The 57,403-nt window shown below is 65.5% G+C and carries 50 protein-coding genes, 1 tRNA gene and 1 riboswitch (1 of these 52 only partly in view); of the genes, 26 read left to right on the top strand and 25 right to left on the bottom strand.

Features of this window, described 5'->3' with window-relative positions; translation table 11 throughout:
• Positions 1-165: 165 nt before the first annotated feature.
• Positions 166-399, bottom strand: coding sequence for a hypothetical protein (locus K410_RS0111540; RefSeq protein WP_028134993.1), 234 nt, complete (start codon positions 397-399; stop codon positions 166-168).
• A gap of 96 nt (positions 400-495) precedes the next feature.
• A complete protein-coding gene (locus tag K410_RS0111545; RefSeq protein ID WP_028134994.1) occupies positions 496-948 on the bottom strand; it encodes a hypothetical protein in 453 nt (150 codons plus the stop codon).
• A gap of 159 nt (positions 949-1,107) precedes the next feature.
• Here K410_RS0111545 and K410_RS0111550 point away from each other — a divergent pair, with 159 nt between their 5' ends.
• Positions 1,108-1,377 carry a helix-turn-helix domain-containing protein gene (locus K410_RS0111550; RefSeq protein ID WP_028134995.1) on the top strand — a complete coding sequence of 90 codons (270 nt, stop codon included), beginning with the start codon at positions 1,108-1,110 and terminating at the stop codon, positions 1,375-1,377.
• An 18-nt stretch (positions 1,378-1,395) separates the two neighbouring features.
• Positions 1,396-2,250 carry a 3,4-dihydroxyphenylacetate 2,3-dioxygenase gene (hpaD, locus tag K410_RS0111555; protein WP_028134996.1) on the top strand — a complete coding sequence of 285 codons (855 nt, stop codon included), beginning with the start codon at positions 1,396-1,398 and terminating at the stop codon, positions 2,248-2,250.
• A 10-nt stretch (positions 2,251-2,260) separates the two neighbouring features.
• On the opposite strand, the gene K410_RS0111560 is transcribed toward hpaD, so the two are convergent.
• Both K410_RS0111560 and K410_RS0111565 read right to left on the bottom strand, forming a co-directional pair.
• Positions 2,261-3,493, bottom strand: coding sequence for an aminotransferase-like domain-containing protein (locus tag K410_RS0111560; RefSeq protein ID WP_028134997.1), 1,233 nt, complete (start codon positions 3,491-3,493; stop codon positions 2,261-2,263).
• An 85-nt stretch (positions 3,494-3,578) separates the two neighbouring features.
• Entirely contained in the window at positions 3,579-4,106 is a 528-nt protein-coding gene (locus K410_RS0111565) for a DUF3124 domain-containing protein (protein WP_028134998.1), read from the bottom strand.
• Between the two features lie 64 nt (positions 4,107-4,170).
• Here K410_RS0111565 and K410_RS0111570 point away from each other — a divergent pair, with 64 nt between their 5' ends.
• The 5 genes from K410_RS0111570 (at position 4,171) to K410_RS0111590 (ending at position 9,554) form a co-directional block, all read left to right on the top strand.
• Positions 4,171-5,901, top strand: a complete 1,731-nt coding sequence (locus K410_RS0111570) for a cation:proton antiporter (RefSeq protein ID WP_028134999.1) — start codon at positions 4,171-4,173, stop codon at positions 5,899-5,901.
• A 168-nt stretch (positions 5,902-6,069) separates the two neighbouring features.
• Complete coding sequence (ribB, locus tag K410_RS0111575; RefSeq protein WP_028135000.1) at positions 6,070-7,146, top strand: 3,4-dihydroxy-2-butanone-4-phosphate synthase; 1,077 nt, start codon at positions 6,070-6,072, stop codon at positions 7,144-7,146.
• A 113-nt stretch (positions 7,147-7,259) separates the two neighbouring features.
• Positions 7,260-8,474 (top strand): acyl-CoA dehydrogenase, encoded by a 1,215-nt coding sequence (locus K410_RS0111580; RefSeq protein ID WP_028135001.1) that lies wholly within the window; start codon positions 7,260-7,262, stop codon positions 8,472-8,474.
• A 32-nt stretch (positions 8,475-8,506) separates the two neighbouring features.
• Positions 8,507-8,629, top strand: a complete 123-nt coding sequence (locus K410_RS41270) for a hypothetical protein (protein ID WP_283805922.1) — start codon at positions 8,507-8,509, stop codon at positions 8,627-8,629.
• Between the two features lie 7 nt (positions 8,630-8,636).
• The gene (locus tag K410_RS0111590) at positions 8,637-9,554 is read left to right on the top strand and encodes an MBL fold metallo-hydrolase (protein WP_028135002.1); all 918 of its coding nucleotides are present in this window, start codon (positions 8,637-8,639) and stop codon (positions 9,552-9,554) included.
• A 127-nt stretch (positions 9,555-9,681) separates the two neighbouring features.
• Here the strand turns inward: K410_RS0111590 and K410_RS0111595 are convergent, their stop codons facing one another.
• Positions 9,682-10,536 (bottom strand): DUF1499 domain-containing protein, encoded by an 855-nt coding sequence (locus K410_RS0111595; protein WP_028135003.1) that lies wholly within the window; start codon positions 10,534-10,536, stop codon positions 9,682-9,684.
• 248 nt (positions 10,537-10,784) lie between these two features.
• Entirely contained in the window at positions 10,785-12,413 is a 1,629-nt protein-coding gene (locus tag K410_RS0111600; RefSeq protein ID WP_028135004.1) for a fatty-acid--CoA ligase, read from the bottom strand.
• Positions 12,414-12,477: 64 nt separating this feature from the next.
• Between K410_RS0111600 and K410_RS0111605 the strand changes: the two genes are divergently transcribed.
• Complete coding sequence (locus K410_RS0111605; protein ID WP_028135005.1) at positions 12,478-13,584, top strand: extensin family protein; 1,107 nt, start codon at positions 12,478-12,480, stop codon at positions 13,582-13,584.
• Between the two features lie 38 nt (positions 13,585-13,622).
• On the opposite strand, the gene K410_RS0111610 is transcribed toward K410_RS0111605, so the two are convergent.
• A complete protein-coding gene (locus tag K410_RS0111610; protein ID WP_028135006.1) occupies positions 13,623-14,300 on the bottom strand; it encodes a L,D-transpeptidase in 678 nt (225 codons plus the stop codon).
• Between the two features lie 336 nt (positions 14,301-14,636).
• Here K410_RS0111610 and K410_RS0111615 point away from each other — a divergent pair, with 336 nt between their 5' ends.
• Positions 14,637-15,614, top strand: coding sequence for a magnesium transporter CorA family protein (locus K410_RS0111615; protein ID WP_028135007.1), 978 nt, complete (start codon positions 14,637-14,639; stop codon positions 15,612-15,614).
• Between the two features lie 206 nt (positions 15,615-15,820).
• Positions 15,821-16,039 carry a hypothetical protein gene (locus K410_RS0111620; RefSeq protein WP_028135008.1) on the top strand — a complete coding sequence of 73 codons (219 nt, stop codon included), beginning with the start codon at positions 15,821-15,823 and terminating at the stop codon, positions 16,037-16,039.
• A gap of 854 nt (positions 16,040-16,893) precedes the next feature.
• On the opposite strand, the gene K410_RS0111625 is transcribed toward K410_RS0111620, so the two are convergent.
• Entirely contained in the window at positions 16,894-17,646 is a 753-nt protein-coding gene (locus K410_RS0111625; RefSeq protein ID WP_028135009.1) for an SDR family NAD(P)-dependent oxidoreductase, read from the bottom strand.
• Between the two features lie 50 nt (positions 17,647-17,696).
• On the bottom strand, positions 17,697-18,338 hold the full coding sequence (pdxH, locus tag K410_RS0111630; RefSeq protein ID WP_028135010.1) for a pyridoxamine 5'-phosphate oxidase: 642 nt from the start codon (positions 18,336-18,338) through the stop codon (positions 17,697-17,699).
• A 113-nt stretch (positions 18,339-18,451) separates the two neighbouring features.
• Here pdxH and K410_RS0111635 point away from each other — a divergent pair, with 113 nt between their 5' ends.
• Positions 18,452-18,859, top strand: a complete 408-nt coding sequence (locus tag K410_RS0111635) for an RT0821/Lpp0805 family surface protein (RefSeq protein ID WP_028135011.1) — start codon at positions 18,452-18,454, stop codon at positions 18,857-18,859.
• Between the two features lie 166 nt (positions 18,860-19,025).
• Positions 19,026-19,988 carry a DnaJ C-terminal domain-containing protein gene (locus tag K410_RS0111640; protein WP_028135012.1) on the top strand — a complete coding sequence of 321 codons (963 nt, stop codon included), beginning with the start codon at positions 19,026-19,028 and terminating at the stop codon, positions 19,986-19,988.
• Positions 19,989-20,298: 310 nt separating this feature from the next.
• Here the strand turns inward: K410_RS0111640 and K410_RS0111645 are convergent, their stop codons facing one another.
• Together K410_RS0111645 and K410_RS0111650 are read right to left on the bottom strand one after the other, a co-directional pair.
• On the bottom strand, positions 20,299-21,069 hold the full coding sequence (locus tag K410_RS0111645) for an anti-sigma factor family protein (protein WP_028135013.1): 771 nt from the start codon (positions 21,067-21,069) through the stop codon (positions 20,299-20,301).
• A gap of 106 nt (positions 21,070-21,175) precedes the next feature.
• On the bottom strand, positions 21,176-21,664 hold the full coding sequence (locus tag K410_RS0111650; protein WP_028135014.1) for an RNA polymerase sigma factor: 489 nt from the start codon (positions 21,662-21,664) through the stop codon (positions 21,176-21,178).
• A gap of 172 nt (positions 21,665-21,836) precedes the next feature.
• Between K410_RS0111650 and fabI the strand changes: the two genes are divergently transcribed.
• The 4 genes from fabI (at position 21,837) to K410_RS0111670 (ending at position 25,720) form a co-directional block, all read left to right on the top strand.
• Positions 21,837-22,652 carry an enoyl-ACP reductase FabI gene (gene fabI / locus K410_RS0111655; protein WP_028135015.1) on the top strand — a complete coding sequence of 272 codons (816 nt, stop codon included), beginning with the start codon at positions 21,837-21,839 and terminating at the stop codon, positions 22,650-22,652.
• Positions 22,653-22,665: 13 nt separating this feature from the next.
• On the top strand, positions 22,666-23,265 hold the full coding sequence (locus K410_RS0111660) for a histidine phosphatase family protein (protein WP_028135016.1): 600 nt from the start codon (positions 22,666-22,668) through the stop codon (positions 23,263-23,265).
• 86 nt (positions 23,266-23,351) lie between these two features.
• The gene (gene aroC / locus K410_RS0111665; protein ID WP_028135017.1) at positions 23,352-24,440 is read left to right on the top strand and encodes a chorismate synthase; all 1,089 of its coding nucleotides are present in this window, start codon (positions 23,352-23,354) and stop codon (positions 24,438-24,440) included.
• 62 nt (positions 24,441-24,502) lie between these two features.
• Positions 24,503-25,720 (top strand): adenylate/guanylate cyclase domain-containing protein, encoded by a 1,218-nt coding sequence (locus K410_RS0111670; protein ID WP_028135018.1) that lies wholly within the window; start codon positions 24,503-24,505, stop codon positions 25,718-25,720.
• Here the strand turns inward: K410_RS0111670 and clpS are convergent.
• The 3 genes from clpS to K410_RS36760 all read right to left on the bottom strand — a co-directional run bounded on the left by clpS (position 25,698) and on the right by K410_RS36760 (position 27,763).
• Positions 25,698-26,003, bottom strand: a complete 306-nt coding sequence (gene clpS, locus K410_RS0111675) for an ATP-dependent Clp protease adapter ClpS (RefSeq protein ID WP_028135019.1) — start codon at positions 26,001-26,003, stop codon at positions 25,698-25,700. The two genes, K410_RS0111670 and clpS, sit on opposite strands and share 23 nt — an antisense overlap.
• Before the next feature lie 139 nt (positions 26,004-26,142).
• Complete coding sequence (gene crcB / locus K410_RS0111680; RefSeq protein WP_028135020.1) at positions 26,143-26,526, bottom strand: fluoride efflux transporter CrcB; 384 nt, start codon at positions 26,524-26,526, stop codon at positions 26,143-26,145.
• A 28-nt stretch (positions 26,527-26,554) separates the two neighbouring features.
• Positions 26,555-27,763 (bottom strand): MFS transporter, encoded by a 1,209-nt coding sequence (locus K410_RS36760; RefSeq protein WP_049820016.1) that lies wholly within the window; start codon positions 27,761-27,763, stop codon positions 26,555-26,557.
• Between the two features lie 100 nt (positions 27,764-27,863).
• A riboswitch (Fluoride riboswitch) is annotated at positions 27,864-27,939 on the bottom strand.
• Positions 27,940-28,212: 273 nt separating this feature from the next.
• Here K410_RS36760 and K410_RS0111690 point away from each other — a divergent pair.
• The 3 genes from K410_RS0111690 to K410_RS0111700 all read left to right on the top strand — a co-directional run bounded on the left by K410_RS0111690 (position 28,213) and on the right by K410_RS0111700 (position 30,795).
• The gene (locus tag K410_RS0111690) at positions 28,213-29,076 is read left to right on the top strand and encodes a DUF1194 domain-containing protein (RefSeq protein ID WP_028135021.1); all 864 of its coding nucleotides are present in this window, start codon (positions 28,213-28,215) and stop codon (positions 29,074-29,076) included.
• A 165-nt stretch (positions 29,077-29,241) separates the two neighbouring features.
• On the top strand, positions 29,242-29,877 hold the full coding sequence (locus tag K410_RS0111695; protein WP_028135022.1) for a hypothetical protein: 636 nt from the start codon (positions 29,242-29,244) through the stop codon (positions 29,875-29,877).
• 300 nt (positions 29,878-30,177) lie between these two features.
• Positions 30,178-30,795, top strand: coding sequence for a hypothetical protein (locus K410_RS0111700; protein WP_028135023.1), 618 nt, complete (start codon positions 30,178-30,180; stop codon positions 30,793-30,795).
• 97 nt (positions 30,796-30,892) lie between these two features.
• Here K410_RS0111700 and K410_RS0111705 read toward each other — a convergent pair whose 3' ends face one another.
• The 9 genes from K410_RS0111705 to K410_RS0111745 all read right to left on the bottom strand — a co-directional run bounded on the left by K410_RS0111705 (position 30,893) and on the right by K410_RS0111745 (position 42,513).
• Positions 30,893-31,975 carry an Acg family FMN-binding oxidoreductase gene (locus K410_RS0111705; protein ID WP_028135024.1) on the bottom strand — a complete coding sequence of 361 codons (1,083 nt, stop codon included), beginning with the start codon at positions 31,973-31,975 and terminating at the stop codon, positions 30,893-30,895.
• Positions 31,976-32,168: 193 nt separating this feature from the next.
• The gene (locus K410_RS0111710) at positions 32,169-33,416 is read right to left on the bottom strand and encodes a class I SAM-dependent RNA methyltransferase (protein WP_028135025.1); all 1,248 of its coding nucleotides are present in this window, start codon (positions 33,414-33,416) and stop codon (positions 32,169-32,171) included.
• On the bottom strand, positions 33,409-34,143 hold the full coding sequence (locus tag K410_RS0111715; RefSeq protein ID WP_028135026.1) for a TlyA family RNA methyltransferase: 735 nt from the start codon (positions 34,141-34,143) through the stop codon (positions 33,409-33,411). The genes K410_RS0111710 and K410_RS0111715 overlap by 8 nt, the downstream gene beginning before the upstream one ends.
• A gap of 26 nt (positions 34,144-34,169) precedes the next feature.
• Complete coding sequence (locus K410_RS0111720) at positions 34,170-34,724, bottom strand: nucleoside 2-deoxyribosyltransferase (RefSeq protein ID WP_028135027.1); 555 nt, start codon at positions 34,722-34,724, stop codon at positions 34,170-34,172.
• A 184-nt stretch (positions 34,725-34,908) separates the two neighbouring features.
• Positions 34,909-36,837, bottom strand: coding sequence for a 1-deoxy-D-xylulose-5-phosphate synthase (gene dxs / locus K410_RS0111725; protein WP_028135028.1), 1,929 nt, complete (start codon positions 36,835-36,837; stop codon positions 34,909-34,911).
• A 583-nt stretch (positions 36,838-37,420) separates the two neighbouring features.
• The gene (locus K410_RS0111730; RefSeq protein WP_014497196.1) at positions 37,421-37,672 is read right to left on the bottom strand and encodes an exodeoxyribonuclease VII small subunit; all 252 of its coding nucleotides are present in this window, start codon (positions 37,670-37,672) and stop codon (positions 37,421-37,423) included.
• Between the two features lie 75 nt (positions 37,673-37,747).
• Positions 37,748-38,677: a histone deacetylase family protein gene (locus K410_RS0111735; protein WP_028135029.1), complete on the bottom strand. Its 930-nt coding sequence runs from the start codon at positions 38,675-38,677 to the stop codon at positions 37,748-37,750.
• A 133-nt stretch (positions 38,678-38,810) separates the two neighbouring features.
• Positions 38,811-40,466: a bifunctional metallophosphatase/5'-nucleotidase gene (locus K410_RS0111740; protein ID WP_028135030.1), complete on the bottom strand. Its 1,656-nt coding sequence runs from the start codon at positions 40,464-40,466 to the stop codon at positions 38,811-38,813.
• A gap of 268 nt (positions 40,467-40,734) precedes the next feature.
• On the bottom strand, positions 40,735-42,513 hold the full coding sequence (locus K410_RS0111745; protein WP_028135031.1) for an acyl-CoA dehydrogenase family protein: 1,779 nt from the start codon (positions 42,511-42,513) through the stop codon (positions 40,735-40,737).
• 252 nt (positions 42,514-42,765) lie between these two features.
• On the opposite strand from K410_RS0111745, the gene K410_RS0111750 reads away from it, so the two are divergent.
• From K410_RS0111750 to K410_RS0111780, 7 genes are all read left to right on the top strand, one after another.
• Positions 42,766-42,840: transfer RNA gene (locus K410_RS0111750), tRNA-Gln, on the top strand.
• Between the two features lie 39 nt (positions 42,841-42,879).
• Positions 42,880-43,368, top strand: coding sequence for a hypothetical protein (locus K410_RS0111755; RefSeq protein ID WP_028135032.1), 489 nt, complete (start codon positions 42,880-42,882; stop codon positions 43,366-43,368).
• Positions 43,365-49,697, top strand: a complete 6,333-nt coding sequence (gene pks2, locus K410_RS36765) for a sulfolipid-1 biosynthesis phthioceranic/hydroxyphthioceranic acid synthase (RefSeq protein WP_210164235.1) — start codon at positions 43,365-43,367, stop codon at positions 49,695-49,697. The genes K410_RS0111755 and pks2 overlap by 4 nt, the downstream gene beginning before the upstream one ends.
• Positions 49,690-51,114: a condensation domain-containing protein gene (locus K410_RS36770; RefSeq protein WP_196236013.1), complete on the top strand. Its 1,425-nt coding sequence runs from the start codon at positions 49,690-49,692 to the stop codon at positions 51,112-51,114. Before pks2 ends, K410_RS36770 begins: the two co-directional genes overlap by 8 nt.
• Positions 51,115-51,122: 8 nt before the next feature.
• Positions 51,123-52,493 (top strand): WS/DGAT/MGAT family O-acyltransferase, encoded by a 1,371-nt coding sequence (locus K410_RS0111770; protein ID WP_155253353.1) that lies wholly within the window; start codon positions 51,123-51,125, stop codon positions 52,491-52,493.
• Complete coding sequence (locus K410_RS0111775) at positions 52,486-53,865, top strand: hypothetical protein (protein ID WP_028135034.1); 1,380 nt, start codon at positions 52,486-52,488, stop codon at positions 53,863-53,865. Before K410_RS0111770 ends, K410_RS0111775 begins: the two co-directional genes overlap by 8 nt.
• Before the next feature lie 461 nt (positions 53,866-54,326).
• Complete coding sequence (locus K410_RS0111780) at positions 54,327-55,349, top strand: hypothetical protein (RefSeq protein WP_049820018.1); 1,023 nt, start codon at positions 54,327-54,329, stop codon at positions 55,347-55,349.
• 55 nt (positions 55,350-55,404) lie between these two features.
• Here K410_RS0111780 and K410_RS0111785 read toward each other — a convergent pair whose 3' ends face one another.
• Together K410_RS0111785 and K410_RS0111790 are read right to left on the bottom strand one after the other, a co-directional pair.
• The gene (locus tag K410_RS0111785; RefSeq protein ID WP_028135036.1) at positions 55,405-56,571 is read right to left on the bottom strand and encodes an ABC transporter permease; all 1,167 of its coding nucleotides are present in this window, start codon (positions 56,569-56,571) and stop codon (positions 55,405-55,407) included.
• A 2-nt stretch (positions 56,572-56,573) separates the two neighbouring features.
• Positions 56,574-57,403, bottom strand: partial view of an ABC transporter permease gene (locus K410_RS0111790; protein ID WP_028135037.1) — the 3' portion only. 331 nt of this gene lie beyond the right edge of the window; 830 of the gene's 1,161 nt are visible here — the last part of the coding sequence; the start codon falls outside the window, past its right edge — the gene reads right to left on this strand; its stop codon occupies positions 56,574-56,576.

Below are 57,403 nucleotides of genomic sequence, written 5' to 3' on the forward strand. Positions count from 1 at the left end.
TCTACAAAGCTCGGCTGCCCCGTCCGCTTCACCGCCATCGATCCCTCCAGCCTTTGCCTTAGGGAATCACAACTGGCGAATTACGCAACAGCCCCGCAAGGGGAGAAGGAAGAAGAACGCAAAAGAAAAGGCCCCGTGAGGGGCCATTTCCATATGTACTCTGCATTAATCCCAGTGGTGGCGATGGCTGCGCTTGATCACCACGACCTTGTTGCGATGGTGGCCGCGGTGCCAGCCATGGTCGCGATGCACGCGGTATTGGGCGCGGGCGCCGTACGGGCCGTGATGATGATGGTGATAGCCGCTGCGCTTGATCACGACCGTCTCCGCACTTGCGAGCGTCGGCGCCGCGATCACGAGCGCACCCAGGGCCGCAATTGCATAACCAAGCTTCTTCATGATGTCCTCCTCCAATTCGAATGCACATTTAAACCGCGCATTCACACGATCGTTCCGGAGGAATCGCAGGAGAATTCTGAACAGCTGTTCAGGTGACTAATCGCAACGCTGTTGTGGTGGCGTCGGCGCACCCGTCGCGACATATTTGCCGTCGCGGATCGTGTACTCGCCGCGCTCGCTGCGATTGTAGATCGCACGCAGGCTGCCGTCCTTCAATTGCGCCAAGCCGAACTCACGCGCCTGGCGCAGCGAAGGGAAGTACACCATCACATTGAGCAGGCCGTCGGCGCTGACCGTGGCCGACACCACCTCGTTCTCGTCCTTGGCGTCACCGAAATTGCGCCGGTACATCACCCGGCCGTCCTTCCGGATCTCGTAGCTCAGGAGCGCGCCCTTGTCGCGGTCGGGCTTGGCGGCGCAGTCGACCGCCCACGAGCCGAGCAGGCCCCATTGCTCGACCGTCGCAGCCAGTGTCTCGGCACTGGCCGCAGGCGTCATCGCTGCCCACAGCAGCGCAGCCGCGATCCAACGGCTCAAACAACGCGTCATGTCCTTGAAGAACCCCGCCTCGAAGAATTCCAAAGTGTAGCATCCCGCCCGTTTGCGTCCATGGCCGCCGCCGATCACTCGCGAATTTGATCCGCGTCAATGAGCCCGGTCTTTTCCGGGGTAGGATGGCGCTTCCCGAAGGCGAACCTGGATAGACCAATGCTGAATCAAGTCATGGATTTTGCGGGCGAAGTGCTGCCGGGGAGCTGTGCCGTACCGCCTTATTCCGAGACCGAGTTTCTGAGCGAGCTGGGCGATCGCCTGCGGTCCTCGCGCATGCGCTGCGACCTGTCGCGCCGCGAGCTGGCCCGCCGTTCCGGGATCTCCGAGCGCTACATCGCCCAGATCGAGGCCGGCAAGGGCAACGTCTCGATCGTGCTTTTGCTGCGGCTTGCCTCGGCGATCCACGGCAGTCAGCCCCAGGCCTGACGCTTCGAGGGGACGGCCATGGGGCAGCTCGTACTCGCCGCCAAGGTCACCCACGTTCCATCGTTGATGCTGTCGGAGCAGCCCGGCAGCCCGTTGCGTGCCGCGCGCGAGCCGGCGGTCAGGTCCTTGCGCGAACTCGGCCGGCGGGCGAAAGAGCGCCGCGTCACCTGCTTCGTGGTGTTCGACACCCACTGGCTCTCCAATTTCGGCTACCACATCAATGCCAATGCGAGGCATCGCGGCTCGTTCACGAGCCACGAGGCGCCGCAGATGATTCAGGACCTGCGTTACGATCTGCCGGGCGATACGGGCCTGGCGCAGGCCATCGCTGACAGGGCGGGGGAGGCGGGCCTGAACGTGATCGCCCATCAGGTGGCGAGCCTCGGGCTCGAATACGGCACGATCGTGCCGATGCACTACATGAACCCGGACGGCTTTGCGAAGGTCGTCTCGGTGGCCTCGCCGCTCTTCACCTCGTTCGAGGAGAGCCGGATCCTCGGTGAAGCGACTCGCCGGGCGATCGATGCATCGGGCGAGCGGGCCGCAATCCTCGCCAGCGGCTCGCTCTCGCATCGGCTCTGGCCGAACAAGAAGCTCGGTCCCGAGGCCTGGACCTCGGTTGCAAGCGAGTTCAACCGCCAAGTCGATCTGCGCGTGCTCGAGCTGTGGCAGGGCCGTCGCTACCGCGAGTTCCTCGACATGCTTCCGGACTATGCCACGAAGTGCAACGGCGAAGGCGGCATGGCCGACACCATCATGCTGTTCGCCGCGCTCGGCTGGTACGATTATCGCGGCGCCGCCGAGCAGCTCTGCGACTATTTCCCGTCCTCGGGGAGTGGCCAGGTCAACGTGGAATTTCACGTCGAGGCGTGAGGCCGCGGCCTCAGGCCCGTTTCTCCACGTTGGCGCTGCGGGCGGGCACGCCGAACTCCTTGCGGCAGACCTCGGCCAGCACGGCGACGCCCTCGCGAATCTGCTGATGCGTCGGACTTGCAAAGCACAGCCGCAGCCGTGAGCTGGAATGGCCCTTGTTGGTCGACCATTCCGGCCCCGGATTGATCGAGACGCCGGCGGCGAGCGCTGCCTGATACAGCTTCAGCGTATCGACCTGATCGGGCAGCTTCACCCAGAGGAAGATGCCGCCCTTGGGCTCCTCGAACTCCGCCGCCGTCCCGAACTGCTCGTTCAGCGCCTCCATCAGCGTGTCGAGCTTGGTGCGCAGCGCCTTGGTCAAGGCCGGCACGTGGGTCGAAAAATGCGGCTTGCAATAGGTGGCGAGCACCATCTGCTCGAGTGCGCCGGAGCCGGCATCCGTCTTCAGCGCCAGCATTCGCGACATCACCTCCCAGGGTGCCACGATGAAGCCGACGCGCAGCGCCGGCGCGATCGATTTCGAGAACGAGCCGATATGGATCACGCCGCCACTCTCGCTCATCGCGTAGATCGCCGGCGGCCGCTGCCCGGACCAGACCAGGTCGGCATAGCAATCGTCCTCGAAAATGGGCACGCCATACTCGGTCGCAAGCCGGACCATCTCGACGCGGCGGCTCTCGGGCATGATGCTGCCGGTCGGGTTCTGCACCGTCGGGATGGTGTAGATGTATTTCGGGCGGATGCCGCGGCCCTTCAGATCGGCCAGCGTCGCGGCCAGCAGATCCATGCGCATGCCATCCTTGTCGAGGGGGACGCCGACCACGTTGACGCCGAGCCGCGCCAGGCGGGTCAGGGAGCCCTGATAGCTGTCCTGCTCGAAGATCACGGTGTCGCCGCGGGTCAGCAGCGTCGCGTTGACGAGGTCGAGCGCCTGCAGCGAGCCGGAGACGATCAGGAGATCGTCGACCGTGCAGGTGATCCCGGCATCGCGCTTGAGCTTCGTCACCAGGAATTCGCGCAGGGGCAGGTAACCCTGCGGGCCGTGCGCCAGCCCGTAAGTGGCGAGCGAGCGTCCCTCGCGCCGCAGCACCGTGTTGGTCGCTTCGATCAGCTCCTCGAGCGGCACCTGCTCGGAATCGTTGTTGCCGCCGACAAAGCTGTATTTGGCAAGGCCCGTCCAGCGCGCGGACGGGGCCGGCAGCCCTGCCGGAAACAGGGGCGCGAAATCGAAGCTGGACGTCATTGGGGCGTTCCTCGTTTCTGTTCTTATGGAGCCGGCGTTGCACCGGCCAGTCTTGTGTCTTGCCGGCCGTCCGGGCCGGACGGCGTTATTTCCTGGTGACCGTCCGGGTTGGGCGGCCCTGGCTGATGAAAGCGTAATGCGCATTGGCGACGCCGCCAACCATCAAGGCCTCGACCACGGGCTCGGCGATCTCGCCTGTCGCGGCCCAGTCGACCAGGAAATTGGCCCCGGTCCCGCCGCGCACGTCGTCGATGGGAATGAAGACCGAGACGGTCGCCAGCGGCTTCAAGGCCACCGGCGCCTTCAGATAGTTGTCGACCTGCTTGCCTGCGGTGTCGAAATAGGCGATGCGTTTGATCACCAGCGGCTGGATCTCGGAGGCGTTGTGAACACTCAAGGTCACCGAGAAGTCGATGCGCAGCTTGCCCTGGCTCATCGCCACGCTGGAGTAGGCGGGCACGTAGAATCCGCCGGAGACGGCGAGTTCTTCCTTCGGCATCGCAGTGAGGGAATCGGCAAAGTTCTGTTCGATATTGACTTTGGATTGTGCGGCGGCGGGCACGGCAACGGCGAGGGGGCATAGCAGCATTGCTGCGAGCAACCCCTTTCGCATGTGACGAATTGCTCGCTTGCCGCGCGGCAACCCGTCTCTAGGGTGCAAAACGGACCAATTTGGTATGCACGAGCTCATTCGCGACATCACTCTTTCTATCCTCTTCGCCTGGATGCTGGGCCTGCTCGCCCATTTCTCCCGGCAGCCGCTGATCCTGGCCTACCTTATCGCCGGCTTCTGCATAGGTCCATTCGGCGCCGGCTGGGTCCATTCGCAGGAATCGATCAGCGTCATCTCCGAGCTTGGCCTGATCTTCATGCTGTTCATGATCGGCCTGGAGATCGACCTGAAGAAGATCGTGCGGGCAGGGCGGGTGATCCTGTTCGCGGCGGGCAGCCAGCTGCTCGTCGGCTGCCTGCTCGGGGGCCTGTTCTTCGTCGGCATCGGCCTGGGGCTCGGCGGCGGGCACTTCGATGCGGTCTACCTCTCCGTCGCCTGCGCGCTGTCCAGCACCGTCATCATCGTCAAGGTGCTCTACGAGAAGCGCGAGCTCGACACGCTGCCGGGGCGCATCACGCTCGGCGTGCTGGTGCTTCAGGACATCTTCGCCATCCTGTTCCTGGCGGTGCAGCCGAGCCTTGCCAATCTGCAGGTCAGCGTCATCCTGCTCTCGATCGGCCGCGTCGCGGTGCTGGTCACGGCCGCGCTGCTGGTCAGCCGCTACGTGCTGCCGCGGCTGTTCCACCAGATCGCCCGGCGGCCCGAGCTGATCCTGCTCGGCGCGCTCGCCTGGTGCTTTCTGGTCGCCGAGACCGCGTATCAACTGTCGCTGTCGCGCGAGATGGGGGCGCTGATCGCCGGCGTCTCGCTCTCGACCTTTCCTTACGCGCTCGACGTCACCGCCAAGGTCACCACGCTGCGCGACTTCTTCATCACCCTGTTCTTCGTCGCGCTCGGCATGACCATCCCCGTGCCCGGACTCTCGGTGATCAGCCTGGCCCTGATGATCGCGGCGTTCACGGTGGTGAGCCGCCTCGTCACCACCTTCACCCCGCTCTACCTGATGAAGCAGGGCCTGCGCGCCAGCCTGCTGCCGGCGCTGAACCTGGCGCAGATCTCCGAGTTCTCGCTGGTCGTGATCCAGACCGGCATCACCGATCACCACATCGCAGCCGAGACCGCGAACGCGGCCTCCTTCGCCTTCGTGGTGCTGGCGGTGCTCTCGACCTTCGCGATGAGCCGCAGCGACGAGATCACCCGCTGGGCGATCGGTCCCTTGAAACGGATCGGCCTGCGCGACCTCGACCATGGCAGCGGCCATGGCGAGGAGGGGCACGAGGGCGGCCACGGCGAGGCCCGCCGCATCGTCATCCTCGGCTTCTTCCGTGCGGCGAGCGCGCTCTTGGCCGAGATCGAACGGCAGACGCCGGTGCTGCTCGAGCAGATCACCGTGGTCGACTTCAACCCCAATGTGTACCAGACCCTGCTTTCGCGCGGCCTGCACGTGATCTACGGCGATATCAGCAATGTCGATACGCTGCTCCATGCCGGCATCGGCAAGTCCGAGATCATCATCCTCAGCGTGCCGGATTCGCTGCTGAAGGGCGCCACCAACGAGAAGCTGGTCCGCCACGTCCGCGCGCTCAATCCGACCGCCCTGATCGTCGCCACCGCCGACCTCCTGGCCGACGTCAGCGCCCTCTACGAGGCCGGCGCCAGCTACGTCACCGTGACCCGGCTCAGCGATGCGCACGAGCTGTTCACGGTCATCGAGGCGGCCCAGGCCGGTCTCCTGGCCGACAAGCGCGCCGAGCTCGATCAGCGGCTCGGCGAGCGGCGCGAGGTGCTGCCTTGACGGCATCCGGCGGCCTTCCGCTCCGCTGCCCGTGCCTATATCCTGGTATCTTCGGTGCAAGCCGGCCTGCGACGGCCCGCCGCCCGGAATATGCGGTTGCGTCCAGGACACTAGCGCACCGGTCCAAGTCCGGCTAAGCCTCCCGGCATAACCGATAGAGATTGGGAAATGCCCGATAGCATTCAGGAAGTCTTGCAGGCCTTTGCCCGGGGCGAGCTCGTCGTCGTCACCGACGACGAGGACCGCGAGGGCGAGGGCGACCTGATCGTCGCCGCCTCGCTCTGCACCGCCGAGAAGATGGCGTTCATCATCCGCCACACCTCCGGCATCGTCTGCGCGCCGGTGACCAGCGAGGACGCGCGCCGCCTGCGGCTCGATCCGATGGTGGCCCACAACGATTCCGCGCACACCACCGCGTTCACGGTGTCGATCGACTACAAGCCCGATGGCGGCACCGGCATCTCCGCCGAGGAGCGCGCCTCCTGCTGCCGCGCGCTGGCCAATCCCAACGTCGGCGCCAACGATTTCGCCCGGCCCGGTCACATCTTCCCGCTGATCGCCAAGGACGGCGGCGTGCTGCTGCGCTCCGGTCATACCGAGGCCGCGGTCGATCTCTGCAAGCTCTCCGGGCTGCCGCCGGTCGGCGTCATCAGCGAATTGATGAACGACGACGGCAGCGTGATGAAGGGCGAGCAGGTCGCGCAGTTCGCCGCCAGGCACAAGCTGAAGCACGTCACCATCGCGGACATGATCGCCTACCGCCAGGCGCGCGAGAAACTGATCGAGCGAGTCTCGACCTTCGTCACCGAAAGTCCGATCGGACCCTTGCAGGGCTATGCCTACCGCTCGCCGTTCGATTCCATCGCCCATGTCGCCTTCGTCTACAACGGCGTCGGTGACGGCAAGAACGTGCTGACGCGCTTCCACAAGCCGAACATCGTCAAGGACATCTTCACCGGCCACAAGCGCATGGCGGCGGTGCTGGAGCATTTCAAGAAGTCCGGCCGCGGCGTTCTGGTCTATTTGCGCGACGGCGCGGCCGGTGTGCCCGTCGCGGCGCTGCCGGACGAGACGCAGACCGAGGCCGACCGCAACCGGCAGTGGCGCGAGGTCGGCGTCGGTGCGCAGATCCTGCGCGATCTCGGCGTCACCTCGATCCGGCATCTCACCTCCTCGGTGCACGACTACAAGGGCCTGTCGGGCTTCGGCATCGAGATCGTCGCCAACGAGCAGCTCGAGAGCTGACGGGTCGTGTCATTCCCAGAATGACCGAATACCAGGACGCAATTGCACTTGTTGCCGCGGCGCTTTAGTTTGTCGGGCAATTGTTGACGGAACCAGACGTGAAAGGACGTTTCATGAGCGTGCGCCCTCAGGCCAAGGACAAGCCGGCTGCGGCTTCTTTCCAGTGGGACGATCCGTTCCTGCTCGACGAGCAGCTCACCGAAGACGAGCGTATGGTGCGCGACACCGCACGCGCTTACGCCCAGGACAAGCTGCTGCCGCGCGTCGCCAAGGCCTATCTCGAAGAGAAGACCGACCGCGAGATCTTCAACGAGATGGGCGAGCTTGGCCTGATCGGCATCACGCTGCCTGAGGAATATGGCTGCGCCAACGCGAGCTACGTGGCTTACGGCCTCGTCGCGCGCGAGATCGAGCGGGTCGATTCCGGCTACCGCTCGATGAACTCGGTGCAGTCCTCGCTGGTGATGTATCCGATCTACGCCTATGGCGACGAGAACCAGCGCAAGAAGTACCTGCCCAAGCTCGCCAGCGGCGAGTGGGTCGGCTGCTTCGGCCTGACCGAGCCCGACGCGGGCTCCGATCCCGCCGGCATGAAGACGCGCGCCGAGAAGGTCTCGGACGGCTATCGCCTCACCGGCAGCAAGATGTGGATCTCGAACGCGCCGATCGCGGACGTGTTCGTGGTCTGGGCCAAGTCGGCCGCGCACGACAACCAGATCCGCGGCTTCGTGCTGGAGAAGGGCATGAAGGGCCTCTCCGCCCCGAAGATCGGCGGCAAGCTCTCGCTTCGCGCCTCCATCACCGGCGAGGTCGTGATGGACGGCGTCGTGGTCCCCGAGGACGCGCTGCTTCCCAACGTCTCGGGCCTGAAGGGTCCGTTCGGCTGCCTCAACCGCGCCCGCTACGGCATCTCCTGGGGCGCGCTCGGCGCGGCCGAGGACTGCATGCATCGCGCCCGCCAGTATACGCTCGACCGCAAGCAGTTCGGCAAGCCGCTGGCCGCAACCCAGCTCGTGCAGAAGAAGCTCGCGGACATGGAGACCGAAATCGCGCTGGGCCTCCAGGGCTCGCTTCGCGTCGGTCGCCTGATGGACGAGGGCAAGTTCGCGCCCGAGATGATCTCGATCATGAAGCGCAACAATTGCGGCAAGGCGCTCGACATCGCCCGCACCGCCCGCGACATGCACGGCGGCAACGGCATCTCGATCGAGTACCACGTGATGCGCCACGTCCATAACCTCGAGACGGTCAACACCTACGAGGGCACCCACGACGTCCACGCCCTGATCCTGGGCCGCGCCATCACGGGCATTCAGGCGTTTTTCTGAGCTCGAGAGTCGAGGTAGGAAACTCCGACGTCATGGCCGGGCAAAGCGCGAAGCACGTCTTCGCGCTGGATGTTCCGGCCATCCACGTCTTAAGCCACGCGAAGAACGTGGATGCCCGGCACAAGGCCGGGCATGACGAAGTCAGCAGGAAATGAGCAGGCCATGTCCGACAACGACGACGTCCCGTTCAACCGCAATTTTCCACTGCGTCCCGGCATCGTCGAGGAAGTCCGGCCCGGCGTGCGCCGCGTGCTCTGCAACAATCCGAGCCCGTTCACCTTCACGGGCACCGTCAGCTACATCGTCGGCACCGGCAATGTCGCGATCATCGATCCGGGTCCGGACGATGAGGCGCATGCGGCAGCGCTGCTCGATGCCGTGCGCGGCGAGACGGTGAGCCATATCTTCGTCACCCACACCCACCGCGACCATTCGCCGAACACCGCGCGGATCAAGCAGACGACGGGGGCGCCGGTCTATGCCGAGGGTCCGCACCGCGCCTCGCGTCCGCGTTTCGAGAGCGAGAAGCACAATCCGGAATCCGGCGCCGACCGCGATTTCGCACCGGACGTCAACGTCGCACATGGCGACGTCGTCGAAGGCGACGGCTGGCGGCTCGAGGCCGTGGCGACGCCGGGCCACACCGCCAATCATCTGGCCTTCGCCTGGCCGGAGCGGAAGTTCAACTTCGTCGGCGATCACGTGATGGGCTGGTCGACCTCGATCGTGGCGCCGCCGGACGGCTCCATGATCGACTACATGGACTCGCTGGAGCGGCTGGCGGCACGCGAGGAGGATCTCTATTTCTCGGGCCACGGCCCGGAGATTCCCGACGGCCAGCGCTTCGTGCGCTTCCTGATCCGGCACCGCAAGGCGCGCGAGGCCTCGATCCTGCACCGCCTCGCCAAGGGCGAGACCGACATCCCGACCATGGTCCGCGCGATCTATATCGGCATCGATCCCAGGCTGACGACCGCCGCCGGCTATTCGGTGCTGGCGCATCTGGAGGATCTGGTCGCCCGCGGCGTGGTCGCCACGGATGGCGATCCCGTGATCGGCGGGACGTATCGGATGGCCTAGCTCGTCATTCCGGGGCGCCGCAACGTGGCGAACCCGGAATCCAGAGGTTGCGGCGCGAGATCCTCAGGTGCGCAATTGCGCACCAGAGTTCGCGCTAATGCGCGCCCCGGGATGACGCTCTATCGCGTCACTTCTTCACCGTCTTTGCCGGCGCCTTCGGCGGCGTCACCGGCGTCTTCTTCACCGGCTTGAGCGCGTCGGCATCGGCGGCGGTGTTGAGGTCGTCGATGAATGTCTTGATCCGCGCGGCGTTGCTGCCGAGATCGCTGTCGAAATTGCGCGAGGCCGAGCGGATGTCGACGCGGGAATCGTCGCCATCCGCCACGAACCTGATCGAAATGTCCTCGCGGAAACCCATGATCGGCGTGCGCGCCACCGCCTCGATGCGGCCGATGCGGCGCGGCGGCTGCGGCGCACGCTCGTCGATGACGATCCATTTGCGCTTGTGGACGAGCTGGAGGGCGATCGCATAGGCGCGGTCGACGGAAATCTCGAGCTCGACCGGCTCGACGGCGGGATAGAAGCGGCGCTGCTGCTCCGCCGAATAGAGGCCGGCATAGACCGCGGGGTTGGTGCCCTCGCCGGTACGCAGCCGTGCCAGGGCGTCGAAGCGCGGCGGGTCGATCGGGTCGGTGGTGATGTCGTAGATCGCCGGCAGCTTGCGATATTGCAGGGCCAGATAGGCGGGATAGGCGAGGATCGCCCCGTCGATCAGGAACGCGAGCAGGATGCGCGCCATGCCGCGCGAGCCGTTCTGCCAGATCGCGGCAAAGCCTAAGAGCCCGAACAGGATCGAGAGACCTGATATCGCGAGCCCGCCGAGGAAGGTGGCGAGCGCCGGCTTCGGCTCCAGGAAATCGAAGCGGACGATGATGATCGACACCACCACCGCCACCACCGCGAACACGGCCAGATTGCGCGCCCAGCTCGCGAGGCTGGACACGGGCTCCGACTGGTAGGGAGCGGAAAACCTGCGGGCCATCGAGTGCTCTGCCGGGTTGGCGATGCCGGCCGGTAAGGCGCGACGATGGGCCGTTGAGACCACGGCGCGGCGGCAAATTCAAGAGTTCCGCAGGTCCCTCGTTCGTCATGCCCGGGCTTGTCCCGGGCATCCACGTTCTTTTTGCCGTGAGGTGAGGCGTGGATGGCCGGGACAAGCCCGGCCATGACGTCGTGGAGGCTTCAATGCGTCAAACGCTCGCCCCCTCCAGGGGAGGGTGGCACCGCGTTTTACGCTGCCGCGTTCGGGAAGCGATAATCCTTGAACTGGTCGCGCAGCGCCGTCTTCAGGATCTTGCCGGTGGCCGTGTGCGGAATACCCTCGACGAAGGCGACGTCGTCGGGCATCCACCATTTGGCGATCTTGCCGTCCATGAACTTCAGGATCTCCTCGCGGGTGGCCTGCTGGCCCTGCTTGAGCTGCACGATCAAGAGCGGCCGCTCGTCCCATTTGGGGTGGAACACGCCGATCACGGCGGCTTCCGCCACGGCCGGATGACCGACCGCGAGGTTTTCGAGATCGATCGAGGAGATCCACTCGCCGCCGGACTTGATCACATCCTTGGAGCGGTCGGTGATCCGCATGTAGCCGTCCTCGTCGATGGTCGAGACGTCGCCGGTGTCGAAGAAGCCGTCCTCGTCGAGGATGTTGGTGTCGACGCGGTAATAGGCCTTGGCGACGGCGGGGCCGGAGACCTTGAGGCGGCCGAAGGTCTTGCCGTCCCAGGGCAGCTCCTTGCCGGCATCGTCGGTGATCTTCATCTCGACCGCGAAGGGCGCATAGCCCTGCATCTGGAGCACGTCGAGCCTGGCATCGCCGGTGGCGTTCTGGAACGGCGGCTTCAGCGCCGCGACGCTGCCGATCGGGCTCATCTCGGTCATGCCCCAGGCGTGACGCACGTTCGAGCCCATGTCGAGGAAGGCCTTGATCATGGAGCGCGGCATCGCCGAGCCGCCGCAGATCACCATCTTCAGATCCGGCAGCTTGAGATTGTTGGCGGACATGTGCTGGAGCAGCATCAGCCACACCGTCGGCACGCCGGCGGTGTGCGTCACCTTCTCGGTCGAGAGCAGCTCATAGACCGAGGCGCCGTCGAGCTTGGCGCCGGGCATGACCAGCTTGGTGCCCTGCGAAGGCGCGGAGAAGGCGATGCCCCAGCTGTTGGCATGGAACAGCGGAACCACCGGCAGCATTGTCTCGGACGCGCTCGTGCCGAGGGCGTCGACATTGTTGGCCATCAGCGCGTGAAGCACGTTGGAGCGATGCGAATACAGCACACCCTTGGGATCGCCGGTGGTGCCGGAGGTGTAACACATCGCGGCTGCCGTGTTCTCGTCAAAGTCCTTCCATTTGAATTTGCCGTCCGCCTGCGCGATCCAGTCCTCGTAGGCGATCACGTTCTTCAGCGTGGTCTGCGGCATGTGCGCCTTGTCGGTGAGCACGACGTAGCGCTCCACGCTCGGCAGCTTGTCGGCGATCTTCTCCAGGATCGGAATGAAGGTGAGGTCGGTCATCACGATGCGGTCTTCCGCATGGTTGATGATCCAGGCGATCTGCTCGGGGAAAAGGCGGGGATTGACCGTATGGCAGATGGCACCGATCCCCATGATGCCGTACCACACCTCGAGATGGCGCCAGGTGTTCCAGGCGATGGTTGCGACACGGTCTCCGAGCTTGATGCCGTCGCGCTCCAGCATCTGCGAGACCTTGAGCGCGCGTTTGTGGATTTCGGCGTAAGTGGTGCGATGGATCGGTCCCTCGACCGAGCGTGTGACCACCTCCTGCTTGCCATGAATTTTGGCGGCGTGTTCGATGATCCGGTGGCAGAGCAGGGGCCAATCTTGCATCAAACCAAGCATTCCGACGTTCCTCCGAGAAGCCGCTGGGCGCGTTGTCGCTCTCAGCGTAGGGCCAAAGATTGCCATGACTTTTAGCCTGCCGGACTTTCGCCGCAAATGGTCTTGTCGCGGCTATATGTCCGCCGGCGCGGCAATGGTTACCGCTGCGCTGGGCCTGTCGCTTGTGCTCGTCGAGCAGGCAGAGGCGCGAAGGCATGCATCGCCGCTGGATATCTTCGGTATTGCCGCACCCCGGCCGCGTCCGGCGGTACATTCCGCCAAAATTCCGCTGCCGAGACCGCGCCCTGAGGAGGCCCCCAAAGCGCCGCAAGCGGCGCCGGCGGAGGCCGAGGACAAGCCCTCCCGGGACAAGCCGTCTGCCGATAAGCCGGCAGCCGACACGCCCGCCGAAGCCGCGGCACCGCCCGAGAGGCAGGCCTCGGCCTGCCGCCTCGCGCTGACCGAGGAGATCGCGATCGCGCCCTCCGTTCCGGATATCCGCGGCCCCGGCGCCTGCGGCGGCGAGGATCTGGTGCGGCTGGAAGCGGTCGTGCTGCCGGACAAGCGCAAGGTGACGGTCAAGCCGGCCGCGATTCTTCGCTGCACCATGGCGTCCGCGATCGCCGATTGGCTGCGCAAGGACATGGTGCCGCTGGCCAGCAGCCTCGGCTCGACCATCAGCGACCTCGATAATTTCAATTCCTTCGAATGCCGCGGCCGCAACCGCGTCGCCGGCGCGCTGCTGTCGGAGCACGGCAAGGCCAACGCCGTCGATGTGCGCGCCATCAAGCTGGCCAACGGGCAGTCGATCGGCCTCACCGACCGCACCATGCCGCGCGAGGTGCGCGAACGCGTGCTGCACTCGGTCTGCGCGCGGTTCTCCACCGTGCTCGGCCCGGGCTCGGACTGGTACCACGAGGACCATATCCATCTCGACCTGGCGCAGCGGCGCAACGACTACCGGATCTGCCAGTGGAATGTCTGGGATCCGCTGCCACGGGTAGCACCGCTGCTGCCTGCGGAACGTCCCGAGGAAGCGCCACCGCGCGAGGTCGCGGCCAAGCCTGAGGCCAAGCCTGAGGTTCGGGAAGGCGCTGACGAGGAGGCCGCGGAGAAAGCTCCAGCGGAGAAGCCGGCGGCCGAGGGCAGCAAGTCCCGGCCGCAAAAGCCAACAACAAAAAAGCGCCGGTGAAACCGGCGCTTTTGAATGTCAGAAAGATCAGGCGGCGATCAGTAGCTGACCGCCTGGCTGTTGCCGAGCGCCAATCGCGAATTGTACGGCGAGTCGCCGTGCTTGGGCTCAAGCACCACGACGAGGGTGCCGACCTTGACGCGATCATAGAGATCGATCGCGTCCTCGTTGGTCAGGCGGATGCAGCCTGACGAGATCGAGGCGCCGATATATTCCGGCTGGTTGGTGCCGTGGATGCGGAACAGCGTGTCCTTGCCCCCCGAATAGAGGTACAGCGCACGGGAGCCCATCGGATTGTCCGGGCCGGGGGCGACATAGGTCGGCACGCCCAGGCGCGAAATCTCGCCGGGGGTGGGGTGCCAGGCCGGCCACTCGGTCTTGCTGCCGACCTTGGCGATGCCGGACCAGGCCATGGCCTCTTCGCCCACGGTGATGCCGTAGCGGATCGCCTTGCCGCCCTCCAGCACGTAATAGAGGTAATGGTTGTCGGAATCGACCACGATCGAGCCCGGCGATTCCTTGCGGTGGTATTCGACGATGGCGCGGCGGAACGGCTCTGCGACCGGGGCGTTCTCGTACTTGACCTTGGCGAGGAGCTCCTTGTCCTTCGGCTTGAAGGCCTTGGTGTCGGTCGCCTCATAGCGAGTGGCCTGCATGCAGCCCGACAGCATCAGGCCTGCGGCCAAAATCCCAAACAAAACTTTCAGCGACGACATGGTTTGGTTCCAATCAAAACAATACCGTGCGGAATGCTTGAGCTTAACGCCCAAGTTCCTCGACTCCGTTAATCCCATTATCGTTGAAATCTGCCACAATTCCAGCACTGAAGCCCTTGTCCCGCGCTGCGAGAGCCGAGCTGTGGCTTTTCTGCCGCAAATTTTGCAGCACGGTGCAGGTTTTTGGGCCGGAAATGGCCAGCTGTCGTTTCCACGCCACAGTTGAGCCGTGACGTGACCGCAAATCCAAACGCTTCCTTAATGCACTTGTCATCGTGAACTGGCCAGAATCGCGCTAAGGGCTGGCCTTCTGTCGCCGGTCTGTCGGAGTCGTGCATGTTTTCGGTCTTTGTTCCCTCCGAGTCCGCCCTGAAGAAGGTCGTGATCGAGGATCTTTCCGCGTTGCCGGACGGCGCGGTCTGGATCGATCTCGTCAATCCGAGCGCGGCTGAGGACAAGGCGGTGGAGCGGCTCGCGGGCATCGCCATCCCGACCCGGGAAGACATGCAGGAGATCGAGATCTCCAGCCGCCTCTACATCGAGAACGGCGGGCGCTACATGACCGCGACGCTGATGTGCCACTCCGATACCGACATGCCCAGGACCACGCCGGTGACCTTCATCCTCGCCGACCACCGCCTGGTGACGGTGCGCTACGACCTCCCCAAGCCGTTCGCCCTCGTCGAGGCCAAGCTCGCCCGCTCCTGCACGCCGTCCGTCACCGGCGAGACGGTGCTGATGGAACTGCTGGACGCCGTGATCGACCGCTGCGCCGACATCCTGGAGCGGTGCGGCGCCGAGATCGACCAGGTCAGCCACGACATCTTCGAGCCGGAGAGCGAGCGCCACGGGCAGGCCAAGAGATATTCCCAGATCCTGATCTCGATCGGTCGCAAGGGCGACCTGACCTCGAAGGTTCGCGAGAGCCTCGTCTCGATCGGCCGCGTCGTGGCGTTCCTGTCCGCGGTCGTGGAGGGCGTGAAATGGTCGAAGGACATGCGCGAGCAACTCAAGACCATGCAGCGCGACGTGGCCTCGCTGACCGACCACGCCTCCTATCTCTCCAACAAGATCACCTTCGTGCTCGACGCCATGCTCGGCGTCGTCAATCTCGAGCAGAACAACATCATCAAGCTGTTCTCGGTCATGGCCGTCGTCCTGATGCCGCCGACGCTGATCGCCTCCGTCTACGGCATGAACTTCAAGGTCATGCCGGAACTCGAATGGGTGCACGGCTATCCGATGGCGCTGGTGATGATGCTGATCGCCGCGATTGTCCCGTACTGGATCTTCAAGTGGAAGAAGTGGCTCTGATCGCGCCGCGCGCTCGGAAAATAGCTACCGAGACCTTACGCCGGCCGCACAGAGACGATGAATCGTGTCGCAGAATAGATCGGGATTGCGGCATCGCGGTGATGGGTGCATCGTGCCGCAATTCCTCCGGTAAAATTTGAGCGGTGGGCTGAACGTTTGCGCGAAACTTGTCTGCGATAAGTGGTGCGTAGCCGCGAGGAACAACCATGGTTGAAAAACACATAACGTCGCCCCGCAACGTCATCGATCTGGCGAACTATCGTCAGGTCTTGGCGAGCGGCAAGGCGTCGTCGATGTCGGTGCGCATGTGCCGGCACTGTGGTGCTCCGCTGCTCGACGGTGAGAACGACGACGACTGCTCGACCGCATTCAGCTCGGCCGCGCCGCGGCCGCGCGACAGGTCGCGTCGGATTCGAATCGATTGAGGAACGGAAGGCGAGGGCGATCCAGGTCTTGCGGCGGCGTTGTCTGGATCGCCTTGCTTCCTTTCGCAGTCTTTTTCAGGACAATCAGCCGTGATGCCTGAACAGAGCCCTGTGTCGCGCTCTGTCAATCCATCCGCGCAAAAATATTCCACTTTACCGAAATTCGGTTTTGGCGTATGTGTCGTCCATCCCGGCTCACCAGGAGGGGCGATCTCGTCGTCGTCTTGATCGCGAGCCGGGCTTGCGGTGGACGCGGCAGCGTCGGCACGAGAGGTGCGGGCAGGGCGGGTAGTCCCTGTGAGTCCGTGGCCGCGTGCAGACGAGCGGCGCTGAGCGCGTACGGCAAAACCGTGTGGTCCTGGCCGTCGTTGCTACGGTCAAGCCGGATCGAAGATGTGCGCGAGCCCAACCGGGTGGACGGCATCGCCAATTCGAACGGCGAGGGAGGCCAGAAGGAAAGTTCGGCTCCCGGGAGAGCACGGCATAAGCCGTCCGACCATCGCGCAGGGAAGGCCGAGTGATCGGCACCACCTGTATGCTGCTGTGCGGTTCTTCCTGCGTGTGCATTTTCGCGCAGCGGACCGCGGGTGCGTTGTCAGCACCCGGCCTTCCCTGCGCCCTCTTGGCTTTGAGGGGGCGAAGATGAAGCAAAGCTCGGGCGAATTCAGCCGCGAGAACGTAAAGGCGTGTCTGTAGCCACGCGATAGGTGTCATCGCCCGAGTACTCCGAGACGGCAGTGACTGAACCTAGAGGCCGCGGCGCACTGGATTCCCCGCCTGCGGGGAATGACAGCGATACTTGGAGAAGCAACTGCCGCCTCTTGCTCCGTCACAGCCGCGACGATGCGAACCGATCACACGTGCTGGCCACCGTTGATGTGGATCTCGGCGCCGTTGACGTAAGAGCTGGTGTCCGTGCACAGCACGTAGATGATCTTGGCGACCTCGTCGGGCGTGCCGAGGCGGTGCATCGGGATCTGCTGCTCGACGATCTTTTCGGTGCCCGGCGACAGGATCGAGGTGTCGATCTCGCCCGGCGCGATGGCGTTCACGCGGACGCCGATGCGGCCGAAATCGGAGGCCATCTCGCGCGTCAGCGAGGCGAGCGCGGCCTTCGAGGTGGCGTAGGCGGCGCCGGCGAACGGATGCACCCGCGAGCCCGCGATCGAGGTGACGTTCACGACCGAGCCCCTGGCCGCCTTCAATTCCTCGATCAGCCCGCGCGCGATCATGATCGGCGCGAAGAAGTTGACGTGAAAGACATGCGTCCAGGTCTCGAGGTCGGTGTCGACCGAGCCGAGCCTCGATCCGCCCGGTCCCTTCGGCGAGATCGCGGCGTTGTTGACCAGCGCATGCAGCATGCCGCCTTCGAGACGGTTGCGGATGTCGGAGATCGCGCGGGTCGTGTCCTTGGGATCGGCGAGGTCGACTTGGATATGGTCCTCAGGACCGGCGTCCCACGGGCAATCCTCGGGGAAGGGGTGCCGCGAGCAGGTGATGACGCGCCAGCCCGCCGAGGAGAAGCGGATCACGGTGGCATGGCCGATTCCGCGGCTTGCTCCGGTCAGGAGCAGCGTGCGGCGCGGCGCATTGGACGAATGCGGCATGGACATCTTTCAGGTCGGCCCAAAGCTCGAGACAAGGATCAAGATGAGGCTCAAGGATACATCCGCGTCTTGGACCACTTCTGGCCGGCCGCGTCACGACGAAATTCGATGCGGTCGTGCAAGCGGAACGGGCGGTCGTGCCAGAACTCGATCCGGGAGGGCGTGATGCGCCAGCCACTCCAGCCCGGCGGCCGCGGCACTTCGCCGATGACGTATCTGGCCGCGACTTTCGCGATGGCCTGTTCGAAGGCGAAGCGGCTCTCCAGCGCCTCGGACTGCTTGCTCGCCCAGGCGCCGATCTGCGCCTGCTTGGGCCGGGTGGCGAAATAGGCGTCGGCTTCGGCGTCGGTCACCGGCGTCACGTTGCCGCGGATGCGGACCTGACGCCGCAGCGACTTCCAGTGAAAAAGTAACGCTGCCTTAGGATTTGCGGTGAGTTCGCGGCCCTTCTGGCTGGCGATGTGGCTGTAGAACACGAAACCCTCGGTATCGAAGCCCTTCATCAGCACCATGCGCACGTCGGGCAGGCCGTCGGGATCGACGGTCGCGAGCGCCATGGCATTCGGATCGTTTGGCTCGCTCTTGATCGCCTCGTTCAGCCAGCTCTCGAACAGCGCAAACGGCTCGTCGGCGGCGGTGAAATCACCGGATGTTAAGGGTGTCTGGTGTTTCATCGAGGTCGTGTCGGTCATGTCTGGAGTCCGAGTTGCGTCCCGCGGCCCAAAACGCGTTGTCGTCCGCTACCGCCCTATATAGGGCATGGGGACGCGTTGGCCTATCGGCGATCCGGCCATCGGGCTTTGTCATGACGATCATTCTCGTCGGGCTCGGAGCCGGGGGCTGCAGCTTTTCCCGCACCGACCAGAGTGCCTACGCCAAGGCCGACGACAGCGACCTCACCGGCTCGATCGCGCGACTGGCGAAGGACGCCCCGCCGACCGAGACCGATATGGCCTTCGCCCGCAACGCCGCCACCGACGTCCTCAGCAAGGGCGACAAGGATTCCAGCCAGCATTGGGAGAATCCGGAGACCGGGGCGCGCGGCTCGGTGACGCCGATCGCGCAATCCTATGCCGCCGAGGACGGCCGCAAATGCCGCGATTTCCTGGCGAGCTACGTCAACGGGACGACGGAAAGCTGGCTCCAGGGCGCCGGCTGCCAAAGCAGCCGTGGCCGTTGGGAGATTCATACGCTAAAGCCGTGGCGGAGCTGAGCATGATCCGGAAAAGTGGGAACCGGTTTTCCGATAAGATCATGCTCCAAACGTAGAGATTGGGCGCACGCCCCTAGTTGCAAAAATGCCACTCTCTCCCCACATGGATCGCAGGTGGGGCGGGGAGCCCTTTGAACAATTCGAAGTCTTGAAGGAGACGTGACGGATGCGCGACCCCTATGAGGTCTTGGGGGTGCCGCGGAGCGCCAGCGCTGCCGCGATCAAGAGCGCCTATCGCAAGCTTGCCAAGAAGCACCATCCCGACAGCAACAAGGACGACCCGAAAGCCGCCGAGCGCTTCTCCGAGATCAACTCGGCGAACGAGATCATCGGCGACGAGGACAAGCGCAAGCAGTTCGACCGCGGCGAGATCGATGCCGAGGGCAAGCCGCGCTTCCAGGGGTTTCCGGGCGGTGGCGGGCCGCGCGGCCGTGCCGGCCCCGGCGGGTTCGAAAGCTATACATTCCGCTCCGGCGGCGGTCCCGGCGCGGGCGGCGGCGCGTTCGAGGATATCCTCAACAGCATGTTCGGCGGCGGGATGCGCGGCGCACGGCCGGGGGCCGGCGGCGGCGCTCAGTTCGACTTCGACACCGGCGGCATCGGGCTCGATCTCGACGTCAACGTTGCCATGTCCGTCTCGCTGGAGGAATCGGTCAAGGGCGGCGAGAAGCGGGTCCGGCTGCCGACGGGCAAGGAGCTCAACGTCAAGATTCCGGCCGGCGTGACCGAAGGCCAGCAGATCCGGCTGCGCGGGCAGGGCGAGAGCGCGCAGGGGCATCCGCCCGGCGATCTCCTGATCACCATCAACATCGCGCCGCACCCTTTCTTCAAGGTCGAGGGCGCCGACCTCCGGATCGACCTGCCAGTCACGCTCTACGAGGCGGTGCTCGGCGGCAAGGTCCGCGTGCCCACCCTCGGCAATGCCGTGGAGCTTTCGGTCCCGAAAAACACCTCCAGTGGGCGGACCTTCCGCCTCAAGGGCAAGGGCCTGCCGAAATCCGGCGGAACCGGGGATCTCTTCGTCACTGTCAGGATTATGCTACCGGACGGGAACGACGCCGAACTTGAAGCATTGATGGAGAAGTGGCGGGACCAACACCCCTACAATCCACGTAGCGGGCTTGGCTAAGCATGATGAAGGGGTTCTCCTAACGACCTTAGGGCATCGTCCCGGAGATGATGCTCATCATATGCCTGAGGCGTGGTAGCGCTTCATGAATTCGACGTATCGGCTGTCCGGCGGGGCAGCCGATAAAAAGGTGCGGCCTCGAGAGGGGGACCAGCGCGGTACCAAAAACCCCAATCGAGGCCGCCCGCGTCGATCGGCGGATCGAACGCCACTCATAATCGCGTGAACACTCGGTGCGATAATGAGACGCGCCGATGTCTTGATTCCAAATTTTCAATGACGGAATCTGGGCACCGCGCTCAAGCGGTGGTTAGGTGCCGTTTTTCTCGGCCTGGTCGTAGACCGCCTGCGCCACCTTGGTCAGCCGATCGCGATCGCCGCCGCCGCTGACGACGTAGCCGACGCCGCGTTCGGCCCAGAACAGCGCGCCGTCCTTGTCGGTCCTGGCGTAACGCATTTGCGTCGCACCATTCTCGGTCTTGGCGGTGTAGATCGTGTAGCGCTCGCCCGAGGCGCCCTCATACATCAGGAACGACGCCGGGCCGTTCGGCCCCGGCAAGAGCCGGCCGCCGACCAGCTTCAGTCCGCTGGCCTCCAGGTTCGGCGCGAACACCGTCCAGCCGCAGCGCCGGGTCAGCCAGGCCTGGAGGTGGTCGCGCTCGTTGCCACCGACCTCGACGGGGTGGCGGACTTCGACGACATAGAGGCGGTGCGCGTCGAGCGCGTCCGCGGTGAGGCTCTGGAAGGTCGAGGGGGCGCTGGCGGCGCCATGCGCGACCCAGCCGGCGGTGCCGCCGGCGACGAAGGCAACCAGCACAGCCGCGGCGGCGCCATAGAGCCATTGCCGCGGGCGGCGCTCCAGTCGCTCGAGCTCCAGCCGTGCCGGGACCGGCTCGTGGGCGATGGAATCGTAGCGGGCGTGCAGCATCTCCGCCATGGCGCGCCACGACTGTACCCGCTCGGCTTCGTCGGGATGGGCGGCCAGCCAGGCCTCGACGTCGGCGCGGCGCTCGGCCGGCAGCTCGCCGTCGACATAGGCGTGCAATTCGTCCTCGGTCACTGGTATCTTGCGCTCGTTCATCTCGATCGTCTCTGGCTCTGTGGCCCACAATGTCGTCCAAAGTTCAACTTTGCTGGCGGCGTCGGCACGCTGCAGGCGGACGATCCGCGATGCATCAACTCCGCCATCATTTCACCCGCCTGAGCGTCGGGCGCTCGCCTTCCAGCGAGGCCTTGACGTGGGCACGGGCACGGGCGAGGCGCGACATCACGGTGCCGATCGGCACGCCCTGGATGTCGGCGACCTCGCGGTAGCTCAGGCCTTCCAGCATGACCAGGAGCAGCACCGAACGCTGCTCCTCGACGAGCGTCGCCAGTGCCCTCTCGATGTCGCGCCCTTCGGCTTCGGTGCCGCTGGCATCGGGGTTGTTCTCCGTCAGCTGCATGAACTGCGGCCGCCTTGCCAGCGAGCGGCGCCGGTTCTTGTTGAGGTTGGTCAGGATCGTGTAGAGCCAGCTTCTGACGTCGCCTCCGAGAAACAATCGCTCCGAGCGCAGGGCCCGCACCAGCGTGTCCTGCACCAGATCGTCGGCCGCGTCCGCGTCGCGCGTGAGCGCGCGGGCGTAGCGGCGCAACGCCGGGATCATGGCTTCCACACTCTGGCGAAACGCACTCATTGTGGTCTTGACGTCCTGGTCTCGGGCGCGAGCGCCTCGATGATCATAACACCCGAATGGAACGGCTATTCCGGTGCTCGAAACAGCGTTAACGCGGCGTATTAGGGCTGTACCGCAGGGGAGGGCTGGTGTACCTCCAGACCTCAGCAAGAGTTCGACGGGACGTTCCAACATGGCGCAGAATTCAGGTCTGATGCAGGGCAAGCGCGGGGTGATCCTGGGCCTTGCCAACAACCGCTCGATCGCCTGGGGCATCGCCAAGGCATGCCACGCCGCCGGCGCCGAGCTCGCCTTCACCTATCAGGGCGATGCGCTGAAGAAGCGCGTCGAGCCGCTGGCCGCCGAGATCGGCGGTCTCGTGCTCGGCCATTGCGACGTCACCGATGCGGCGACCATCGATGCGGCATTCGCGGTGCTGAAGGAGAAGTGGGGCAAGATCGACTTCCTGGTGCACGCGATCGCCTATGGCGAGCAGCTCGAAGGCCGCTATGTCGACACCACCGCGGAGAATTTCTCCAAGTCGATGCTGATCTCCTGCTACTCGTTCACGGCCGTGGCGCAGCGCGCCGAGAAGCTGATGACGGATGGCGGCTCGCTGATCACGCTCAGCTATTACGGTGCCGAGAAGTGGATGCCGCATTACAACGTGATGGGCGTGGCGAAGGCGGCGCTGGAGGCCAGCGTGCGCTATCTCGCCGCCGATCTCGGCGAAAAGAACATCCGCGTCAACGCCATCTCGGCAGGTCCGATCAAGACGCTCGCCGCCTCCGGCATCGGCGACTTCCGCTATATCCTGAAGTGGAATGAGACCAACGCGCCGATGCGCCGCAACGTTTCGACCGAGGACGTCGGCGGCAGCGCGTTGTATCTGCTCTCCGAGCTCTCGCGCGGCGTCACCGGCGAGGTGCATCACGTCGATTCCGGCTATCACGTGCTGGGCATGAAGAGGCCTGATGCGCCGGACATTTCATTCGGCGGCAAGGACTGATCTTCAGGCTGGAATGGCCGTGCCCACGATCTACTATCTTCGCCACGGCGAGACCGAGTGGAATGCGCTCGGCAGGCTTCAGGGCACCAAAGACATTCCGCTCAATGCGCGGGGGTGCGGTCAGGCCGTCCAGGCTGGCGGCATTCTCGCCGACCTGTTCGAGCGCGAGGGGCGGGACAAGGCGGCGCTGCCTTACGTGTCGAGCCCGCTCGGCCGTGCGCGCCAGACCATGGAGCTCGCGCGCGGTAAGCTCGAACTGCCGGTCGCCGACTATGCGCTCGACGATCGGCTGCGCGAGATCGGCTATGGCAGCTGGGAAGGGCTGACGCTGGCCGAGAGCGAAGCGGCCGATCCCGAGATTTACGCCAGGCGCCTCGCCGACAAATGGAGCGTGGGCCCCGCCGGAGGCGAGACCTATGCCGATGTCCAGGTCCGCGTGCGCGCCTGGTACGATCAGCTGCGGGGTGACACCGTCGCGGTCGCCCACGGCGGGACCTGCCGGGCCCTGATGGTGTGCTTGGGGCTGGAGACGCCGGCCAGCGCCGCAGAACTCTATATCGAGCAGGGTGCGGTCTACGTGTTCCGTGAGGGACGGCTGGAAAAGTTCAGTTAAGGGCGGCCCCATCCCCCCGTTGGCGGCCATTTGACCCCTCATCGAGAGCGCGTTACCACACGCCGGAACCGAACCACCGAGCAGCGATGTCCTTCAACACCTTCGGCCACATGTTCCGCGTCACCACCTTCGGCGAGAGCCATGGGGTGGCCATCGGCTGCGTGGTCGACGGCTGCCCGCCCATGATCCCGCTCACCGAGGCCGACATCCAGGGCGACCTCGACCGCCGCCGTCCCGGCCAATCGCGCTTCACCACCCAGCGCCAGGAGCCGGACCAGGTGAAGATCCTGTCCGGCGTGATGGCGCATCCGGAGACCGGCGTGCAGGTGACGACGGGCACGCCGATCGGGCTTCTGATCGAGAACACCGACCAGCGCTCGAAGGACTATTCCGAGATCAAGGACAAGTTTCGTCCCGGCCACGCCGACTTCACCTATGAAGCCAAATACGGGCTGCGCGACTATCGCGGCGGCGGCCGCTCCTCCGCGCGCGAGACCGCGACGCGGGTTGCCGCCGGCGCCATCGCGCGAAAAGTGCTGCCCGACGTCAGGGTGCGCGGCGCTCTGGTGCAGATCGGCCCGCACAAGATCGACCGCGCGAAGTGGGACTGGGACGAGGTCGCAAACAATCCGTTCTTCTGCCCGGACAAGGACAAGGCCGCGTTCTTCGAGACCTACCTCGACGGCATCCGCAAGAGCGGCTCCTCGATCGGCGCGGTGATCGAAATCGTCGCCGAAGGCGTGCCGGCAGGTCTCGGCGCGCCGATCTATGCCAAGCTCGATTCCGATCTGGCGGGTGCGATGATGACCATCAACGCGGTGAAGGGCGTCGAGATCGGCGCCGGTTTTGGCGCGGCGGAACTGACCGGCGAGGAGAACGCCGACGAGATGCGCACCGGCAATGACGGCACGCGCTTCCTGTCCAACCATGCCGGCGGCGTGCTGGGCGGAATCTCCACGGGGCAGCCGGTGGTGGTGCGTTTCGCGGTGAAGCCGACCTCGTCGATCCTGCAGCCGCGCCGGACCGTCGATCGCAAGGGCGCAGACACCGAAATCTTCACGAAAGGCCGCCACGATCCCTGCGTCGGCATCCGCGCCGTTCCCGTCGGCGAAGCCATGATGGCCTGCGTGCTGGCCGATCATTTCCTGCGCGATCGCGGGCAGGTGGGGCGTTGATGTCGCGGTTCTAGCCCACCGTGCAGCTTGACGGCCCCGCAACTTCGTCCGCAAATGCAGCCATGAACAGCTCCGAGTTTCAGCGCGTCTGCGATTGGCTGATCGATGGCGCCTGGTCGGCGGCAGAGCCGGACGAGATGATCGCCGATTTCTGCCAACGCCTGGTCGCGGCCGGCCTGCCATTGTGGCGCTTCGGCATCTTCATCCGCACGCTGCATCCTGAAATCTTCGGCCGCAACTTCATCTGGCGGCAGGGCCAGGGAGTCGAAATCGGCAGCGTCGATTTCGAGATCCTGGATACGCCCGAGTTTGCCCGCAGCCCGCTCCGCGTCGTGTTCGAGCAGGGCATCGAGGTGAGGGGACGCCCAGGCGATCCCGACGGCAAGCGATTCCCTTTTCTCGACGACATACGGGCCGAAGGCGCGACCGACTATGTCGCGGTGCCGGTGCCCTTTCTCGACGGCTCCATCCATGCGACCAGCTGGATCACGCAGCATCCAGGCGGTTTCAGCGACGACGACATCGCGGCAATCCGCTCCGTCGTGACCCCGCTGGCGCGTGTCAGCGAGATCATCAGCCAGCGCCGTACCGCCGAGATGCTGCTCGACACCTATGTCGGCAACCGCGCCGGCGCGCGCATCCTCGGCGGCCAGATCCGCCGCGGTCACACCGACACCATGCAGGCGGCCATCTGGCTCTCGGATCTGCGCGGCTTCACCGCGCTGTCGGACCGGCTGCCGGCCGAGACCGTGGTCGAGATCCTCAACGATTACTTCGACTGCCAGGTCAGCGCCATCCTCGCTCATGGCGGTGAGGTCTTGAAGTTCATGGGCGACGGTCTGCTCGCTGTGTTTCCGATCGACGAATATGTCGGCGATGCCGCGCATGTCTGCACGCAGGTGCTGGAGGCGGCGCGCCAGTCCCGCGCCAGCGTGGAGGCGCTCGCCATTCCGGTCGGCGAGGTCGTCGAACGTTTCCGCTTCGGCCTCGCGCTCCACGTCGGCAACATCCTCTATGGCAATATCGGCGGCGGCAACCGCCTCGACTTCACCTGCATCGGCCCCGCCGTCAATCTCGCCGCGCGGCTGGAGAAGATCGCGAGCCGGCTCGGCCGCACCATCGTGGCCTCGGAAGGCTTTGCCAATAATTGCCGCCACGACTGGCGCGAACTCGGCGAGTTTCCGATCGCGGGATTTTCCAAGGCGCAGCGCGTGTACGGGCTGGCGGACGAGACGCCGGCGCTGGCCGATCGAGCCGCTATTCCTCCGGTTCGGTCGTGAACAGCAATGGATAGCCCTTGGCGCGGCCGGCGTCGGTGGCGCGCGTCGCCTTAGTCTCGGCGACGTCCTTGGTGAACACGGCGACCACGCAGGCGCCGAGCTTGTGCGCGGTGATCATCACCTTGTAGGCCTGATCCTCGGTCATGCGGAATTCGGCCTTCAGCACTCTGGTGACGAATTCGCGCGGCGTGTAGTCGTCGTTGACCAGGATGACCTTGTGCAGCTTCGGCCGCTCGACCTTGGTCTTCGTCCTGGTTTTCGGCTTGGTAACGGCGTCGTTCATCGTTTTCCAGAAACCCCGGCCCTGGTGAACTCCAGCTGTCTGATCATATGGCAGACACCCGGGCTCCTCCAAGATGGCCGGAGCGGTTGCTCATGTCGTCGCCGATGGGCAGGGATGCACGGATCGTGCGGACCTCGCTTCAGGGAAGCGCGCGAACAACATGCAACGCCGCGATCAGCGCGCCCACCGACAGTACCACCGATGCGATCATGTAGGCGGCCGAAGCGACGGTCTGGCCTCGCTCGATCAGATACCAGGCATCGAGAGAGAACGTCGAGAACGTCGTGTATCCACCACAGATGCCCACCGTCAAAAATATCCGGGCGGCCTGCGGCAGGTTCCATTTCGTCGCGAACAGCCCAGTGAGAACGCCGATCAGGAATGATCCGGTCACGTTGATGATGAGGGTACCCCAGGGAAAGTCGGTGCCGAACGCCCGGCCCGCACCGATGGACACCAGATAGCGCACGACTGCACCGAGTGCTCCGCCGGCGGCGACCGCGAGAATGTATTGGATGTTCAACGTCTCGTTCCCTGGTTTGTGACCTGCATTAGTTGTTCCGCCCCGTCAGCCCGTTGCCGACCGCAAATAACCCCACCAGTGAAACCAGCGCGAAGCCGAGCCCCGCAAGGAATGTTCCGGCCGGGCCGTAGGCATCCCACAGCGCGCCCGCGATAACGCTCGCGGCCAGCAGGGCAAGGCCGGTGAACAGGTTGAAATAGCCGAACGCGGTGCCGCGCAAGTGGGGCGGCGCGGCGTCTGCGACCAGCGCCGAGAGCAGGCCCTGCGTCAGTCCCATATGCAACCCCCACAGCGCGACGCCGAGTGCGAGGCCTGAAAGGGTCGGCAGCAGCGCAAGCGCGAGATCGGCACCGGCAAGGACGACGAGCCCGAGCGCGAGCAGGCCGGTCCGGTTGATCCGGTCCGAGAGCGCGCCGGCCGGATAGGCCGAGAGGGCGTAGACGATGTTCATCAGCACCAGCACCGCCGGCACCCACATCGCGTTGAGCCCGATATTCTGCGCGCGCAGGATCAGGAAAGCCTCGCTGAAGCGCGCGAGCGTGAAGACGATTCCGACGGCGACGACACGCCAATAGACCGCTCCGAGCCGCCGCATGGCGTCGAGATTGAGCGGATTTCCTGCGGGCTCCCGGCTCGGATCCGGGGCCGGCTCGCTGACGGCGAAGGCGATCAAGCCGAACGACAGGAAGGCCGGCAGCACCGCAACCCAGAACACGGCGGTGAAATTGTCGGCGGTCCACCACATCAGGCCGATCGCGGCGAGCGGCCCGACGAAGGCGCCGATGGTGTCGAGCGATTGCCGCAGGCCGAAGCTCGCGCCGCGCAGGCCGACGGGGGCGATATCGGCAATCAGCGCATCGCGCGGCGCGCCGCGAATGCCCTTGCCGACGCGATCGACGAAGCGCGCGGCCACCAGCCATCCGACGCTGGGCGCCAGCGGGAACAGCGGCTTGGTCAGGGCGGCGAGGCCATAGCCGAGTGCGGCGAGCAGCTTGCGGCGGCCGAGCCAGTCCGACAGCGCGCCGGAAAAGATCTTCGTGATCGAGGCCGTCGCCTCCGCAATGCCCTCGATGAAGCCGACGGTCAGCGTCGAAGCGCCGAGCACGGTGACGAGGTAGACCGGCAGCAGCGCGTGGATCATCTCGGAGGAGATGTCCATCAGCATCGAGACGAAGCCGAGCACCCAGATTCCTCTCGGCAGCCCGCCACGTGCAGCATTCGGTGTCGTCGTCGTCACGTCTTCGCCTTCTCCTGGCCTTGCACCAGACAACAAAAAACCCGCCGCCGGCGGGTCTGTCCATGCTCCCGCCGAAGGCAGAGGCTCAATAATTGCCCCTCCTCAAGCAGGAGTCATCAGCCCACACGGTGATCGACCGCCGGGCGGTTACGGGGGACTCCATCCCCATCTGTGTGGCCAACCTAGCACGGAAATCGCTTCGGACAAGTGGGCGGGGAACTGTGTCCCCGTGCGCGTCGCTCCCGCTTCGCGCATCATGAGCCCTGATGGTGCGAAGCGCACGAGCGTGTTCCAGCGGCGCGAGCGCGGCAACACGGGGGCGGCATTGCGCAAAGCGCGCGTGCGCCCGCGCCGCAGATTCCTAACTCGAAAGTGAAGCGCAAGCGATCTTCGCGCTTTGCGGCAAGGCGATTGCATGTCACCATCACGTCATACGACGGGAGACTGCGATGCGGTTGCTGTTCTCGATCGGGGCTGTGCTGGTGGCCGGCATGTTTGCCGGAGGGGACGTCGCGGGCGTCGCGGCACCAGGACCAAAATTCGAACCGTCCAAGAAACAGCTGCAGCGGCCCGCGGCCGACAGAGACGCGCAGACGGTCGACGTCGAGCTGGTCCTCGCGGTCGACGTGTCCTACTCGATGGACATGGACGAGCTCGCGATCCAGCGCGAGGGCTATGCGCAGGCGATCCAGTCGAAGGAGTTCCTCCAGGCGCTGAAGCTCGGCCCGAACGGCCGGATCGCGGTGACCTATTTCGAGTGGGCCGCCTCCAGCGACCAGAAGATCATCATCCCCTGGCGGCTGGTCGACGGTCCCGAGACGGCGGATGCGGTCGCCGCCGAGATCATGAAGACGCCGATCCGGCGTGCTTCGCGCACCTCGATCTCGGGCGCGCTCAACTTTGCCATGCCGCTGTTCGACGAAGACCCCTATCGGGGCCTGCGCCGCGTCATCGACATTTCCGGCGACGGTCCCAACAACAACGGCGGTCCTGTCACGGTGGCACGCGATGCCGCGCTCGAGAAGGGCATCGTCATCAACGGCCTGCCGATCATGATCAAGGAGCCGTCCTATTCGACCATGGATATCGACAATCTCGATTTCTACTACGAGGACTGCGTCATCGGCGGCCCCGGCTCCTTCGTCATCACGATCAAGGACCGCGACAAGTTCAAGGAGGCGATCCGCACCAAGCTGCTGATGGAGGTCGCCGGCCGCACGCCGGAGCGTCCCGTGATGCGGGTCGCCGACAGGGAGCCGCGCGTCAATTGCCTGATCGGCGAGAAGATCTGGTCGGACCGCTGGGGCCGCTGAAGTCTCCGGCTGAAGCTTTTTCCCGCTTGGCCGATGCGTGAACTTAACGCCTCGTTAACCGGAGCGTGGCCCTAATCGCATGGTTTCCGTTCGTTTCCAGTCGGCATCCTGACATCGCCGCGGCGAACGAAAGCGGGTTTGTGAGGCCCGTCTCCGAGCAATCCAATGGCCATCGTCACATCGAGCACCAACCAGATTTCGCCGGCCAACGAGCGGCTGTATCGCCAGAGTGCTCTGGTCGGTGACTGGAAGGGCAATTGGGTGGGCAACAACCAGCCCGTCGGGTTCAAGGTCGTCAACATCCGCGGGGCCCGGGCGCAGGTCGAGTACACCCACAACGGACGCACCGAGCGCGGCTTCGGCGAGGTTCAGGGCACGCTCATCACCTTTGGCGGGATCACGGTCGGCACCAAGGACGGCAAGAACATGGTGATGCTGTTCTCGTTCGGCGGCGCTGGCAAGCAGACCGCCAATCTCGAGAAGCAGGCCCCGCCGGCGTCCGACAGCCGCCTGATGGGAAGCTGGGGCGGCTATTCCAGCGAGAACGGCAAGAGCGCGAGCTTCAAGGTGCTGTCCGTCAATGGCAAGGAGGCCGAGGTCAGCGTCACCACCGACGGCGTCACCCGTAAGGGCACCGGCTACGTCTACAAGAACGTCATCATGTTCGGACAGACGCAGATCGCAACCGACGACGGGCAAAACGGCAAGATCATCTACCAGGTCGGCACCAAATCCTTCATGGTGCCGGTGACGAAATATCCGCCGGCGGATTCATCGTCCTCCGTGGACAAGACCGCATAACTTTCACGACCCCCGGTCCACCGGCTCGAGTCAGCGGCTTCTGCCGGTCGAACGGCGCAGGATCAAGCGGGCCTGGGCGAAGCCGCAAGCAGCGATCGACCGCCAGACTTCATCGGACAGCTCCACAGGATCTGGAGGCGTTTGCGGCGGACGGGTGACGTCCTGCCGCGCGCGAGCAGGGGAACGTGCGGCATCAGGTTCGGTCATGGGGAGGCCCGGCCGTCACGTCGGCGCGGCCGCTGCGCTGGCATTGGTGATGTCAGGAGAGTATGATCTGCAAAAGCCTTGCCGGTAGCTTCAATGTCCAGATTTGTCCCTTCACCCGTGATTGCAGCCCTGCTCGCTGTGCTTTGCCTGACTGCATCGTCGGTTCACGCCCAGGTCGCGCCGCTGAGATATTGGATCCCCGGCGGGCCCTTCGGCCTCGGGGGCGGCGCCGACCAGAGTTCCGATGTTTACGGCAGTTCCCCCAGCTTCAACGCTGGCGATCCGGATTGGCGCAGCAGCGCGACGACTGGCTTTTTCGTCGGCAGTCAGCGCGGCAATCTGAATTGGAGCGGCCTCAGTCAGAGCGGTCTCGGTCAGTCCGGTCTTGCCGGCAATTTCAGTGCGCTCTCATATGACAGCACGCAGTTCGGCTACAACACCAAGACCATGGGCGGCATGCCCGTGACGTTCTTTGCCGGTTTCGACACGTTGAAATATGGCAACGGCATCGGCAGCTCGGTTGCGCCGCTGACATCTGGCGCGGCACCCGGCACCGGCGCATTTGCTGGCGTCGAATTCAAGCCGACCTCCAATCTCAGCCTGTCGTTCGGCGCCGGTTTCATCCAGCAGGATTCGGGCCGCATGGACAGCGATATCAGATCGAACATGCTGCCGGGCGAGTCGCCGGCGCTGAGCGGTTTGCGCCGTTAAGGCATGATCCGGAAAAGTGCGCAGCGGTTTTCCGAAAAGATCATGCTTAAACAACAAGCTAAAGCGCGATGGCGATTCATGCTCATCGCATCGCGCTTTAGGGCCGCATCACCTGCTCCGGCGGACGCCGCAGCGACTTCGGCAGGTCCGGGCCGGTTCCGAAACGCATCACGATATCGCATCGCCGTTCGCCGAGCCCGAGCGAGGCTGCAAATTGCTGCCTCAGCGCCGCCACCTCGACCGGCTGGTTGACGAAGGAATATTTGAGCCCCAGCGCGGTCGCCTGCAAACCGAAGCGCTGGCAGGCGCGGCCGACCGCGATCCAGTGCGGTTTGTCGCTGCGCTCGGCCGCGAGGACGACGACGCCCGCAGAGCTGGCGAGCTGGTCGCGGTACTTCTTGTTTTCCCCGCTCTCGGTGAAGAACAGCCTCAGAAGCGGCCGCGCCAGCCACGATGGCAGGGAGGGATTTCCCGAGGCGGGCGCGAACAATCCGTCCATGGTCGCGAGCGCCTCCGCTTCGTTGAAGCGAATCCAGCTCACGAGCTCGCGCATGAAGGCCTTGTCACGCATTTGCGCCGAGTTGCCCTCGAGCACGTAGTCAGTGACCCCGGCGATCGCGGCGCGCTCGGTCATCAGAAGGGCCGTGACACCGGGTTCGCGACAGGCGCTGTCGAGCCGGCGCAAGGTCTCGGGCGCGGCGGGCCTGCCATCGAACGCCGCGCGGGTGCATTGCCTGACCGGAATTGCGGGCACCAACGTCGATGCATCCGGCGGGGCTTGCTCGAGCGCGATCACGATCCGCTCGCCGTCGATGACCGGATTGGCGCGCCAGCCCAGCGCGGACGCCGCGAGGATGAGGTTTTCGGCGGCGCAGCCGAGACTGACGAAGAGGTGATGGTCGTCGGGATCCACGGCCGCACAGCGGCGCGAGAAATCCGGTGCGATCGTGATTTCATCGCCGCGGGCAGAGAAGATCCAGGGCTGGGTGTTGTGGCTGTTGGCCGCGAGGGTGGCAAAGCGCACGAGCTCGCGATCCCGCGGCACGGTCTGCAGCGCAGCCCGAGACGCCGTTACCGCCTCATCATAGGTCATCGCCGCCGCCGCTGCAGCGGGGAAGCCGCTGATAGCCGTCGTGGAAAAGCCCAGCGCAGCCGCGGTGAACTGTCGTCGGTCAAGCAAGAGCGTCCGCTCCGCATCCCATGTCGCGCCTCATGGCGCGCCAACGTCCTTAGCACCGAACGCGCTGCAACGATTGACCGGAATCAAGACCGGGCGCCGAGGCTGGAGCGCGATGAGATCTGGATGAATCCACATCGCGCTCCAGGTCGTTGTTTGCGCATGATCTCGCTGCGCACCCTTCTTGGATCATGCTTTAGCGCGTGAAGCGCGCCACCAGCTCCACATGCGGCGTGTGGCGGAATTGATCGACCGGCACCACCGCCTCCAGCCGATAACCGCCGTCGATCAGCAGCCGTGCGTCGCGGGCAAAGGTCGCGGCGTTGCAGGACACCGCGATCACGACGGGCACCTTGCTCGCGGCGAGCTTCAGGGCCTGCGCCTGCGCGCCCTGGCGCGGCGGGTCGAACACCACGGCATCGAAGTCGCGCAGCTCCTGCTGCACCAGCGGGCGGCGGAACAGGTCGCGCGGCTCGACCTTGATCGGCTTCATTCCCGGTGTGCGCGCCGCCTTCGCCAGCGCTGCGACGGCGCCGGCGTCATTGTCGTACGCGGTGATGCGCGCCTTTTCGGCGAGCCGGAGCGCGAACGGGCCGACGCCGCAGAAGAGGTCGAGAACGTCCTTGGCCTTGCCGATGCGCTCAGTGACAAGCGCGGCGAGCGTCTCTTCGCCTGCCACCGTCGCCTGCAGGAACGAGCCCGGCGGCAGCGTCACCTCGGCGCGGCCCATCTTCACCGTCGGCGGCAGGCGCTGCAGCACGAGCTCGCCGTGCCGCGTCAGCCGCGCCAGGCGGTGCTGCTCGGCGACGCGCGACAGCGCCGTGACCAGCGGCGTCGGCAGCGGCCCGGAGCCGCGCACGTCGACATCGAGGCCGTTGGCGGTGGCGGTGACCTGGATGTCGAGCGGCTTGGTCACCGGCATCTTCGACGTCAGCGGTTCGGCGAGCGCCCAGGCGGCATCGAGCGCGCCGTCGAGCGCGGGATCGAGGATCGGGCAGCGATCGATCGGGATGACGTCGTGCGAGCTCGTCGCCGAGAAACCGACCTTGAGAACATCATGGGTGCCGAAGCGGCCGTGCAGCGTGATGCGCCGGCGGCCGGCGCCATGGGCGTCGACCAGGGGCGCCACCGCGCAATCGATGCCGGCTTGCGCCAGCGTCTCCACCACGATGCCGCGCTTCCAGGCCTGATAGGGCTCTGCCGCCCAATGCTGGATCGCGCAGCCGCCGCAGACGCCGAAATGGGGGCAGAACGGTTCGATGCGCTCGGGGCTTGCGACATCGACCGCGAGCAGCTTGCGGCGATCCGGATGGTGGCCCACGACGTGATCGACCTCGACGGTCTCGCCGCCAAGCGTATAGGGCACATAGATGGCATCGCCCGTGGTGAGGCAGACGCCGTCGCCGCGATGGCCGACATGATCGATGGTCAGACGCTCAACCACGGCGCGCGCCCAGGAAGAATTCGGCATTGCCGTCGCCGCCCGCGATCGTCGAGGGAAATACCTCGATGTCGGTGCAGCCGAGCGAGGCCGCGAAGGCTGCGATGTCGTCGCAGATCGCCTGGTGCACGGCGGCGTCGCGGACGATGCCCTTCTTGTTGTGCTTCCTGTCAGCCTCGAATTGCGGCTTGATCAGCGCCAGCAGGCTCATCGGCGCGGCGGCGAGGGACAGCGCCACCGGCAGCACCGTCTTGAGCGAGATGAAGCTGACGTCGATGACGACGACATCGGGCCGTGCCGGCAGGCGCTTGCCCTCATAGCTGCGGATGTCGGTCTCCTCCATCGAGACGATCTTGGGATGGTCGCGCAACGAGGGATGCAGCTGGCTGGTGCCGACATCGACGGCGAACACCAGGCTCGCGCCGTTCGCCAGCAGCACCTCGGTGAAACCGCCGGTGGACGCCCCGACGTCGAGGCAGACATGGTCCTCGATCTCGATTCTGTAGCGTTCCAGCGCGCCGGCGAGCTTGACGCCGCCGCGGGAGACGTAGGGATGCGCGGGCTCGGCCTGGATTACCGCGTCCTCGGCGATCGTCTCGGACGGTTTGGCGACCTGCCTGTCGTCGGCCCTGACGAGGCCGGCCTCGATCGCCGCGCGCGCCCGCGCCCGGCTCTCGAACAGGCCGCGCTCGACCAGCAACACATCCGCGCGCTTGCGGGCAGGGGACATCGGATCTCCGGAGGCGACTGAAAGGCTTATGTAGCGATCAATCGCGCGGCTGCCATCCGGACGCAAGCCTCGAACGCCGCCAGATCGTGCCAGACGTCGATGGGTACCGTGGCCGGCGTCACCAGCGGGCAGCCATGCAGCTCCAGCGCGTGGATCATCATGAGATTGTCGACGAGGCCGAAATCCTCGACGGTCAGGCCCTGCGCGTCGATCAGCCGCCCGTCCTCGGACGTGACGTCCATGAAGCGGCTGAGGCGGTCGGCATAGGTGGCGCCGTCATTGGAATAAGCGAGGCAGAACTTGCCGCGGCCGGCCATGTAGCCGAGCTCGTAGACGGTGCCGGGATCGGCGCCGGCGCCGCGGAACGGGGTGAGGTTGGCGATGATGGCGTCGGCCTCGTCCATCATCGCGTCGTTGCCGCAGAAGATCTGCCGCGCGGCGTCGGGTGCGGTGACGTCGATTGCGTTGTCGAGAGGATAGAGGCCGGTGAGACCGTGCGTCGCGCAGACATCGACTTTGCGACGGCCGATCTCGATGGCATCCGGCAGGAACACGTCGGGACCTGCCAGGTAGATCTTCATGGAGTCAGAACCGGAAAAATTTGGGCAGGGGCGCAAGCCACAGTGGGCGGTCTGCTGCCTCCCCCGCCTGCGGGGGAGGGCTGGGGAGAGGGGTGTCTCCGCACCGGGACAATCTCCCAGAGGATGGAGTCCTTACCCGACGCTTCGCGTCGACCTCTCCCGCAAGCGGGAGAGGTGAACCGGCTCAGGCCAGCTTGACCGTCTCGGCCTTGACGTCCTTGCCGAGCGCTTCGAACACCTTGGCGACGATGCCCTTGGCGTCGAGGCCCGCGCGGGCGTACATCGCGGCGGGCGTGTCGTGATCCTGGAACACGTCGGGCAGCACCATCGAGCGGAACTTGACCATGCCGCTGTCGAGCACACCCTGGTCGGTCAGGAATTGCGCGACATGCGAGCCGAAGCCGCCGACCGAGCCTTCCTCGATCGTGATCAGGATCTCATGGTCGCGGGCGAGCTTGAGCACCAGCTCGGTGTCGAGCGGCTTCATGAAGCGCGCGTCCGCGATCGTGGTGGACAGGCCGTGAGCGGCGAGCTCGTCGGCGGCCTTCTCGCATTCGGCGAGGCGCGTGCCGAAGGAGAGCAGGGCGATCTTGCTGCCCTGGCGGATCATGCGACCCTTGCCGATCTCGAGCGGAATGCCGACCTCGGGCATCTCGATGCCGCGGCCTTCGCCGCGCGGATAGCGCAGCGAGCTCGGTCGGTCGTTGATCGCCACCTGGGTCGCCACCATGTGGACGAGCTCGGCCTCATCGGCCGCCGCCATGATCACCATGTTGGGCAGGCAGCCGAGATAGGCGTTGTCGAACGAGCCGGCATGCGTCGCGCCGTCGGCGCCGACGAGACCGGCGCGGTCGATCGCGAAGCGGACGGGCAGGCTCTGGATCGCGACGTCGTGCACGATCTGGTCGTAGCCGCGCTGCAGGAAGGTCGAGTAGATCGCGCAGAACGGCTTGTAGCCTTCGGTGGCGAGGCCCGCGGCGAACGTCACCGCGTGCTGCTCGGCGATGCCGACGTCGAAGGTGCGGTCCGGGAAGGCCTTGTTGAAGATGTCGACGCCGGTGCCCGACGGCATCGCCGCGGTGATGGCGACGATCTTGTCGTCCTTCTGGGCTTCCTTGACCAGGCTCTGGCCGAACACGTTCTGGTAGGCGGGCGCATTCGGCTTGGCCTTGGCCTGGGTGCCGGTCGCGACGTCGAACTTCACGACGGCGTGGTACTTGTCGGCGGAAGCTTCCGCCGGGCCGTAGCCCTTGCCCTTCTGCGTCACGACGTGGACCAGGATCGGGCCCTCTTCCATGTCGCGGACGTTCTTTAGCACCGGCAGGAGATGGTCGAGGTTGTGGCCGTCGATCGGGCCGACATAATAGAAGCCGAGCTCCTCGAACAGCGTGCCGCCGTCCATCATGAAGCCGCGGGAATATTCCTCGACGCGGTTGGCGCGGTTGGCGATGATCTTGGGCAGGCGCTTGTTGATCTGCTTGGCCGCATCGCGCAGCGTGCGATAGGTCTTGCCGGAGTAGAGGCGCGACAGATAGGCGCTCATGGCGCCGACCGGCGGCGCAATCGACATGTCGTTGTCGTTGAGAATGACGATCAGGCGCGAATTCATCGCACCCGCATTGTTCATGGCCTCATAGGCCATGCCGGCCGACATCGCGCCGTCACCGATGACGGCTATGACGTTGTTCTTGCCGCCGGAGAGGTCGCGCGCCACAGCCATGCCGAGGCCGGCGGAGATCGAGGTCGAGGAATGCGCGGCGCCGAACGGATCGTAATCGCTCTCGCTGCGCTTGGTGAAGCCGGACAGGCCGCCGCCGGTGCGCAGGGTGCGGATGCGGTCGCGCCGGCCGGTGAGGATCTTGTGCGGATAGGCCTGGTGGCCGACGTCCCAGATCAGCCGGTCGCGCGGCGTGTCGAAGACGTAATGGATCGCGGTGGTGAGCTCGACCACGCCGAGGCCCGCGCCGAAGTGACCGCCGGTCACCGAGACAGCATCGATGGTCTCCTGCCGCAGCTCGTCGGCGACCTGGCGAACCTGCTCGACCTTGAGCTTACGCAGGTCTTCCGGCGTCCGGATGGTGTCGAGAAGCGGCGTTTTACTGTATGCGTTCACGGCGATTTCCAATTTGTCAGCGCCGGAAGGTCGTTCCGGTGCGCGATGGGTTTGCACAATATCGGCGCAGCGCGAGTCCTAACCGTCGGAGCCACCTGCATGGGGCAAAGCCCCGTCTTCAAGCTTAGGTAAGCTTAAGTGCGCTCCGGTTCAGTCTCTGTGATCCCTGTCACTTAGATCGGCTTCGTCCGTCCCAAGCCAATTTCATCAGCAGTTTGAAGCTCTTGTCGTCGGTAATCAGTGCCCACGCAAGGCTTGCAAAAAGCCACACTCCGCGCAGCTTTACACCAAAGCTGAGGCCAAAGCCAACCCGCCGGACCGATTAGGGGTATGCAGGTGCAACCGGCGGGCCAGAGTGGTTAACCGTGGCGTGGGAGCCCGGGTTCCAGGTTTGCCCTGTCCCTTGTCAGGCTTTTCGCGCGGTTGGAAGCCCTCCCACCCCAAGGAACCGTTCGGAGCCGGACCATCCCGGCCCACCGTCATGGAATCGGGGCCGTGGCGGGCACGCCGGATGCGATCATGGGACATGGCAGCCCAGCGAAGACATTCACCGGGCGGCGTCAAAAATGGATAGTGGCCCGGCCTATTGAACGTCGAGCGGCGCCGTGCCGGCGGCCTGGCCGCTGGCATCGGTGGTGATCTTGTCGACCCGCGCCTCGGCCTGGCGCAGCAGTTCCTCGCAGCGGCGCTTCAGAGCCTCGCCGCGCTCGTAGATCGTCACGGATTCCTCGAGCGGCACCTTGCCATCCTCGAGCCGCTTCACGATCGTCTCGAGTTCCTCGATCGCGCGCTCGAAGGTGAGCCTGGAGACGTCGACTTGGGTGTTTTCGGCCATATCCGTTTCCGATTGCCCGATTCGCTTAGCCCGGCAGTGAAAGCGGGTTTTGCGGGCTTAATGTGGCGAGTGCTTTCAGGCGCCCATCAGGGCGCCGACATGCGCCGTAACAGATTCTTTCAATCCTTGCAGGTCATAGCCGCCCTCGAGCACCGAGACAACACGCCCTCCGGCGGTCCTGTCGGCGAGATCCATCAGCTTGCGCGTCACCCAGGCATAATCCTCCGCGCGCAGATTCAGCGAGGCCAGCGGATCGCGGTAATGCGCGTCGAAGCCGGCGGAGATGACGAGCAGCTCGGGGCTGAATTTTTCGAGCTGCGGCAGGATCAAGTTCTCGAACGCGGAGCGGAATTCCGGCCCGCCGTCCTCGGAGGCGAGCGGCGCGTTGACGATGGTGTCGTGGTCGCCGCGTTCGCCCTTGGCGCCGGTGCCCGGAAACAGCGGCATCTGGTGCGTCGAGCAGTACATCACGGTGGGATCGGACCAGAAGATGTCCTGCGTGCCGTTGCCGTGATGCACGTCGAAATCGACGATGGCCGCGCGCTTGATGCCGAATTTGCGCTGCGCATGGCGCGCGGCGATCGCGACATTGTCGAAGAAGCAGAAGCCCATCGGCTTGCCGATCTCGGCGTGATGGCCGGGCGGACGCACCGCGACGAAGGCGTTGCGATGCTCGCCCGCCATCACCGCTTCGGTCGCCGCAACCGCACCGCCGACGCCGCGCATCACCGCTTCCCACGTGCCCGGCGACATCGACGTGTCGCCGTCGATATAGACCTGGCCGCTGGCCGGCGCGATGTGACGCAGCTCGGTGACGTAGTGCTCGTTGTGGCAGAGCGTGACGAGATCGAGATCGCCTTCCGGCGCCTGATCGCGCGCCAGGAACTGGAAGCGCTCATGCGACAGCGCCTCCTCCACCGCACGCAGGCGATCCGGCCTTTCAGGGTGTCCCGGCGGGGTGACATGGTCGAGGCAGGCCTTGTGGGAAAGGAGAAGCGTGCTCATCAGGTCGGCCTCACAAGAAACGGGCTTTCGTCGTCGCTTGGCGCATCCGGCGCCAAAACGCAATGCAAAACCCAATCTAGGCACTTGGGCGGCAATGGCAAAGGGGCGTCCCGGGCCGGCCGTTTGACCTGGATCAATTCACCCGCAGGATGCGGGTCGGCGGCAGCGGACCGATCGGCCCGTGCGCCCGGAAGAACGCGAACAGCGCGTCGGCGTCGTAACCGCCATATTGCGGCGAGGTGCCCTGTTGGGCGACGGTAAAACCGTCGCCCCCGACCGCAAGGTAATCATTGAGCGTGACCCGGTAGCCGCTGCCGGGCTCGATCGGCCGGCCGTTGAGCGTCATCCTCTCGGGGATCACGCGCTCGCCGAATGGCTTCGACGCATCCCAGGCATAGCTGAATCCGTTTGACACCTGGAGGATCCGCGGCCGCTTCGGATCGAGCCATTGCTGCTCCAGCATCTCCTTGAGCTGGCTGCCGGTCAGCGTGATCGTGACGAGGCGATTGCGGAACGGCTGGCTGGCGAAGACATCGCCGAAGGAAATCGCGCCGTTCTCCTTCGGCACGATGTCGGTGCGGATACCGCCGGGATTGGTCAGCGCGATGACAGCGCTGCCATCCTTGGCGTCCTTGGTCGCGGCGAGCTGCGCATCTGCGATGACGTCGCCGAGGGCGCTCTCGCCGGCCTCGTTCGGCACGCGTGACAGCGTTTGCGTCACCGATCCGGCCGGCCGGTTGGCGATCGGCGCCGAGAGTCGGTCGTAGGCCTCGATCAGCGCAGTTTGCTCCGTGTCTTTCGCCAGCGAGGCGTTGGCGACGAGGACGTTCTCGCCCCTGGCGCTGACGATGTCGCGTGTCGCAGGATCGAGCTTCAGGTCGATCGCCGTGACCAGCGTGCCGTATTTGTCGCCGCTGGTGACGAGCCGCCCGTCGATATCGCAGACATAGGCGCGGTGCGTATGACCGCTGACGACGACGTCGACGGCGCGGTCGAACTTCTTCACGATGTCGACGATCGGCCCGGTGATGCCAGGGCATTCGTTGTAGTCGCCGGCGGGCTCGCCGCCCTGGTGGATCAGCACCACGATGGCCTCGACTCCGCGCGCCTTCAACTGCGGCACGAGCGCGTTCACCGTCTCGGCCTCGTCGCGGAATTCGAGCCCGGCAATGCCGGCAGGTGAGACGATGCCCGCCGTCTCCTTCAAGGTCAGCCCGATGAAGGCGACGGGGATGCCGTCGAATTCCCTGATCTCATAGGGCGGCAGCACGCTGTTGCCGGTCGCGGTCTCGATGGTGGATGCCGCCAGATAGCGGAATTTGGCGCCCGTGAAGGGATGCGGCCCCTGGCAGCCGTCGACCGGATGGCAGCCGCCGTTCTGCATCCTGAGCAGCTCGGTCGTGCCCTCGTCGAATTCGTGATTGCCGACGGAGGTGATCGCCAGCCCCATCATCGAGAGCGATTCGATCGAGGGCTCGTCGTGAAACATCGCCGACAGGAACGGGCTCGCGCCGATCAGATCGCCGGCGGCGACGAAGATCGTGTTCTTGTGACCTTCGCGCAGCTGCTTGACCAGCGTCGCCAAATATTCGGCGCCGCCGGCCGCCACCATCACCTTCTTGCTCTTGTCCTCGGGATCTCCGATGCGGATGCCGCCCGGCGGCGGCCGCAAATTGCCGTGGAAATCGTTGATCGCGAGGATGCGCAGCTCGATCGGTGCGGCGGTCTGGGCGGAGGCGGGGAAGGCGCAGGCGAGGGCGAGGGCGGCGAAGATGGATTTGTATCGCATGGAGCCAGATTAATCGTTCGGCGCGAAGATTTCACGAACGTTTCGCGCCGTCATCCCTGGGGGGATCGCGACGTCGTCGAAGGAGAGAGGCGGAGGCCGCGGCGTCGTAACGTGAGCCGGGTTGCCTCTCGTGCCCCGGACGCAGCGCAGCGCTACTTCAGCGGTGCGCTGCAGAGCCCAGGCCCTTCTCGCCGCGATCTCTTCCCTGCCATTGGTCCCGGCTCTGCCCAGCGACGCATTGCAGCGCGTCCGGGACACATCAAGCAACCTATCCCAGCAGCACCGCATCCGCCGCCGCGACCGATTCCGCGCTTTCCGTCACCGTGCGCTCGAGCGCGCCGGCCTGCACGGTGATGTTCTCGGCGAAGAAGCGCGCGAGGGAGACGTAGCGCGCGGCGTCGGTGTTGCCGTCGGCCTTGGCGGCGAGCGCTTCGGACGCGAGCAGGCAGCCGCCGAGCGTGGCGCCGAACTGCTGCAAGTAAGGCGTCGCGCCGGCGAGCGCATCGTTCGGCGCGGATGTGACACGCTCCAGCAGCCACTTGCTGGTGCGCGCCAACGCCTCCAGCGCCTCGCGCAATTTGGCTCCGGTGGTGCCGAAAGCGGGATCGTTGGAGGCCTCGACCTTCTTGACGGTGGCCGCGAGCTCGTCGAGCAGCACCCACACCGAGGCACCGCCATTGGCAGCCAACTTGCGCGTGACGAGGTCGATCGCCTGGATGCCGTTGGTGCCCTCGTAGATCGCGGTGATGCGGGCGTCGCGGTAATGCTGCGCTGCGCCGGTCTCCTCGATGAAGCCCATGCCGCCATGGATCTGCACGCCGAGATAGGCGACCTCGTTGCCGATGTCGGTGGAATAGGCCTTGGCCATCGGCGTCAGCAGCGCCGCGCGCGCGGCGGCTTCAGTGCGCACCTTTGGATCCTTGGCGCGGGTCGAGACGTCGATCGCGACCGCGGTCGCATAGCAGATGGTGCGCGCGGCGGCCGTCTGCGCCCGCATCCGCATCAGCATGCGCTTGACGTCGGGATGAACGAAGATCGCATCCGAGCCGTCGGTCTTGCTGCCGACCGCGCGACCCTGCTTGCGCTCCTGGGCATACGACAGCGCCTGCTGATAGGCGCGGTCGGCAACGCCGACGCCCTCGAGGCCGACGCCGAGGCGGGCCTGGTTCATCATCGTGAACATGCAGCGCATGCCCTGGTTCTCTTCGCCGATCAAGAAGCCGATGGCGCCGCCGTGATCGCCCATGGTCATGGTGCAGGTGGGGGAGGCATGCATGCCGAGCTTGTGCTCGATGCCGCTGGCAAAGATGTCGTTGCGCGCGCCGAGCGAGCCATCTTCATTGACCATGAATTTGGGCACCAGGAACAGCGAGATGCCCTTGGTGCCGGCGGGCGCATCGGGCAGGCGGGCCAGCACGAAATGCACGATGTTGTCGGTCATGTCGTGCTCGCCATAGGTGATGAAGATCTTCGTCCCCTTGATCCGATAGGTGCCGTCGGCCTGCTTCTCGGCGCGGGTGCGCAGCGCGCCGACGTCGGAGCCGGCCTGCGGCTCGGTCAGCTGCATCGTGCCGGTCCATTCGCCGGAGACGAGCTTCTCCAGATAGATCTTCTTCAGCTCGTCGCTGCCATGCGCGTCCAGCGCCTCGATCGCCGAGGCCGTCAGCAGCGGGCAGAGGCCGAAGGCGACGTTGGCCGCGCTCCAGATCTCGGTGCAGGCGGCGTTGATCGCGATCGGCAGGCCCTGGCCGCCGAAATCTTCGGGGCCGGACACCGCGTTCCAACCGCCTTCGGTCCAGCGCTTGTAGGCGTCCGGCCAGCCCGGCGCGGTCGTGACCTTGCCGTCGTCGAGCTTGATGCCGTGCTCGTCGCCCACCTTGTTGAGCGGCGCCAGCACGTCGGTTGCGAACTTGCCGGCCTCCTCCAGCACCGCCGCGGCGATGTCCGCGTCGAAATCGCCGTAATGACCGGCCTCCACGGCAGCCTTGAGGCCGGCGCCATGGTTGAGCGACAGCAGCATGTCATTGATCGGCGCGCGGTAGGTCATGGCTCACTCCCGTGGACAAATATTGGCGCCGTATTCTCACGAAACGGGGGCGGTCTCAATGGCCGGAAGGCCGGCCGGGCGCCCGCCGGATCCTCCGGGTTCTCCACAACGGAGTGCGGCGTGGCGGATCGGCGGTTCGGTGTGGTATTTTGACCCTCCAGGCGGTTGAAATGCCGCCCCTCTCCCTATAGACCGGCTGCGACCGAGGGGAATCTGCGGGGCCGGTTCTTCCGTCGTTCCTCGGTCGCCTGATGGGGCGTAGCCAAGCGGTAAGGCAGCGGATTTTGATTCCGCCATTCGGAGGTTCGATCCCTCCCGCCCCAGCCAAGACTTCCCCTCCGCTGAAATTCTGACGAAACCGGCCCGGTGCATCTGGCGCTGGTTCACACCGGGACGATGCTCCATGTCGTCGCCGACCGGCACCTAACCGCGCTCGACCGCCTGGCCCTGGCGACCAAGAGCTCCTCAGAGTTCGGTCTTGGACAGGCATCGGCCGACGACAAGAAAGCATTCCGGGGCTTGGCGCTGCTGGGCGCCCACGATGTCATCGCGGGACACAAGCTGCTCTTCCCGCGCGCACGATCTTCTCTCCTATCGACACGCTGTCCGTCGAGCGAGCCGGGTAGCACGGTGATCACATTTCCGCAGCTCTGCTGTCGATGGCGTTCATCGCAGCGGGGTTACCGGCCAAGCCGCGTGCGCGCCGATGCCGGCCGCGACGCCGCCTGGCGCGCAAAGATCGGCAATCACCGCCCGATCGATTTGCCACGTGACGATGACGCGCCCAGGATCCCCGTCAGTGCAGCCGACGGCAGTCTGCGGGCTGGACGATCGATCGAGGGATCAATAACGTGATCCGGCATGTATTGATTTGGATCGATAAATCTTACAAAAACAAGGTCTTGATTGTGACTGCGATTGCTGTCGTCGGCATCGGCTGCAGGCTTCCGGGACATATCAACTCCCCGGACGCCTTGTGGGGGGCGCTCCTGGCAGGCGCCGACCTCGTTGGGGAGATTCCGCCGCAGCGCTGGAATGCCGACGATGACTACGAGCCTGTCGCAGGCGTGGCGGGCCGCTCGGTTTCGCGCTGGGGCGCTTTCCTCGACGATCCGTCGGGCTTCGATCATCGCTTTTTCGGCATCGGCGAACCCGAGGCCCTCGCCATGGATCCGCAGCACCGGCTGCTGCTCGAGGTCACCTGGGAGGCCGCCGAACATTCCGGTCGTGATCCGCGCCGCCTGTTCGGGACCGACGCCGGTGTGTTCTTCGGCCTCTCGCATCAGGACTACATGCAGGTCACGCGTGACGCGGGCGCAATGGGCCTCGCCTACGCTTTCACGGGAACGCCCTTCAGCATGGCGTCGGGACGGGTCGCCCATGCGATGGGGCTCACGGGTCCTGCCATCAGCATGGACACGGCCTGCTCGTCCAGTCTCGTCGCCGTGCACGCGGCTCGGCGCAGCCTGCTCGCGCGCGAGTGCCACGTTGCGTTTGCCGGCGGGGCCATGTTGATGTTCTCGCCCACGACATTCGCCTCGGCGTCAGGGCTCGGCATGCTGTCGCCGACAGGGCGATGTCACGCGTTTGACGCGCGTGCCGACGGCTTCGTGCGCGCCGAAGGCGTTGGGGTGGTGATGCTCAAGCGATTGAGCGACGCCCTGCGCGATAGCGATCGCGTGCTCGCGGTCATCCGCGGTAGCGCCGTCAACCAGGACGGACGCACACACAACATATTGGCGCCTTCCCGCGCGGCCCAGATCGCGGTGATCGATCGCGCGCTGGCCGAGGCGCAGGTCGATCCCTCGTCAGTCGGCATGATCGAGGCGCACGGCACCGGCACGCCGGTGGGCGATACCGAGGAGTACCAAAGTCTCTCATCGCGCTATGGGCGACAGTCGCCCTGTGCTCTGGGCTCGCTCAAGAGCAACCTTGGCCACGCGGAATCGGCGGCGGGCGTCCTGGGTCTGATCAAAGCGACGCTCGCGCTCTCACATGGCGTCGTGCCGCGGTCCCTTCACTTCCATCAGCTGCCTGCGCATCTCCAGCCAATCGAGACGCGGCTTTTCGTCCCCATGGACACCGCGCCCTGGCCCTCGACCGGCGCTGACGGACTCCGCCGCGCGGCCGTATCGTCTTACGGAATGTCGGGCACGAATGCCCACGTCGTGCTCGAGCAGGCGCCTCACGCGCCAGCTTCATCTTTCTCGCCGGGAGCCGCCGGAGCACATGGACAGCCGTGGTTGTTTCCGATGTCTTCGACCTCGCCGGAAGCGCTTCGCGTTTCGGCCGGGCGGCTTGCTGCTTGGCTGGATGCGAGTGGCGGGCGTCATCGCCCCAGTGACGTCGCGCGGACTCTCGCGTGCAGGCGCGGACACCGGCCGGTCCGGCACGCGCTCATTGCGACAACGCTCGCCGATCTGACAGCGCAATTGCGCGGGCTCGCGGTCGATCAGTCCGTCGATGCAGATTGGCCCGACCACGATGGAAGCGGTCCCGTCTTCGTGTTCTCCGGACAGGGCTCGCAATGGGACTCGATGGGCGCGGCGCTGCTCGACATCGACCCGGTCTTCGCCGGAATGGTTGGCGCCATTGAACCTCTGATTCAGACCCTCTGCGGCTTCTCGGTGACCGATGCCTTGCGTCGACCCGCGCAACTCGACGGCATCGAACGGATCCAGCCCGCCATTTTCACCATCCAGGTCGCATTGGCGGCGTCCTTGAAGGCCAAGGGGGTGGTGCCGTCGGCGGTGATCGGCCATTCGATGGGCGAAGCGTCCGCGGCAGTCGTGGCCGGCGCACTCTCGCTCGAAGACGGCGTGCGGGTGATCTGTCATCGCGCCATGCTGTGTCAAACGCTCGCTGGATCGGGTGCCATGGCCGTGGTCGGGATGACGCCGGCGGCGGTTCGCGACGATCTTGCGCGCCGGCGGATCGACGACGTCGAGATCGCCGTGCTGGCTGCGCCGGCCTCGACGGTGGTGGGGGGCGCTGCCGCGGCCGTGCAGCGCCTCGTCGCTGCCTGGCAGGCCGAGGGCCGGTACGCCCGCGAGGTCGCGGTCGATGTGGCTTCGCACACGTCGCAAGTGGAGCCGATCCTCGCGCTGCTGTCGGAGCGCCTTGCGGGAGTGACTGCGCACAGTCCGCGCACGCCGATGTACAGCACCGTGCTGCTTGATCCGCGCGAGACCCCTGTCTGCGATGGCGCTTACTGGATCGACAATCTTCGGCAGGCGGTCCGCTTCCGTCCGGCCGTGCAGGCGGCGCTCGAAGACGGGCACCGCGTATTCGTCGAGCTCTCGCCACATCCCATCGTGTCCCACGCGGTGTTGGAGAATGCTTCCGCAACGGACTTCGCCGTCCGCGCGCTTCCGTCGATGACCCGCGGCGAGCCCATGCACAACGGGCTTCTGGACCTGGTCGGCGCCATCTATGTCGCCGGCGCAGCGATCGATTTCAACGTCCTTTATCCGGATGGCCTGCTGCTCGACCTGCCGCTGCCGGCCTGGACGCACTATCCCCTGTTCCTTGCGCCGGCAACGCCGGCCGCAGCACCGCATCACCTGCCGTCGACGCATCCGCTGTTGAACGTCCACCGCGTCCTGCACGAGGAGCCGGAGCGCCACGTCTGGGCTTGCGAGGTTGGCCTCGATACCCATCCCTGGCTTGCGGATCACCGGGTGAACGGAACGCCGCTCTTCCCGGGCGCTGCCTTCTGTGAAATGGCGCTCGCTGCCGCGCGCACGGCCCTTGGCACTTCGCTCGTCGAGGTGCAGACCATCACATTCGACCACGCGTTGCGGTTGGAGCCATCGATGCCGATCGTCTGCACGGCAGTGCCGGGCCGAGCGGGCGAGCTGAATTTCAGGCTCGAGAGCCAAGCGAAGAGCGAAGCGCGGGTTCATGCAAGCGCCCGGCTTGCTGGCGCTACCTCTGCAAAGCAGCCGGCCGCGTACGACGTAGCCGCGCTGCGCGCCGCTCACGCGACGCCCGTCGCCGCGGACGAGGTGTGGCGGTGGTTCGACTCGCAGGGCATCCAGTACGGCTCGTCATTTCGCGCCTTGGCTCCGGGCTTGGCGTTGTCCGCCGACGGTGCGTCGCTCTTCGCGGATCTTCGGCTCCCGACCTCGTTCCGAACAAGCGCGCGGGGCTACACGATGCATCCCGTGCTGCTTGACGCGTGCTTCCAGACCGTCGGGGCTTTCGCCCGGGTGGTTTCGGAGACAAACGGGCGCCTGCTGCTGCCGCTCTCGGTGCGAAGCCTCCGGCTCCACCGCACGGACGCCGACGCCGCCCATTGCATGACCCGCCTGGTCGCGGTCGACGCTCTGCACGTCGAGGTGAACATCGATCTGCTCGACGCCTCCGGTCGCGTGCTGCTCAGTGTCGAGGGATTGGCAATGGGGAGCGGCGCGGTCGAACAACATGCCGATGCCGTCGCCTGCAACTCGCGCCTGCTCGACATCACCTGGCAATCATGGGACATCCCTCGTGCCACGGTCAGGCCGGAGGATGGTGCCTGGTTGCTGCTCGATGCCGATGATGCGGGACACCGCTTGATGCTGGACTTGGAACGAGGCCTGCGCGCGCAAGGGTTCAAGTCTCGCATCCTCAGCGGCGCCGCGGCGGGGAAGGGGGGCGCATGGTGCGGGCAGATCGAAGACGCTCTGCATCAGCATCGCCCCGGAGCTGTGGTGGTGGTCTTGCCACGCGGCAATGAGCCGGCGAGTCCCGACGTATCCCGGGCGAACATAAGCAGCCTGATCCACGTGGCCGACGCCTTGCGGCAATGCGAGCGGCGGCCGCGCCTCTTCGTCGTCACATGTATGGCGCAACGCGTCCTGCCGGACGACACCGTTCAGCTCGCCCATGCTGGTGTGCGTGGCTGGCTGCGAGCAATCGGCGCCGAGCTTCCCGTCCTCCATCCCACCCAGATCGACGTGAACCCGCATGCGGACGCGTCATTGCTTCGCGCTCAGCTGCTGAGCGGCTCGGACGAGGACGAAGCGGCGCTGCGCGGAGGAAGCGCGTATGTCGCACGACTGCAGCGAAGCCCGCTCAGTCACGCCGATCGCCGCATCGTGGACCGCGACGCGGCCCGCGATGGTCTTCGCCTGGAGATCCGCGTGCCCGGTGACCTTGAGAGCCTGGAGATGGCTGCCTTCGAGAGGCGTGCGCCGGGCGACGGTGAGGTGGAGGTCGTCGTCCATGCCACAAGCGTCAATTTCGCGGATGTGCTCGTCGCCCTTGGCCGCTATCCCTCACTTGATGGCGGTGCGCAGGGGCTTGGCCTGGACTTCGCCGGCATCGTCACTGCGGTCGGGCCTGGCGTTTCGGCCTTTCGCGTTGGCGACCGCGTGGCCGGGCTCTGCGGCGGGGGCGCCTGGGGCACGTATTTGACTTGCGATACGCGCCTGCTGGTCGCAATACCCCGCACGCTCACGGATGCCGAAGCGGCCGCCATTCTCACGACAAGTGCCACGGCGATGTATGGCCTCGAGGATCTGGCCCGGATCGGGCCTGGCGACAAGGTTCTCATTCATTCGGCGACGGGGGGCGTCGGCCAGGCGGCTGTGGCCATGGCCCGCGCGGCCGGTGCAGAGATATTTGCAACAGCGGGCTCCGAGGCGCGGCGAGCGCTGCTGCGCGCCGGCGGCATCCGCCACGTGTACGATTCTCGAACCGCGGCATTTGGCGAGCAGATCCGGCAGGACACGGCAGGGTACGGCGTCGACGTCGTTCTCAACTCACTCACGGGCGCGGCCCAGCGCGCCGGCCTGGGACTGCTCGCGGCCGGCGGGCGCTTCATCGAGATCGGCAAGAAGGACATCTATGGGGGCACGTGGCTGGAACTGTCTCCGTTCAAGCGTAACCTTTCGTTCTTCGCTGTCGATCTAGCGCAGATGTGCACGACGGCTCCGGCCCGCGTGCAGGCACTGCTCTCGCGAGTCATGCGCCTCGTCGCGGAGGAGCAGCTGCCCCTGCCTGATATCGCGACCTATTCTCTCGCCGAAGCGGCTGACGCCATTCGCGTTGTTGGCGGCGCCGGTCACACCGGAAAGCTCGTGCTCACCGTTCCAGCGTCCGGCCGTTTCCGCGTGCCGGCTGCGCCGGAGCGGTTCATACCGTTCAGACCCGATGGTGCATACATCGTCACCGGCGGCCTTGGCGGGCTCGGCCTGTTCCTCGCTGATGCGATGTCCGCAGCGGGAGCCGGTCGCATCATCCTCAATGCGCGCACCAAGCCCGCCGACGCGGCGTCGGGCGTGCTGAACGCGATGAAAGCACGGGGCACCGAAGTCCAGGTGATAAGCGCCGATATCGCGGAGCCATCGACCGCACGGCACGTTGCCGGGGCTGCTACGGCGACTGGCCTGCCGCTGCGAGGTGTCCTGCACGCTGCAGCCGTCGTCGAGGATGGCATCCTCTCCTCCGTGACAGACGAGAAGCTGCATCGAAACTGGGCGCCCAAGGTCGAAGGCGCCTGGCATTTGCACGCGGCGACGCTGAAGCACCAACTCGACTGGTTTTGCTGTTTCTCCTCGGTTGCGGCGCTGTTCGGTTCGCCTGGGCAGTCCGCGTATGCCGCCGCCAACGGGTGGCTCGACACATTCACGCGATGGCGGCGCGCCCAGGGGCTGCCGTCCTCGGCGATCGCCTGGGCGGCGTGGGCGGATATCGGTGCCGGTGCGCATCTTTCGGCCCGCGGCGATGCGCGAATGATCGAGCCGCGCGACGGTGCTTACGCATTCGAGACGCTGCTGCGGCACGACCGCTTGTATGCCGCATACACCCATCTCGACGGCACCCCGTGGCTGACGTCGCTCGCCGCGCGGAGCCCGTTCGCGGCGGCGATGTCGCAGGCCGCAGAGGCAAAAGCCGAACCGGCGCGCCGCCTGCGCACGGAGTTGAGACGCGCGCCGCCCGACGAGCGGCCGGCCCTGCTGAGGCGTCTGATCATCGAGCATCTCGGTGTCATCTTGCGCCGCACGGTGAATCCGGACCGCTCGTTCTTCGATTACGGCCTCGACTCGCTCGGGACGCTCCAGCTGCTGATTGCGCTCGAGGCCGACACCGGCATCCGGCTCCGTTCCGTGAACGTGACGACCGTGCGTGCACTCGCGGACACGCTGAGTGCCGCCATGCAGAGATTGCAGCCAGCCGGAGCAGATGCCCGTGACTGATCTGCGTCCTTTGCACGATTGGTCAGGGCCGCCGGCGGTGCTGACGCTCTGGCGTCCGTCTGCTGCGTCGATGGAGCGTGCGAAACGCGCGCCGGTGTCCCCCGTATTGCCGAGCTACGAGCAGGAGCAGCATCTATACGCCTTCCGCGCCTGTGAGCTGCGGCACGAGGCGATGGCCCGGCTGCTCGTCGTCGTGTGGGACGAGCCCGGGCGGTGTGACCTCAGAGCCATGACGCATGTGGTGACTGCACATGTGCGCAGGCACGACACCTATCACAGCTGGTTCGAAGAGCTTGGCGGAGCAATCGTACGGCACGTACTCCCGGACCCCGCGGCCATCCAGATGGAGCCTTCGACGCTGGGGGAGGCATGCGCGGAGGATTGGCAGAAACATGTCATGGCAACTCCATCACCGTTTGCATGGGATTGCTTTCGGTTCGGCATTCTTCAGCGCGCGAGCGGGTTCACTTGCTTCGCAAGCATCGACCATCTGCACGCCGATGCGACCATCATAGCGTTCCTGATGACGGAGATCCGCTCGGCCTATCGCGCCGTGCTCGACGGCGAGAGGCCGCTTCAGCTGGGGTCGCCGGGAAGCTATCTGGACTACTGCAGCAGTCAGCGCCAGCGGGCGGCCGCGACGAATCTGGCGGATCCTGAGGTGAGCCGATGGATCGCGTTCCTGCACCGCAACGGCGGCCGGATGCCCACTTTCGCCTTGCCGCTCGGTGTGCCGGAGGATCGCTATCACGCTGAGTACCTGCATATGGACATCCTCGAAGACACCGTCATGGACGCATTCGAGTCCGCGTGCCATGCTGCCGGCGCGCGGGCGATCGGCGGTCTGCTGGCGTGCGCAGCGCTGACCGAACAGGAATTGGCTGGCCGCTCGCACTACAGTGTCGTCACGCCCACGACGACGCGAAGATCGCCAAAGGCTTTCAGAACGAGCGGTTGGTGCGTGGGAGTGGTGCCAATCGACTTCGACGTGCAACAGCGAAGGTTTCCTGGACTTGCCTTCACGGCCCAGCGCAACTTTGACGAACGGATGAGCCTGGCCGAGCTGCCGATCGAGCTCGTGCTGGAGCTGGCGGCCGGATTGCCGACGGTCGGGTCCGTTGCCTCAGGTGGCGTCATGCTATCCTATGTGGATGTGAACGTTCCTCCGCTCAGCGCGCAGATTGCCCGCGAATGGCATCAGGCGAATGGGAGGGTCTATATCAACCAGGGCGTCGCCGCGCAGGTTGCGATCTGGTTGTTCCGTACGCAGCGTGGGCTCTCGCTCACGGCGGCCTATCCAGCCAACGAGACGGCCCGGGCATCGATGCACCGCTATGTCAAGGCGTTTGCGGGCGCATGCCGCCGGGCCGCCGAGGCATTGCTGCCGACGTACTCCGATGTCGGTCGTGAACGATGACGCAGGCGATGGCGCACCCGGCGAACGTGTCGAGCATGTCGCCGGCATTCTTGTCCTTCGCAGATCAGGCCATTTATCTCGCTCATGTCGCGCGCGGGCAGCACGCGGTCATTCAGGTGCTGTGGCGCTACCTGCGGCCTGTAGACGTCGGCGCCTTGACGAGGTTTCGTGACAATCTCGCGCATGGTCATCTGGCACGGCTGATCCGGCCGGCGCTGCTTCCGTTCGGACGGCACCAATGGGTCAGCGCGCCGCCGCCGTCGGCTGCCATAGCGGCCGCGGTGGCGCCGCTTAACGCCGGGGCGATACAGGCGTGGGCTGACGCGCAGGTGGAGCTTCCATTGGATCCCGTGCGCGGACCGGCATGGACCTTGACATCCCAGGGCTTCACCGATGGCTCCACGGTGGTCTCGCTTGTCGTGTCGCACTGCGTCGCAGATGGGCTGACGGTTGCATTGGCCGTGAGCGAGGCAGCGCACGGAGGACGGCGTGTACCAATCTATCCGGGAATCCGGACGGCGCGGCGTGCTGCGACAGCGCTGGGCGCCGAACTCCAGCGCATCGTGCGTGACGCGCCAGCGACATTTCGAGCGCTCGGCCAGTTGGCCCGTACGGCATCGACCTCGCTCGGCACGTCCAACACACCCGCCGCATCGCCGGTGGTGACAGCTGCAGATGACCAGACGGTCGTGTTTCCGTCGGCCTTCATACGCGTGCCGACGTCAGTTTGGGACGCCAAAGCACGGAGCCGCGGCGCCAACCGGCTCACGCTTCTGGCCGCGATAACTGCGGCGTTCGCCGAGGCGCTCGGTCGCGTCCGAGACGATGATGTGACTCTGTTGTTTCCCGTGAACCGGCGCGAAGGTCTGTCGCACACCGGCGGGAACGACGTCGCGCTTGCCACATTGAAGGTGCGTGTCGACGAACTGCGTGGGCGCTTGCATCCGTTGCAACGGCGTCTGCGGGCTGCGCTGCTGCGGACGAGACAGGAGCCGAATCGACTTGCCGCGCTGCTGCCCTTGGTGCCCTTTGTGCCTCAGCACGCCTTTTCCGCCGCCAGCCATCTGGCGCTTGGCGCGCTCGCCGACCTGCCTGTCACGTGTTCAAACTTGGGAATCTTGCCCAGGGACGTGCTCCAGATCGATGGCAGCGAAGCTGATCGAATCTGCTTTCGCGGCATCGACCGTCCGACCGCGCGGCGCGCGATCGAGGCACGTCAAGGCGTGGCGACGCTCTTCGCCGGCGTCATACCGGGATTTATCGCGCTGAGCTTCGTTGCCTACCAGCCAGGCGTGATAACGGAGCCTCAGCATCTTCGTGCGCTCGTCGAGCGGCTTTTGGCGGACTACGAACTGGCTGGCGAGTTTTTCGATGCTTGAGACGAGTATCACCAAAGCCCGTCTACACGCGCGGCACCGCCTCGCCTGGATGGACCAACTTGCGTACGAATTGTTCAGGGTCACCGGCCGCAGCCAGTTGATGCAATGCCTCTGGCTGTACGACCGGGACGTGAACCGCGCTGCACTGGTGCAAACACATGAACGGCTCAGCTCTTTGTCCTTTAATCGGCTCATTGAGCCGTCATCCTTGCCATGGGGCAGGCCTCGCTGGGTGGCCGGGACGTCCATTCCGTTCGAGCAGAGTTCGGGTCTGTTGCCACGATCGCGGCTGCTGCATTGGGCAAACCAGCACGCGCGCGCGCCTGTAGACCCCATCATCGGTCCCGCCGGGCGAATGGCGATCCAGGCCTTCGACGATGGCAGCACGGCCGTGAGCATCGTCGGATCCCATTTGGTGCTCGACGGAATGGGAGCTTTGCGCGTCATCGCGGCTGCCGTGCACGGAACTGGCGTCCAAAATCCCTACATGCGCAAAGGCGCTCGCGGGCGGCTTTCCGGGTGCCTGTCGGATGCGTGGCAGATCGTCGCCGATGCCCCGCAGACGATTGCCGCACTGGCTCGGATTGCTCAGCCGCAATGGGTGAGGCACGCCGCTCCAGGAAAGGGCCCAGCCCTTACAACAGCAGCAGCAACTCAGGCCTCATCAACGATCGTAGAACTCCCCGCTGTTGCAGTGACAGTCGACTCGCGTGTCTGGTCCGCGTGCGAGCAGCGGCTTGGTGGGGACAAGAGTACGTTGTTGCGGGGCTTCGTGGCGTCCTTGGCGTCCCGTCTGGGGCGGCGCCGTTTTTCGGATGGCGCGATCAGCCTGCTTGTCCCGAGAAGCCGAAGGCGTGGGCTGGCCGACGACCGAGCGCTGGCAATCGAATTCCATATGATGAACGTCGCGCCTGAGGGCCTGAGCACGAATCTGAAGCCTTTGAATGCAGCGAGGGCGCTGCGCCGTGGCGCCAGGAGAAGTCAAACCGATGTACTAAATTCATTGCTTCCTGCCGTAGCCTGGATGCCCCGCACTGCGGCAAAGACGCTTGTAGACCGGTTTTTCGATTACGCCGGTGAGCTGCCGGTCAGCTGCTCCGACCTGGGAATGCTGCCGGAAGGGCTCGGGTGCATCGATGGCGCTCCATGTCGGCAAGTGCTGACACGCGCTGTGGATGTCAACGTCACACGCGGGGAGCTCGAGCGCTCCCATGGTCACCTCGTCGTCGTGGCCTCCCGCTACGCCGAGGAGGTTTGTCTGTGTATCGAGGCTTGCCAGTTGCACCCCACACTCACCACGGTCGACGAACTTCGCCTGCTGGTCTGTCGAACGCTCGCCGATTTTGAACTGGAGGGGGACATTGAGGCCTGATCCCGCCGCCTGTCGCGAACCGGTATGACATGCAAACTGCCAACAACTGAAGATATGCCCATGATCGACGACGGTCCTACCGTGCCGAAAAATGCCAGGAATCTCGAGGATTGAGCACTTCTTCTGCCAGCAAAGAGCGGCGCGGATCCACCGGCAGGTCCAGCGACCCCGACGCCGGGGCGGATCACGTTCTGTGCTACATGGATCAGGCCTCATTCGTTGGATTGCGGGCGCTTGGGCGCGGGCCAACTCTGCAAGTCACCTGGCTATATCCTCACACGATCGATGAGGCCGCCGTGACGCAATTCAGCCAGCGACTCGCTCAGGGGGTGCTGGGACGCCTCCTGCAGCGTTCACCCTTGCCTTGGGGACGGCATCGCTGGGTGGCGAACTCTGCACCAGGCCCGATCACGTGGTTCAGCGATCCGCTCCCCCGGAAGTCTCTCCCCGAGTTGCGGGGTGTGCTGCTCGAGCAACCGGTGGATCCCGAGTATGGGCCTGGCTGGCGTCTGGTCGTCCAGGCGCTAGAGGACGGTGGCTGCGCGCTGACGATGTTGGTGTCGCACACGATCGCCGACATGCAAGCCACCGGCGAGGCCATCGCCGACGCGGTGGCTGGTCGTCGTGTCGATTACGGGCACCCCGCGCCGTCCTGGCGATGGTCTCCGGTGATGCTGGCACGCGACGGCATCGAGAGCTTGCGCGCCCTGCCGGGTGTTTGGCGCGCCATGGGGGCTCTCGCGCGACGGTCGCGCGAGAAGAGGGCGCGTTCGAACTCTCCCGCGCGAAGCCGGAGCCCGCTCGAGCCGGCCATGGCCCTGCCGCTGGTGCAGGTGGTTATGGACGCAGGAGCGTGCCAACGGCGCGCGTCGGATCTGGGCGTTGCGAGCAACACGCTGATCTTGGCATTCGCGGCGCGGCTCGCTTTCCGAATGGGCCGCTTAGACGCATCAGGACGTGTGAAGCTGGTGCTGCCCGTCAGCGACCGCCATTCGCAGGACCGGCGCGGCAACGCGTTGCGGTCGATCACGGTGATGGCAGACCCCGATTCTTGCGGCAATGATCCGCGCCCCTTGCAGCGCGACGTCAAGGCCGCACTGGCCTCGCTGATCCGGAACGGCGACGATGTGTCGCCGCTGTTTCCGCTGGTTCCCTATGTGCCGCTGTGGCTGGCGCGCCGTCTGGAACGGGAGGCGCTCGGGGCGGACCTGCCCGTTGGATGCAGCGTCGGCGAATTGCCGCCCGACGTGAACCGCCCCTTCGGCGAAGCATCGCTTCTGCAGGTTTCTGTCTTGGAGCGCTATACAGCTTCGGAGCTCAAGCGGCTCGACGGCGTGCTGTTCGTGGCGTGCTGCCGTGTCGGCGAGCGGCTATTCGCGACCGTGTCCGGATACACGCCGGACCGCATAACAACCCGTACCCAGTTGGCGCCTTTCGTGCGCGATGCGCTCGCGGATATGTCCATATGCGGGACGGTGAGTTGACGACAACCGGCCAACAACAATATTGCGCCACAATAAGGATTAGGCAGCCGAGCGCTCAAGCGACGCGTAGCGCGTCGACGATCTTCATGCGGGCGGCGCGCACGGCCGGCAGGAAACCTCCGAGGAAGCCCATCACGAGGGCGAAGACCAGCGACCGCAGGACGATGCCGGGCGTTAGCACAAACCGAAACGCAAGCTCGGAGAGCGACGTCCAGTTCAGTGTCGTGATCTTCACCTGCGTCATCAGTGACGCCAACAAGATTCCAACGACCCATCCGATCAGCGAAAGCAGCAGCGCCTCGACGAGGAATGCAACCAAGATCCGCGAGCGCCGAAATCCGAGCGCGCGCAGCACTCCGACCTCCATCATGCGGCTGGCCACGGCCGCGTACATCGTAATCGTCGCGCCGATGACTGCGCCGAGCGAGAACATCCCCGAAAGCGTGAGCCCGAGAACCTGAATGAACCCTGAGAGCAGGCGTGACTGTTCCTCATAGAAGATGCGCTCGCGCTTGGCCTCGATGGTGAGGCGGGGATCCGCTTCGAGGCGCGCCTTGAGGGTGTCGAAGCCGGAACGATCGGCGAGCCGTACCGTGATCGACGAGAAGAAGTCGCGTCGGAACGATTGCATGAGCTGCTCGCTGTCACCCCAGATCTCGGAATCGAACCCGCTGCCGCCCGCGTCGAACCGTCCCACGATCTTCCACTCCCGCTGGGCAAACCGGAGGCTCGATCCAATCTCGATGTCTTCGAAGCGCCCCGCGAGGGCCCGGCCAATGACGATCTCGTTCGACCCCGGGCGAAACATGCGCCCCTCGGCGATCTGAACGTGCGGACGCACGGCGAGGGCGGCCGGACCGACGCCGCGGATCAACAGGTTGCTCGCCTGCCTGGTCTTGCGCCTTGGCTGCGCGATCAAAACCGCCACTTCCTTCGATACCAGCGGCGCTCCTTCGGCTCCGATGACGATTTCGGGCTGGCTTTCGATGATCCTGGCCTGCCGGCGATCGATCAAACTCTGGATCTCGACTTCCGCAGAGCGGCGCACGAAGATGACGTTCGTGTCTTCGCCGGTCGCGACCAGCGTCTGCTTCAGTCCGGAGTCGAGCATGAGCACGGCGGCGTAGACGAAGACCACGAGGGCCATGCCGGTCGCGGTAAGCAAATTGGTGAGCTTGCGCTCCTGCAGGTTTCGCAAGCTGTAGGAGAGCAGCAGCGGCATGATCAGCCCAACGCCCGAAGGCCGTCGACGATGCGGACACGGGCTGCCCGGCGCATCGGCCAGAGTGCGGCGAGAATCCCGACCACCAACGCTGCAAGTGCCTGCAGCATGACGGTGTTGACGCTGACGAACAGGGTCGGGAACAGCGTTGCGGAGAGCTCGGCAAGGCGGGCGGCGACCGGGGGCGTAAGCGCGATGCCGATCGCGCCGCCGATCAACGCGATCAGGACGGATTCCCCGAGGATCAATCGCGCCACGTAGCCGGGACTGAAGCCGATGGCTTTCAGCGTGGCGTATTCGCGGAGCCGCTCGCGCGCCGTCATCGCCATGGTGTTCGCCATCACGGCCAGGATGATGAAGATCACCACGAAGGAGACGACACGAATGGAAATGAGGATCGCCTCGGTCTGCTTCACGAAGCCGATCTGGAACGCGCGCTCGGTCTCGGTGAGCGTCTCGGCCAGCGAGTTTCGAAACACTTCGTCGATGGCTTGGCTGACGTCTGCAACGCTGTCCAGGCTAACGACGTCGACCGCGAACACGCCCACCTGGTCGGCTTGTGCCTTCGAGCGCACACGCAGTGTCTCGTTCAGGTAGTCCCAGCGGAAGAACAGCTGCGAGGTGTCGGTTTTGGGATCCCGGCCATCGAAGACGCCGCAGATCACAAACTCCCAATTGCCGGGGAAGATGGTTCCGCGCAGCTGGATCACGTCGCCCGGCTTGAAGCCGTAGCGTTTGGCGAGCTTGCGCCCGACAATCGCACCGCGGCGCTCGCTCAGGAAGGCGCGCCGCACCTGGTCCGGCACCAGGAGCTCGGGGAACATGTCGAGAT

Source organism: Bradyrhizobium sp. 22, from assembly GCF_000482425.1.
In the GTDB taxonomy this organism is placed as follows: domain Bacteria; phylum Pseudomonadota; class Alphaproteobacteria; order Rhizobiales; family Xanthobacteraceae; genus Bradyrhizobium; species Bradyrhizobium japonicum_B.

Excerpts from the sequence above, each read along its gene's own strand:
- hpaD (WP_028134996.1), top strand. The coding sequence starts at position 1,396 with ATGGGGCAGCTCGTACTCGCCGCCAAGGTCACCCACGTTCCATCGTTG.
- K410_RS0111650 (WP_028135014.1), bottom strand. The coding sequence starts at position 21,664 with ATGAGTGCGTTTCGCCAGAGTGTGGAAGCCATGATCCCGGCGTTGCGC.
- K410_RS0111670 (WP_028135018.1), top strand. The coding sequence starts at position 24,503 with ATGAACAGCTCCGAGTTTCAGCGCGTCTGCGATTGGCTGATCGATGGC.
- K410_RS0111695 (WP_028135022.1), top strand. The coding sequence starts at position 29,242 with ATGGCCATCGTCACATCGAGCACCAACCAGATTTCGCCGGCCAACGAG.
- ribB (WP_028135000.1), top strand. The coding sequence starts at position 6,070 with ATGCCCGATAGCATTCAGGAAGTCTTGCAGGCCTTTGCCCGGGGCGAG.
- K410_RS0111590 (WP_028135002.1), top strand. The coding sequence starts at position 8,637 with ATGTCCGACAACGACGACGTCCCGTTCAACCGCAATTTTCCACTGCGT.
- K410_RS0111690 (WP_028135021.1), top strand. The coding sequence starts at position 28,213 with ATGCGGTTGCTGTTCTCGATCGGGGCTGTGCTGGTGGCCGGCATGTTT.
- K410_RS0111735 (WP_028135029.1), bottom strand. The coding sequence starts at position 38,677 with ATGAGCACGCTTCTCCTTTCCCACAAGGCCTGCCTCGACCATGTCACC.
- K410_RS0111550 (WP_028134995.1), top strand. The coding sequence starts at position 1,108 with ATGCTGAATCAAGTCATGGATTTTGCGGGCGAAGTGCTGCCGGGGAGC.
- K410_RS0111625 (WP_028135009.1), bottom strand. The coding sequence starts at position 17,646 with ATGCCGCATTCGTCCAATGCGCCGCGCCGCACGCTGCTCCTGACCGGA.
- K410_RS0111615 (WP_028135007.1), top strand. The coding sequence starts at position 14,637 with ATGTTTTCGGTCTTTGTTCCCTCCGAGTCCGCCCTGAAGAAGGTCGTG.
- K410_RS0111740 (WP_028135030.1), bottom strand. The coding sequence starts at position 40,466 with ATGCGATACAAATCCATCTTCGCCGCCCTCGCCCTCGCCTGCGCCTTC.
- fabI (WP_028135015.1), top strand. The coding sequence starts at position 21,837 with ATGGCGCAGAATTCAGGTCTGATGCAGGGCAAGCGCGGGGTGATCCTG.
- K410_RS0111720 (WP_028135027.1), bottom strand. The coding sequence starts at position 34,724 with ATGAAGATCTACCTGGCAGGTCCCGACGTGTTCCTGCCGGATGCCATC.
- K410_RS0111645 (WP_028135013.1), bottom strand. The coding sequence starts at position 21,069 with ATGAACGAGCGCAAGATACCAGTGACCGAGGACGAATTGCACGCCTAT.
- K410_RS0111700 (WP_028135023.1), top strand. The coding sequence starts at position 30,178 with ATGTCCAGATTTGTCCCTTCACCCGTGATTGCAGCCCTGCTCGCTGTG.
- K410_RS0111580 (WP_028135001.1), top strand. The coding sequence starts at position 7,260 with ATGAGCGTGCGCCCTCAGGCCAAGGACAAGCCGGCTGCGGCTTCTTTC.
- K410_RS0111745 (WP_028135031.1), bottom strand. The coding sequence starts at position 42,513 with ATGACCTACCGCGCGCCGATCAATGACATGCTGCTGTCGCTCAACCAT.
- K410_RS0111730 (WP_014497196.1), bottom strand. The coding sequence starts at position 37,672 with ATGGCCGAAAACACCCAAGTCGACGTCTCCAGGCTCACCTTCGAGCGC.
- K410_RS41270 (WP_283805922.1), top strand. The coding sequence starts at position 8,507 with ATGGCCGGGCAAAGCGCGAAGCACGTCTTCGCGCTGGATGTTCCGGCC.
- K410_RS0111570 (WP_028134999.1), top strand. The coding sequence starts at position 4,171 with ATGCACGAGCTCATTCGCGACATCACTCTTTCTATCCTCTTCGCCTGG.
- K410_RS0111565 (WP_028134998.1), bottom strand. The coding sequence starts at position 4,106 with ATGCGAAAGGGGTTGCTCGCAGCAATGCTGCTATGCCCCCTCGCCGTT.
- K410_RS0111595 (WP_028135003.1), bottom strand. The coding sequence starts at position 10,536 with ATGGCCCGCAGGTTTTCCGCTCCCTACCAGTCGGAGCCCGTGTCCAGC.
- K410_RS0111600 (WP_028135004.1), bottom strand. The coding sequence starts at position 12,413 with ATGCTTGGTTTGATGCAAGATTGGCCCCTGCTCTGCCACCGGATCATC.
- K410_RS0111660 (WP_028135016.1), top strand. The coding sequence starts at position 22,666 with ATGGCCGTGCCCACGATCTACTATCTTCGCCACGGCGAGACCGAGTGG.
- K410_RS0111545 (WP_028134994.1), bottom strand. The coding sequence starts at position 948 with ATGACGCGTTGTTTGAGCCGTTGGATCGCGGCTGCGCTGCTGTGGGCA.
- K410_RS0111640 (WP_028135012.1), top strand. The coding sequence starts at position 19,026 with ATGCGCGACCCCTATGAGGTCTTGGGGGTGCCGCGGAGCGCCAGCGCT.
- K410_RS0111775 (WP_028135034.1), top strand. The coding sequence starts at position 52,486 with ATGCTTGAGACGAGTATCACCAAAGCCCGTCTACACGCGCGGCACCGC.
- K410_RS0111715 (WP_028135026.1), bottom strand. The coding sequence starts at position 34,143 with ATGTCCCCTGCCCGCAAGCGCGCGGATGTGTTGCTGGTCGAGCGCGGC.
- K410_RS0111785 (WP_028135036.1), bottom strand. The coding sequence starts at position 56,571 with ATGCCGCTGCTGCTCTCCTACAGCTTGCGAAACCTGCAGGAGCGCAAG.
- pdxH (WP_028135010.1), bottom strand. The coding sequence starts at position 18,338 with ATGACCGACACGACCTCGATGAAACACCAGACACCCTTAACATCCGGT.
- K410_RS0111610 (WP_028135006.1), bottom strand. The coding sequence starts at position 14,300 with ATGTCGTCGCTGAAAGTTTTGTTTGGGATTTTGGCCGCAGGCCTGATG.
- K410_RS0111635 (WP_028135011.1), top strand. The coding sequence starts at position 18,452 with ATGACGATCATTCTCGTCGGGCTCGGAGCCGGGGGCTGCAGCTTTTCC.
- aroC (WP_028135017.1), top strand. The coding sequence starts at position 23,352 with ATGTCCTTCAACACCTTCGGCCACATGTTCCGCGTCACCACCTTCGGC.
- K410_RS0111605 (WP_028135005.1), top strand. The coding sequence starts at position 12,478 with ATGACTTTTAGCCTGCCGGACTTTCGCCGCAAATGGTCTTGTCGCGGC.
- clpS (WP_028135019.1), bottom strand. The coding sequence starts at position 26,003 with ATGAACGACGCCGTTACCAAGCCGAAAACCAGGACGAAGACCAAGGTC.
- K410_RS0111770 (WP_155253353.1), top strand. The coding sequence starts at position 51,123 with ATGGCGCACCCGGCGAACGTGTCGAGCATGTCGCCGGCATTCTTGTCC.
- K410_RS0111620 (WP_028135008.1), top strand. The coding sequence starts at position 15,821 with ATGGTTGAAAAACACATAACGTCGCCCCGCAACGTCATCGATCTGGCG.
- K410_RS0111560 (WP_028134997.1), bottom strand. The coding sequence starts at position 3,493 with ATGACGTCCAGCTTCGATTTCGCGCCCCTGTTTCCGGCAGGGCTGCCG.
- K410_RS0111540 (WP_028134993.1), bottom strand. The coding sequence starts at position 399 with ATGAAGAAGCTTGGTTATGCAATTGCGGCCCTGGGTGCGCTCGTGATC.